This window comes from Rothia sp. P4278, assembly GCF_048512945.1.
Classification (GTDB): Bacteria; Actinomycetota; Actinomycetes; order Actinomycetales; family Micrococcaceae; genus Rothia.
This window is the reverse complement of the sequence record NZ_JBLXXU010000006.1, coordinates 57,672-115,342: the sequence shown is the minus strand read 5'-3', so window position 1 is coordinate 115,342 and position 57,671 is coordinate 57,672. Positions and strand designations below refer to the sequence as shown.

Here is a 57,671-nt window from a genome sequence, read left to right as displayed (position 1 = left end):
GAGGCAAAGAACAGCGCCCCTTCCACCCGGTAGGTCACGGCCTCCACCCCGTCCAGGGGTGCCATCTGCCGGTCTACCGTCACCAGGTGAGAAACCCTGCGCGCAAAGAGAACCGTAGCGGTCAGCACGCCCAGCACCACACCGATTGCCAGGTTGTGGGTAGCCACTGTGGTAGCCACCGTCACCAGCATGACTACCAGCTCACTCTTGGGCATGATTCGCAGGGTACGCGGGGTGATGCTGTGCCAATCAAAGGTTGCAATCGACACAAAAATCATGACAGCTACCAGTGCGGCCATAGGGATCAGCGCCACCACATCACCCAGCAGGAGCACCAGCGCTAGCAAGAAAATACCGGCCAGGAAAGTAGAAATACGGGTGCGGGCACCCGAGGCCTTGACGTTGATCATGGTCTGCCCAATCATGGCGCAGCCGCCCATACCGCCGGTCAAGCCCGTGACGATATTGGCTACACCTTGGGCCCAAGATTCGCGGGTCTTGTTGGAAGGGGTATCGGTAATATCGTCCACCAGCTTGGCTGTCATCAGCGACTCCAAGATACCCACGATAGCCATAGCCAGGGCGTAGGGGGCCATGATGCTGAAAGTTTCCACGTTGAGGGGAACCTGGGGGATAAAGAGCGTGGGCAGGGCTTGTGGCATCTCGCCCTTATCGCCCACAGTAGGCACCTTAATTCCAGCTACTACGGTAATAGCGGTAATGAGGACGATAGCGACCAGGGGCGCAGGGACAGCCTGGGTGAGGCGGGGAAGCCCGAACACCAGCAGAAGACCCAGGGCAACCAGAGGATAAACCGCCCAGGGAACACCCAAAAGTTCGGGAACCTGAGACATGAAAATGAGGATAGCCAGGGCGTTCACAAAACCGACCATGACCTGCCGGGGAATAAAGCGCATGAGCTTAGCAATACCCGCCACAGCCAAAAGAACCTGGAAAAATCCGGCCAGGATAACGGTGGCAATAAAGTAGTCGGTGCCGTGACTGGCAACCAGCGGGGCGATCACCAGTGCGATAGCGCCAGTGGCTGCTGAAATCATGGCTGGTCGCCCGCCAAGCAGTGCAGTTGTGACTGCCATGGTGAAGGAGGCAAAAAGCCCTAGCCTGGGGTCTACCCCGGCAATGATAGAGAAAGCAATGGCTTCTGGGATGAGGGCTAGGGCAACGACAAGCCCGGCGAGGACTTCGGTTTTGAGTAGCTTGGGGGAAGTAAGGGTCTTTCGAACCGATTGCCGGTCGAGGGCAGAAAGTGCGGTGTCAGCCACGGGGCTCCTTGAGGTAGATTTAGCTAGTTCTAGCCTAGACCACAGACGGAAACCCGGCACCCGCCCCACTAAATACTGGTCTGGAGCTACCCCAGCCGGCAAGGTCTGGAACCTATCCTCAAGACCATTAAAAGATAGACCCCAAAACTTGTAGGATAGAGAGGTGCCAGCGCCCCCCTACAGACCACATAAACGGGCCTGTGGCTATCAGCCTCACCGCCCGCCAGCAAAAAAGAAAGAGCACCCTTGGGCTTCTTTGATAGCGTCCAGCCAGCACCTGCTACCCCTGCACCGCTCACAAGCACTCGACTGGGGCAAGCACTGCGGCGTCTTGAAATCCCCCACGAGCTTGAAGCGGACGGCACCCCCATCACCTACTACCCTGCCGGCTATCTGCTCTACCTGCTCACCCCTGACCGGCTGACGGTACGTACCACCTGGCGGCAGTCCTTACCCACCAGCTCCCTACCCCACCTGAGCATGTTTGCCCACCAATGGAACCAGCACCGCCCCTATCCCACTGCTTACCCGGCCATTCTGGGTGAGGACGGCCAGGACTTCGCGCTCCTGCCAGCGGACTTCACCCTGCCCGTCACCGCCGGGGCCACCGATGAGCAGATCGACCTCTACCTGCGTGAAGCTAGCCGCTCGGCCCAGGAGTTCCTGACCGAAGTAGAAGGCGCCTTTGCACCCATAACGGAAGGGGAATAAAAGCATGTCACAGCGCTTTAAAGTGGATTTGGGCGGCCTGGTTGAACTGCTCTCCAAAAACCTTTATTCAGGCCCGCAGGTCTACCTACGCGAGGCAATCCAGAACGGTGTCGATGCCATTACCGCCCGCCGCGAGACTGACCCCGATGCCCCCGCCCGGGTGCTTCTAGAACCCTGGGAAGAGGGCACAGGTATCACCATCACCGACACCGGGATTGGGCTGACCGCGGAACAGGCCGAAGAATTTTTAGCAACTATTGGGCGCACCTCCAAGCGTGACGACGTCTTTAACGAAGGCCGAGCCGAGTACCTAGGCCAGTTCGGTATTGGTTTACTGGCCTGCTTCTTGATTGCTGACACGGTTGATATCACCTCACGTTCTGCCACCGCTGGGCAGGCCCCGGTCCGCTGGCTGGGCCACGCCGACGGCACCTTTGAGGTTACCGAGCTAGCGCCGGAGCAGGCCCCCGAAGTGGGCACCCTTATCCGCCTGAAAGCCCGCCGCGATGCCGCCCACTGGGTTGCTCAAGAAACTGTACTAACCCTGGCAACCGACTACGCCGACATGCTCCCCATCGACGTATCCGTGGTCGTTAAAGCTGGCTCCCGCCGCCTACCGCGCAGAATCTCCCACCCCCGCCCCCCGTGGGCACCCGCCCGCACCTTGGGAAACAACAGCGCCAGCGAAGAAGCCCCCAACCAGCATGAACGCACCATGGCCCTAGCTACCTATGCAGAAAAAACCCTGGGCATCACCCCACTTGCCACGATCGACCTAGAGGTACCGGCCACCGGCACCAGCGGGGTCGCCTACATACTCCCCCAGGCCGTCTCACCGGGTTCTGGCCGCCACCGGGTCTACGTCAAGAACATGCTGGTAGCCTCCCGTGAGGACTCGCTCCTACCCGACTGGGCCTTCTTTGTGCGGGCGGTCGTCAATTCTGAGGGGCTGACCCCCACCGCCTCCCGCGAACAGTTGCGCGAGGACGAGGTACTCCTGCTCACCCGCGAAGCAATCGGGGACCAGCTCAAAACCTGGATTACGCAAGCTCTGGCAGAGCCAAGTGCCCTGCGCGACCGCTTTGTGCAGACCCACAACCTAGCCCTACGCGCTGTTGCCCTTGCCAGCGACGACATGCTCGATGTGGTTGCCCGCTCCCTCCCCTTTGAAACATCCCAGGGGCTTGCCACCCTCACCGAGGTCACCGATGCCGCCGGGCAGATTCTCTACACTCCCACCACCGAGGCCTACCGCCGTATAGCTCCCGTGGCCCGCGCCCAAGGCCTATGGGTGGTCAACGGCGGCTACGTCTACGACTCAGACCTGCTAGCTAAGCTGGCTGACCGCCCCGGCTGGCAGGTCACCGAACTCACCAGCCAGGACGTGACCCAAACCCTTTCCTCTGTGGAGATGGAGCGGGAGTTTGACGTGATGCCAGCCCTGGAACTCGCCCGCGCTGTACTATCCCCCCAAGACTGCGGGGCCACCCTGCGGGTCTTTGAACCGGCTAGCGTACCGGCAGTTCTGCTGCGCGATGCCGACGCCGAACGCCGCCGCGACCTCACCCAAGAAGCCCAGCAGGCTGATGGGCTGTGGGGCGATCTTCTTGGCTCCCTAGCAGGTCAGTCCACCGAGCCCAGCCGTACCCTGGTGCTCAACGACGCCAACGAGAACGTCCAGCGGCTACTGCACCAGCCGCATCACCCCTCCTTTGAGCCCGGCATTAACACCCTCTACCTCTCGGCACTCATGCTGGCGGGTGAGGGCCTGCGCGGCAGTGAAACCACCCTGCTCAGCGACAGCCTGGCCCAGCTTCTTGAAGCCGCTCTGCGCCCCAACACCTAGTTTTCACCAGGGAGAAACACCGTGTGGTCCATCCACGAAGCCACCCAGAAGATAGCTCACACCCGCACGCTACCCTATGGGAGCGCGCGCACCGCCGCCGCAGAGTACATTGCCCGTACCCTTGAGAACGAGGGGCCGGAGCAGGTTCTACCGCAGGCCCTCCTGACCCTGGTGGAGGCCTATGTCTTTGGCCAGCCAACCCCCGCCTCTTTTGCGGTCTTCTCTAAGCTCTTACGGCTGTGGGACAGCCACCCCGAATACTTTGACGACGAAACCGCCAAGGCCCTCTTTTGGCAGTTCAAGTGGGTCACCGGCGACCTGACCGCCTACCCGCAGATTTCCAAGGAGCAGGCCCGCCAGCTCCTTGATGAGATGCGTAAACGCTACCGCCTAGCCGGGCTGGGCGATAGCGCCGCCGACCGTGCCGAACACATGTGGGCCGCCCACATTGGCGATGACGAAGCCGCCCAAACCTGGCAGGCCCGCTGGCTCTCCCACGGTGAGGACGAGATGGATTGCGGCTCCTGCCGCCACGGGAGCAATCTGCGGGATCATATGGCCGCCGGGGAGTTTGAGCAGGCTGTTGCGCTCGGTGCCCCGACCGAAGATTTGTGCAACCGCGAACCGGCGTCCTCCCACCGCCAGCTTGCCCTGGCCCTGCTTCACCTGGGCAGGGGCGAGGAGGCCGGGCGGGAGCTTTTGCGTGCCCAGGCCAACAGCCAGCACTATGACCCCGACGATGTGGGTGTAGAGTTTGAGATTTTAGCGCGCGGCCAACAGTTAGAGCGCGCCTTTACTCTGCTGAAAAAACACGGCAAACGGGCGCTGGCCCTGGGTGGCGACCCCGGCGATAACCGTAACTTCTTGCGCTACCTGGTAGCCGGTCTGGCCTGGGCCCGCCAGGAGAAGGGACAGATGCCCACCGGCTTGAGCGGTTTTACCCCCGCATCTTCTGCCGGGAGCCAGGGAGGTCAGTCAGCAGAGGTGTCTCGCGCTACCCTGGGTGAGCTCTACGACTGGGCCCTGGCCCAATCCCTACCCCTGGTTGCGGCTTTTGACCGGCGGGCGGGTAACACATGTTTTAGTGAATCGCTGGCAGATGCCGAACTAAAATCTGTTCTCACCCCCTTGATTCTTCCGGAGGGGCAGGCCGCGAGCGCCCCCTTAGGGCCTCAGGGGGAATCTGCCGGTGAGCCTGTTTCTTACACTGACTCTGCACAGGCAGGTTTGATGTCGCCGGATACTGCCGCCGCAGGTGAGAGTGCAGATGGCCTACTGGCGGAGGGCAGCTACGACCGAGCCGCCCAGGCCTACTTGGAACAGGCCATTAGCTATGAGGGTGCCGGTCAGCTTGCGGCGGCGGGGCAGGCACGGGCTGAGGCCGCTATCTGCACCAAGCTAGTGGGCCGTGAAGCTGAAGCTGCCGCCCTCTTGAGCCAGGCTTTTGATCTGCTGGTAGCCGGTGATGCGCACCCCGCGCTTCTGGTAGAGACGATACGCCAGTGGGCACCAGTGGCTGAGATTCTGGGGGATTACAGCGCGGTGGTGCCTGCTGCCCAAGTTGCCCTTGACCGGGTAGAGAGCGCCCTGGTTCCTGCTCAGGAGGGCAGTGAAGCCCGACCCAGCGGCACCGGCATGAGTGCCTTACCGCGCCCTGACCTCCTGGTTTATCTACTAGCCCAGGAGCTGGTTGCGCGGCTGGATGCGGCGGCGGGAACATCTGACCCTCAGCAGGTTCAGGCGGGCTTGGTCGCGGCGGCCGATGCTTATGCTGAGCTGGGTTTCCCCGAGCGTTCGGCGCGTCTGCTCGTGCTGGTTGCTGAGTGTGCCCGTGAGCGGGGCGGAGTTGAGGGCGCTGTCAGCGCCTATCAGAGGGCCAGGGAGCTCTTTCAGGGGGTGGGGCTGGTCGAGTCAGCCACCGCCGCCTTGGATGCCTGCCTTGATTTACTCCAGACCACCGGGCAGGGCCACCGGGTAGAGGGTCTTATCGAGGGGCTACTGACGCAGGACGGCCAGTAACCTGCGGGCTTTCCTTCCAGCTGCACGGGCTGCTCGCGCATCCGGGTGAAACTGGCTAACGGATCCAGACGCCGGTGCGGGCCCTCCACCAGAGCGTAGTGGCGCGAGCGCCCATGTACCAGAGGGCGTAGGCGCACCAGAGGAGCAGGTAGGCGGCGGTGGCCCCGGCGGGGAAGGAACCACCGGCCCACCACAGGTAGAGGCCCACCAGCACCGGCAGGTAGGCGGCCAGGGTGAAGAAGGCCGCCAGGCCCAGGTAGCGCACATCCTGGGCACCGATGAGAACCCCGTCCAGAATAAAGACGTAGGCCGCCAGGGGCTGGCCTGCTCCCAGTACCAGCAGGGAAAGGGCAAAGAGGTGCTGGACCTGCGGGTCGGAGCTAAAGATCCAGGCCGCACCGAACCCTACGGCGGGGCAGGCTAGGGCGGTCACTAGCCCGAAGAGGACGCTCCAGCGGACCAGCCGGTTTTTCAGCTGTGTGACGGCGGCACGGCCCTGGGGTGTGGTCAGGTTTTGGGTGCCCATCTCTTGACCCAGGAGGGCTTGGGCGGCAATGGCAAGGGAGTCTAGGGCGAAGGCCAGTAGGTTGAAGAAGGCCATGGTGAGCTGGTAGGCGGCCAGGTTTTTCTCACCCTGGGCGGTGACCACGAAGACGGTGGCAAGCAGGGCAACGCGCATGCAGGCGGCGCGAACCATCAGCCAGGCACCGACCTTAAAGACGGCCCCCAGTCCAGCCCTGTCGGGTGCCCAGCCCTGTTCTTGCCCGCGAGTGCGGGCCAGCACTGAGGCTGTGAGTACCAGGGCCATAGCCCATTGTGTGAGAGCGGTTGCGGCCGCTGAACCGGCCACGCCCCAGCCCACAGGATAGACCAGAACCCAGCTCAGCAGCACGTTGAGGGCGGCCCCAGCTATGGCGACGTAGAGCGGGGTTTTGGTGTCTTGGAAGCCGCGCAGGGCACCTGTTGCGGCCAGAACGATGAGCATGCCGGGCAGACCGGCCAGAGAGGGCAGCAGGTAGGCGTTGCCGTAGGTAAGTACCTGACCCTCACCGCCCAGGGCTTTGAGTAGGGGGTGAGCAAGGAGGGCTAGAAGCAGAGCAAAGAATACTCCCAGGCCAGCGGCTACCCATAGGCTGTTGCGGGTAGCGGCAAAGGCGCGGCCGGTGTCACCTGCACCGACTGCGCGGGCGACGGCGGGCGTGGTGGAGTAGGCCAGGAAGACCATGAAACCCACCAGGGTTTGAAGGACTGTGGAGCCCAAGGTCAGGCCCGCAAGTTGGGCGCTCCCCAGGTGGCCTACGATAGCTGAGTCTGCAAGCACCAAGAGCGGCTCAGCAATGAGTGCGCCGAAGGCAGGTAGGGCAAGAGCAAGAATCTGACGATTCAGGGAGGGGGTACTCCCCCGGTCTGCTGGTCTGGTTTGAGCTGCGTTTGGCATAGCTTCTAGCCTAGCTCTTAGGCTGAGCCCTCCACCAGGTAGGCTCTGGGCAGTTCCAAGGGTAGCTAGGGGCGGGCCATAATGTAGGTTTTACGCCCGGCAAACCTATCGGTTCGCACCTGCACAAATCCCTCTTTTTCGTAGAAGCGGATTGCGCGGGCGTTAGTGGTCAGTACTTCTAGCTCGGCGGGACCGGGGTCAAGGACCCGGCTGAGCAGGGCGTGGGCGATACCGGTGCCGAAAGCCTGTGGGTGCAGGTAGAGCATCTCAAGTTTCTGCACCTCATAGGGTATGCGGGTGGCAAAGGCTAGGCCCAACAGACCCCCTAGATCTGCGGGGCTAGTCTGTGGTGCCGCTACAGTTTCCGCTGATCGCACAGCCACTAGGGCACGGCGGCGCTGGCCCAACTGGGGCTGTACGTCCTCACCGGTACCAGCGGTGGATTCGAGCCACTGGGCAAAGCCCTCGGCACGGGCTTCTAGCTGGCTCTCCTGAGCCTTAAAGACCTCGGGGGTAAAGTCGCCGGCGTAGGCTTCTCGCCACGAGGTAATACGCAGCTGCTCCCAGGCCCTTGCCTCCGCTGGCAGGGGTGGGCGAACCTCAAATTTCACGGTGTCCTCCAACCCCACCAAAAGATGTGAGATGGGTGGGGGCACAGAATATCGTACAACACCAACCTGCGAAGGATGTTTTTCTGTCAGCGGGAGGTAGTAGGCGAAGTCCTGCACCAGCACACCGGGGGCTAGCTAGAACTGGCGGGTTCCCACGATGGTGTAGCCCATCTTCTCCTAGAACTTCTGAGCCCGGCAATTCTCCTGGTGGGTAGCTCAATAGATACCCTCTATCCCGGAGGCAGGAGCCTGGTCTTTTAACCCGCTCCATGAGCTCACCGGCCAGCCCGTTACCCCGCACAGCAGGGCCCAGGCAGAACTTACTCAGGTAGGCGGCTGTGCTGAGAATCTCATCAGATCAGGCAGAGAGTGGAGGCCGTCAGCACTTACGCTTTCTCGTAGCCGCGCAGCTTATTGAGGGCGCGACGTTCAGTTTTAGTGGGTCTACCCGCGCCGCGTTCGCGCCGGGGTAGGGTTCCGCTGGTCAGGTAGGCGGGCTTGGGGGCAGAGATGTCCTCGTAGCAGGTAACAGCTACGGGTGCACCGACCCGTTTGGACAGGGTTTTACGTACCACCAGTGTGCGCTCCCAGCCAGGGTAACGCACGGTGACGGTGTCTCCGGGGCGCACCTTTTGGGAGGGCTTGGTGTGGGCCCCATTAAGCCGAATGTGGGAGGCCTTTACTTCGCTGGAGGCCAGCGAGCGCGTCTTAAAGATGCGGACGGCCCACAGCCAGGCGTCAAGTCGAACGGGTGCCTGTGCTTCTTCTGCCGCGGGTGGGGGCACCGCTCCGGCGCCGGTGGGTTGAGTCATGTCTTCTAGGGTAGTCACCAGGCCACCTCAATAAAAGCAGGGGCCGGGTCTGTAGCAGCTAAGAGCATTGCATGAAGCCAAGGGGTAGCGCCTCAGAGGACCCATGGGCAGAGCACTGTTACCGGCCCTAGACTGGATGGTATGGCTTTTACTTCTTCTACAGTTAGAAAGCAGGCGGAGCTTCCAGCGGGTTCCTGCTCTCTACCTCGCGATGAGGCTCTTCCCGGCACAGCGGCCCAGGTAACTACCTGGGTTCTTGTGGAGCACCCGGGTGGCTGGGGGCGAGATATTCTGGATGGGTCAGCATTTGGCCAGCCTCTCTCCACTGAGCTGTCGGCGCGCATGGAGCAGCTGGGGGCCCGCCTGCTTCTGGTGCGTAAGCCGGGACGGGAGGGCCAGGTACTTATGGCTAGTGGGGAGTCCCGCAGGGCCTACCTTGCCCGGGTAGGAGGTCGGGGCTTTGAGCCTGCCGTGCTTTATACTTTTGAGGTTTCAGATGTGGCAGACCTGCTGACGCTCCCCCTGGAAAAGCCAGAAACTATACCCGGACTAGTTGTTTCACGTGAAACCCTGGTGCTGATATGCACCCATTCTAAGCGCGACCGGTGCTGTGCCTTACTGGGGCGCCCCTTGGCGGCTTTCCTCCAGGAGCAGAGCACCGGGGTGCAGGTATGGGAGTGCTCCCACACCGGAGGCCACCGTTTTGGCCCGGTTGCCCTCACCCTACCCAGTGGCTACACCTATGGGCGGCTCACTTTTGAGCAGGCCTTAACTCTCGCCTCTGACATCCGGTCTGAGCAGCTTGCTTTAGCGGGCCTAAGGGGACGCTCAGCCCACACCCCTATCGAGCAGGTAGCGGAAGTTGCAGTGCGCTCCTACCTTGCCCAAGAGGGCGAGAAGCCGCCAATCAATGACCTCAGCCCCGAACGGGTAAGCACACCGGCAGAGGGGATCGTCCAGAGCGCACGCGTGACCCACCGGGACGGGCGGGCATGGCTAGTTACCGCCCATGAGGTAGAGCTACCTGCCCGGCCGGCCTCCTGCGGCAAAGACCCCAGCCCGGCAACTAGCTGGCAGGTAGAGAGCATAGCCCCCACCCAGCCTGCGGAGGGCTAGACAGCTCTAGCGCCCTCTTAGTCCACTGCCAGCCGCCGCATAAACCGGCCCATAAGTTCGTAAGCTTGACTGCGGGCGGGTTGGGCGGAGAGAAAAACATCGTGGGTAGCACCGTCAATGACTTTACTGGTGACATCGCTGCCCAGTTCTAGGGCCCAGCGGCGGATTTGCTGAACAGAGAGTACCGCGTCAAAGTCATGTTTCTGGCCAGGTGCGCACAGCCGCCCGGAGCGGGCTGAGGTCAGTACCAGCACCGGGGCTGTGATGCCGGTACCCCGGTGGAGCTTAGCCTGGGCGCGCCGGATAGCGGTGAGCCAGCCTGCGTAGATGGGAGGGAAGTCGAGGGTCTTCCAGGCGGTCTTGAAGTCCCAGGTGCCGCCGGTGCTGTGGTGCAGGGAACGGGCGTAGGGGTCGGGTGCGGGCTTTTTGAGGACGGTGCGCGGGTTCAGGCGGGCGGCGGTAGCGGCCAGGGCGGTCAAACCGGCCTGGGCAACCGGCCCTTCAAAGTGATCCAACCAGGGCGAGTTGAGGATCAGGGCGGTAAGTTCTGGCGGGGCGGTCTGCCCCGCCCACAGGCTGGTGATGAGCCCGCCGGTGGAGTGCCCCATGAGCACCACCTGCTGGTGCCCGTCACGGCTGGTTATCAGTTCCCAGGCGGTGTCCAGTTCTGCAAAGTAGTCGGTGATGTCCTCGGTGTAGAAGGGGGTCTGGCCGGTGCGCAGGGAACGTCCGTACTTTCGTAGGTCAAGGGCGTAGAAGTCGTAGCCACGGGCTGCCCACCAGTCCCCCAGTTCCCGCTGGAAGAAGTAGTCCACAAAGCCGTGTACATAGAGCACAGCACCCGCTGACGGGCTGGGGCCAGAATCAGCGGGCCGGTGAACCAGAGTGGCCACCAGCGGGCCTTCGGAATCAGCGCCCAGGTCAAGGCTTTCGGCGGTGTAGGGGTGCCCAAGAATATCCTGCTCTTTCATAGGGTCAGTCTACGCCCACCGGCAGGCAATAAGGTTTCTTACGCCCCTGTGACGCTGGGGCTAGGGGCAGTTTATTCAAGCTAGCATCCGGCCCTATCATAGAGAGAGACAAACGTGATGCTAACAACATTATGTGGTTACCCCCAGAGAAAGGCCCGACCTTTGACCTACACCGTCAGCGACTACCTCCTTGACCGACTTGTTGAGCTGGGGGTTACCGATATTTTCGGTGTTCCCGGCGACTTTAACCTCCAATTCTTGGACCACGTGGTTGCCCACAAGACCCTAGCATGGGTGGGCAACGCTAACGAGCTCAATGCCGGCTACGCCGCCGACGGCTATGCCCGTGTTAACGGTATTGGTGCCCTGGTGACCACCTACGGGGTGGGTGAGCTCTCGGCTATCAACGCCACGGCAGGTTCCTACGCCGAGCATGTGCCCGTCCTGCACATTGTGGGTGCGCCCTCTAAAGATGCTCAGGCCGCCCACCTGACCATGCATCACACCCTGGGAGACGGCGATTTCACCCACTTTATCCGCATGGCCTCCGAGGTTTCCTGCGCTGTGGCTAACCTGGAACACGCCACCGCGACCGGTGAGATTGACCGCGTCCTGCGCGAGATGATGATTCAAAAGCGGCCCGGTTATATTCTGCTAGCTACCGATGTGGCCCGGGTTGAGGTGGCACCGCCCCAGGCACCGCTGGAGCTGCCCCAGGCGCTCTCATCCCCCGGTGCTTTAGAGTCCTTCCGGGCAGATCTTGCCACAGCGCTTGCAGGTAAAAAGACCACCGTTCTAGCGGACCTACTGGTTCACCGCATGGGGGCGCAGGAACAGCTGGCCCAGCTCCTTGCCACCACCGGCCTACCCTACGCCACCCTCATGTGGGGCAAGACCCTGGTTGATGAGTCCAAGCCTGCCTTTGCGGGCATTTATGCCGGCCTTGTTTCTGATGCGCGGGCAAAGGATGCTGTGGAGCAGGCCGAGGCCCTGATTTGCGCCGGTGTCACTTTTACCGATACCACCACGGCTGGTTTCTCGCAGAAGCTCCCCGAGAATACTGTCTTTTTGGGGGCGCAGACCGCCAAGATTGGTCGGCGCACCTATGCCCCGCTGACCCTGGCTGCCGCTCTCGATGTGGTGCGGGAGGTTGCCCTTGAGGTGGGAGCCCAGCCCAAGGAGCTCCTGCCCTGGGCCGAGGAAGAAAACCAGGGAGTAATCGCCTGGGATGAGCCGCTCACCCAGGATGTTCTCTGGTCTCTGCTGTCTCAGAAACTTTCACCGGGCAATATTGTGGTGGCCGACCAGGGCACCTCTTTCTTCGGTATGGCTTCGCGCCGCTTCCCCGAGAACTCAATGTTTATTGGCCAACCCCTGTGGGGCTCTATTGGCTACACCCTACCGGCTATGTTGGGGGCGGCTATAGCTGACCGTTCAGCACGCGGGGTTCTGCTCATTGGTGACGGCTCAGCCCAGCTGACCTTCCAGGAAATCGGTACCATGCTGGAGCAGAAAATTAACCCGGTGGTGGTGCTCATTAATAACAAGGGTTACACGGTGGAGCGTGCTATCCACGGAGCCACCCAGCCCTACAACGATATCCGCACCTACAACTGGCAGCTGATTCCGGCGGCTTTGGGCGCACAGGAGGACGATGTACTCATGCTCAAGGTCTCTACCGCCCGTGAGCTGGTCGAGGCTGCCAAGCTCACCCACCAAACCCGTGACAGGCTGGTCTTTATAGAAGTCGTCATGGATCAGGACGACGTCCCGGCTCTGCTGGCGGATGTGGCCGCTGCACTGACCCGCGCCAACTCATAGGTGGCACCTGCCAGTAGTCCGCCTTAAAAATAGCCGCCCCTCTCCCCTGGTTCTAGGTGGGAGGGGCGGTGCTTTTGCAGTATGCCTGCCGTGAGTAGGTATGCCAGGGAAAAGCGGTGTAGCTCTCAAAATACGATAAACCCCGGGGGGTATAATTTTTCTGTAGGGACCACCCAAACACGAAAGTAGAGAAGCCGTGAAACTCGATCCCGATGAGATGAAGCCCGTCATCAACCGTCTTAAGCGTGCCCAGGGCCAGCTCAACGGTGTTATTCGTATGCTCCAAGAGGGCGATGACTGCCAGAAAATTGTTACCCAGCTGGCCGCCGCATCCAAGGCGGTAGACCGGGCCAGCTTTGCGGTGGTGGCCTGCGGCCTTCAGCAGTGCCTAGCGTCCGATAACCCGGAACTCAGCCCCCAGGAACTTGAAAAAATGTTCCTCTCCCTGGCCTAAAGCAGACCCCAGATACTAGTAATGCCCCGGCAAGGTATTTGGCGTAGGGGAAGAGACCGCGCTGGGGCACATCAATCTGTGCGGGGAGGTCGGTGGGGATAGCCGTCGTGTGCTGTCCTTACCTTGATGCGGCCAACTGAGTGAGGGTACTGACAGCGATATATATGGAAATAAGGTAGAGGAAGCCTGCGAAGGAAAGCTGGAGAGCCCGGCGGGAGACACGTTTACCCACCCAGCCGCCGGCAAGGACTCCTGCCACGGTGGTCAGCAGTAGGGGAAGCAGTAGCGCCCAGTCGAGGGCCGCCAGGTGGCTGGCGCTCAGGGCGAGAGTGATAAGGCTGTTAATGAGGATGACCAGCAGGGAGGTACCCACAGCCGCCCCCATTCCCAGCCCCAGAATCAGGGTGAGGGCGGGGACAATAGCAAAACCTCCGCCCACACCAAAGAAGCCAGTCAGAAAACCTACCCCGCTAGCGGCACCGATGAGGCGGGTGAGCCGACCGGGTGCTAGATGGGTGGTGTGAGCGGGGTGGGAGGGGCGTGCGGGTGTAGCCCTGAGGGCCTTGGTCACCATGAGGCTTGCCACCACTACTAGGAGTGCGGAGAAGGCCAGGAGTAGGGCGCTGCCGTCTACCCCTACAGATAGCATCCGCCCCACAGAGGCACCGGCTATACCCAGGGCACCAAAGGTAATGCCCTGCCGCCATTGGACGGTGCGAGCGTGCGTGGCGATTCCGGTAATAGAACCCAGGCTGACGATAACGAGTGATGCCAGGGTGGCAGAAGCTGGTGCCATTCCAGCCCCGTAGACCAGCAGGGGCACGGCCAAGATAGCGCCGCCGCCGCCCAGGGCGCCCATGAGTAGGCCAATGAGCAGGCCCCCTACCAGCATGAGAAGCACCAAGGCCACCTTTCTATTACCTGATCCATCTCACCTTAGGCTACCCCAGGTGTGCGCCCGGGCAAGGTAACTTGCCTGGGGCTCACTACCCGTATACCGGATCCACCCATTAGTTCACAAAAATATTGACTTAAGGTAACAAAAAAGTTGAACCACATGCCTTTGATAGGCTGGTTCGGGATCTATTTCTTCCCTTGCGCAGAGAGGGCTTTCATGTCGGGTTCAGGTCTTGATTTTAGCTTTGAGCTGTTACAGAGTCTCATTGATACGTTCGATGCTCTCACTCGGGATTTAGAAGCTTCTGCTTGGTTTGTGGTGCAGAACGCCAACAGTTCAGACCCTGTCAGTGAAGTTCATGCAAACACCGTTAAACCTCTTGAAGACAGAATGTACCAGGCCGCTACCGAGTCTATGCGTCATACAAGAGAGGGAGCACAAGTCACCTATGACGGATTCAAAGATGCAGATTTTGCAAGGCATGGCTACGGGGCAATTACCGGCGCCGCAGGTGCAGGCACTGGAGTTGCATAGCAATTTATAGCCCAGGAGGGAATTCTATGGTTTACCGACCCGTCAATTGGTCGCCGCTGACCGGGGGTGATCCTGCTCCCGGGGACCCCGATGGCTGGAGCCATGTACTACATCACTGGGATTTTGAATCTACCCGCATGTCAGATCGGGCTAGGAAGCTAGGTGAAATCACAGCGACCGGGGCAACTTCTCAGCGTATTGAACGTATTGAAAGTGTCGCGCTCGAGGGGCAGGCACTTTTTACCTCTTTTGCGGCTTCCTATACCAATGCTCACACAACGCTTAGTGCCTGGGTAGAGAGCTTGAAAGATATGCAAGACCGTTCAATTCAGGCACTTACTAGGGCGCGCATTGCTGAAACGCTGAGAGATGATGCTCAGGGAAGGCTTAAAAATCTTGCCTTTAACAGGTAAGTATCTAAGTGATGAGATGGTCTCTTCCCGCGAAGCCTCAATTCAGGGGGATATTAGTAGCGCAGAGCAGATGCTGGCGGAAGCGCAAGCCGATGTAGATGATATCCGCGAGGAATATTCGATTAAAGCCTCCGAAGCAGCTCAACAGTATCAGAGGGACTTCCAGAGTCTGTGGTCTTTCGCGGGGTCCTCTCTGTCATCTCTTGATCGGTTTGGTAGCTCGCCTTCAGCAATTATCGAGAGATTAACGGGCTATGACAATAAAGCATTAGATATGTCCTTCGAGAATGCGCGCCGGGATCCCAGCAGACTACCTGAGCTGCTGGCGACCCTCTCTGAATGTACACCCGAACAGCTTCATATTTTCTTTGAGCAGAACCCTGAGCTGGCTTATACTCCCCTGTTTCCCGAGGGTACAAGTACTGCGAACATCTTTGCCGCTAAGGGTTGGTGGTCAGGTACGGAGCTCACGGATCAACAGCGGTCGGCCCTTATGTCTGCGGCTCCGGGTTTTGTTGGCAATCTTGATGGAGTCCCCTATAGTGTTCGTCACCAGGTGCTGAGTGATTTTATGCAGAATCTTCTCAGGGGTGAGGTGTGGCCTGTTCCCGGAGAAAAGATGGATGCGGATACCGAGATTGCTTTACAGAAAATCGAGGATTCACTTCAGAATGAGGCAGAAGGCTCCCGCCAGCTGGTGGTCTTGGATCTTAGTAATGTCCTTCCCCCGTATAGGGATAAGAACCCGGATAACAATGTCTTATCTGCTATGTCTATTGGGAAATTGGACGACTCCCAAAACACCACAGTCCTGGTTCACGGCATCCAAAACAGTGTCTATGGAACCTGGGGTGACTTAGTTACCCAGGGTCAGGCTCTCTATAACCGAAGGGGTGTATATGCTGATGGCACCCCTCAAGCTGTCATTATTTGGGCCGGCTACGATGCCCCACCCAGCCCCGGTGAACAGGCTAAACTCTTGGCCCAGAAGCCGCTGGTCCCCTATTACCCCTATGAGGGTGGGGAGCTTGGTAAACCAGGGTCACCGCTTGTGCGCCGCCCGGATGCCGCAGAACGCGGCGGTGTAAGGTTAGCCGGTTTTACAGACGGCTACCTTGCGACTAGAGCGTCTGATGCTGAGCATCTCAATGAACCCGTGTACTCTATAATTGCTCACTCCTACGGGACTACGGTAGCTACCTATGCCTTAACCCGAACAGAGGGTACGGTCCATGGCTACTTTATGCTGGCTTCGGCGGGGCCGCGGAAGAGAGATGTTGAGACTGCGAATGCCCAGGGGCTCCATGTGGAATCTGGCACAGAGGGGCCCTTGATTTATTATGCTTCAACGAACGAAGACTGGACTGCGCCCTTCGGCTATGTAGGCACAGGCGTGCTAACCCCTGATTTTGCGAGAACCGTCCCCCAGAATATTGATGGTGCCATTCGACTAGAGACAGGTGGTGGCTACAGCCTGGACGGAAAGTACTGGGAGGACGTGGATCACCACAGCTTAGGCAAGAAGGACAACCCGGACTTCCTTGAAAGATTCCCCTATGATGAGAGCACCCAGCAGGGCTTCAACACCCCGGGGACGACTAGTCATGAATCTGTTGCCTACCACTCGATAACCTTTGATGAAAAGCCTCTCACCTTCATCAAAGCTGAGGAGCGGGTTCTGTCCCCCAGAGATGAATGGCATACAGAGTCTGTACGAGGTGACCTCGACCCTAACGATCCCAGACTCAAGACTATGATGCGCCAACAGGGGCTTACCGAAGAAGACATAATCCCCGGTAAACCAGATGCCCAGGAGTAAGTAGATGAAACACCACCTTGCCACAACCGCCCTCACCACAACCCTCATCCTCACCGCCTGCACACCCCAACCCACACCCCCCAACACCACCACCATCACCAACGACTTCCGCCAAGCAGTCACCCAAACAGTCCAAGCCACCGGTCTCCCAGACCAACAACTCACCTACAACACAGGAAAACCCTACGACACCGACTACTTCACCCACCAACCCCTCACCACCGCAATCACACCCTGCGGAGATACCAAAGAAGGCGGGCTTAAGTACTCCTACAGCGTGGTCATTAAAGGAGACACAAGATACCCAGCCAACCAATGGCAAACCCAAGAAAACAAAGTCCGCCAAAAATGGCAAGAACAAGGCTGGGAAGTCAAAAACGTAGCACCAGGCTTCAACAAACCAGGAATCACCATCGGCACCACCACCGAACACGGAGTCACCATCCTCTACTCCGTAGCAGAAGGCCGCATCGACTACATACAAGTAGACTCACCCTGCCTAGCCGAACTAGCCCCCACACCCACTAACTAGCTCGGTATTTACTGGTGGATTTAGCCCCTCATAGGGCTTTCTTGCGGGCCAGTAGCCACAGGGCAAGCATGGCAAAACGAAGCCTGCCTTCACCTTCTCTATCAGAGGGTGAAGACAGGCTTGACCGTATGGCTCTTACTTCTGCACGAAGTAGAGGCGCTTGTTGACAAACTCGTCCATGCCGTAGGGGCCCAGCTCACGGCCATAACCGGAGTTCTTCACCCCTCCGAAGGGAATCTCAGCTCCCTCCCCGGCAGGAGTGTTCACATTGGCCATGCCCACATCCAGCTGACGGGCCAGCTTCTCGGCACGCTCCCGGTCCTGGGAGAAGACCGCACCACCCAGGCCGTACTGGCTATCATTAGCCAGAGCCAGGGCTTCCTCATCACTGCTGACCCTATAGACGGTAGCAACAGGGCCAAAAAGTTCCTGGTAGTAGACCTCAGAACCCACAGGAACATCGGTGAGGACAGCTGGGGAGAAGTAGGCGCTGGTGTCATCGAGTAGTTCACCACCAGCATGCAGGGTGGCACCGGCGGCCACGGCCTCATCCAGTTGCTTCTTGAGGCCCTCAGCGGCAGACCGTGAGGAGAGGGCCATGTAGGTAGTATCGTCAGCTTCGGTCGGCTTGCCGGGCTTCATAGCCTGGGCCAAGGCAACCAGTTCAGCTACGAACTCGTCATAGATGTCCTCCATGACGATCAGGCGCTTATTGGAGTTGCAGGCCTGACCGGCGTTGTACATGCGGTAGCCCCAGGCGGTTGCCGCAGCGGCCTTCACATCGTCGGTATCAAGCACAATGTAGGGGTCAGATCCGCCCAGTTCCAGAACGGCCTTCTTGAGGTTGCGTCCTGCAATGCCGGCAATAATGGATCCGGCGCGCTCTGAGCCGGTCAGGGAAACACCCTGAATGTGGGGGTGCTCAATGATGGTTTCAATCTGCTGGTGGCTAGCAAAGACGTTCAGGTAGGTGCCAGCTGGTAGACCAGCGTCCAGCATCAACTGTTCGATAGCCTGGGCGGAGCGGGCACAAATTTCGGCGTGCTTGAGCACGATGGTGTTACCCAGCATCAGGTTGGGCGCGGCAAAGCGGGCCACCTGGTAGTAGGGGAAGTTCCAGGGCATGATTCCCAGCAGGGCGCCCAGGGGACGACGCTGAATGTAGGCCTCAGAGCCTTCGGTCTGGGAGGGGATCGGCTCGTCCTTGAGCTGGTCAGGAGCGATATCTGCATAGTAGGTGAAGATCGCGGCGGAGAACTCAGCCTCTTCAATCGCCTCGGGCAGGGACTTACCGGTTTCGGTGCAGATGATTTCTGCTAACTCCTGCTTGCGCTCTTCAAAGAGCTGACCGATCCGGCGCACAATGGCCGCACGATCCTCCAGGCTGGTCTTGCGCCAGGTCAGGTAGGCGGCGTGGGCGCGCTCTACAGCCTGGATGGCTTGCTGGTCGGTGAGAGTGGGGAAAGTTTCGAGGATCTGCCCGGTGGTGGGGTCCTCTACGCGGTAGTTACTCATGGATCATATTCCTTTTGTGTCTCTTAGGGTTGATGCGGCTAGGCGCTCCTAGGCCGACTAACCAGCTCGCAGACGATTCATGCCAGCCAGCCGATTGCCGGGACGTCCACCCTGCCTATCGCTGGGTATTAGCCGGCGACCTTGCGGATTTCTTCGACGAAGATATCCAGGGCCTGGCCCAGCAGTTCATCACCGATGGTCAGCGGCGGCAGCAGGCGCACCACGTTACCGTAGGTGCCACAGGTCAGAATGAGTACACCGCGCTCAGCGCAGGCGGCGGCAATCTCTTTAGCGGCGGTGGCGTGAGGTTCCTTGGAGTCGGAATCTGCCACGAACTCCACGGCGAACATAGCGCCACGGCCACGGATTTCACCCACGATGTCCAGCTCTTCAACCAGGGGGGCCAGCTTCTGGCGGGCGATTTCTTCAATGTGGCGGGCGCGGGCAGAAAGATCCCACTCTTCCATGGTGTCGATAGTGGCCAGGGCTGCGGCGCAGGCCACGGGGTTACCCCCGTAGGTGCCGCCCAAACCGCCGGGCTGCACTTTGTCGAAGAGTTCGGCGCGGCCGGTGACAGCAGAGAGGGGCATACCACCGGCAATACCCTTAGCTGTGGTGATCAGGTCAGGTTCGATACCTTCGTGGTCGCAGGCGAACCAGCTACCGGTGCGGCAGAAGCCAGCCTGTACTTCGTCAGCGATAAAGACGATGCCCTTTTCGCGGGCCCAGGTGACGAGCTCGGGCAGGAAGCCCTCGGCGGGTACGATGAAGCCGCCCTCGCCCTGTACGGGTTCAATCAGAATTGCGGCCACATACTCGGAGCCAATCTGCTTTTCGATCATGTCGATGACCTTGGCGGCAGCTTCCTTACCGCCGACGTTGCCATCGCGGTAGGGGTAACTCATGGGTGCGCGGTAGACCTCGGGCGCAAAGGGGCCAAAGCCCTTCTTGTAGGGTGCGGCCTTGGCGGTCAGTGCCATGGTCAGGTTGGTGCGCCCGTGGTAGGCGTGGTCAAAGACCACTACGGCGTTGCGCCCTGTGGCTGCGCGAGCGATCTTGACGGCGTTTTCTACAGCCTCAGCGCCGGAGTTGAAGAGCACGGTGCGCTTGTCGAAGTCGCCGGGGGTGAGCTTATTGAGTTTCTCGGCAACAGCCACGTAGCCCTCATAGGGGGTGACCATGAAGCAGGTGTGGGTGAAGTGGCTGACCGCTTCTTGGACGGCGGCCACAACCTTGGGGGCCGAAGCGCCCACGGAGGTCACGGCAATACCGGAGCCCAGGTCGGCAAAGGAGTTACCGTCCACATCGACGATCACACCACCGTCTGAGTCTGCGGTGTAGACAGGCAGGGTGGAGGCCACGCTACCGGGTACGTTGGCGCTGCGGCGGTCGGCCAGTTCTGCTGAGCGGGGGCCGGGGACGGGACCGTTTAGCTTGATTTCTTGGGGCAGGCGGTAGGTAATCTCAGCCATGGTTTTCCTTAAAAAGTTTTGTAATTACAGAAAAGTTGGGTGTCCGCCGGTGGGGACCGGCGGCACAGGGTAGCTAGCTGGTGTAGGGGTTACGCATGCCGATGTACTGAATGGAGGAGTACTCGTCAATGCCTTCTGCCGCGCCTTCACGGCCCATACCGGACTGTTTGACACCACCAAAGGGGGCCGCCGCGTTAGAGACGACACCGGCGTTGAAGCCCATGATGCCGAACTCTAGGTGGTCAGAAGCCCGGTAGAGGCGGTCGATATTTTCGGTAAAGACGTAGGAGGCCAGGCCGTATTCGGTGTCGTTGGCCAGGGCGTAGGCTTCGTGTTCCTTGCTGAAGGTAAAGATGGGGGCGATGGGCCCAAAGATTTCTTCGCGGGCTACGCGAGCGTCCAGGGGCACATCAACTAGCACGGTGGGCTGGAAGAAGTAGCCGGCGCCCTCCCCCTTCTTACCTCCGGTGAGCACGCGGGCACCCTTGGCGACAGCATCTTCAACCAGGGCAACCATGGAGTCCTGGGCCTTCTGCTCAATGAGCGGGCCGCAGGTCACGCCCTCATCCAGGCCATTGCCCACCACCAGTTCGCTCATTTTCTGGGCAAACTTCTGGGAGAACTCTTCGGCCAGGGATTCGTGGACGATGAAGCGGTTAGCGGCGGTGCAGGCCTCACCGATGTTGCGCATCTTGGCGGCCATGGCCCCGGCAACCGCCTGGTCGATGTCGGCGTCCTCAAAGACGATGAAGGGGGCGTTGCCGCCCAGTTCCATGGAGGTACGTAGGACGTTCTCAGCGGCCTTTTTAAGGAGTTGCTTACCCACCGGGGTGGAGCCGGTGAAGGAGACCTTGCGCAGGCGCGAATCGCTCATGATGGGCTCGGAGATAGTTGCCGCCGACTTGGAGGAAACCACGTTGAGTACACCTGCGGGCAGGCCGGCGTCCATGAGGGTTTGGGCCAGGTATTGGCTGGTGAGCGGGGTTAGGCGGGCTGGCTTGAGCACCATGGTGCAGCCTGCGGCGATGGCGGGGGCTACCTTGCGGGTGCCCATGGCCAGGGGGAAGTTCCAGGGGGTAATGAGCAGGCAGGGGCCAACCGGCTTGTGGCGGGTGATCATGCGCAGGTGCCCTTCGGGGGCGGTGAGGGTGCGCCCGTAGTGGCGGGGGGTTTCCTCGGCAAACCAGCGCAGGAATTCGGCACCGTAGGTGACTTCTCCCAGGGCTTCGGCGTAGGGCTTACCCATTTCTAGGGTCATGAGGGTGGCAAATTCTTGGGCGCGTTCAGTAACGAGCTCGAAGGCGCGGCGGAGAATTTCGGCGCGTTCGCGCGGGGAGCTGGCGGCCCAGCCGTTGCCTCGGGTACCGCGTTCAGCGGCGCAGGCGGCGTCGAGGGCGGCGAGCGCGTCGGCTTCGGTTGCTGATGCTAGGGTGGCGAGGTGTTGGCCGGTGGCGGGGTTTTCAACGTCGAAGGTTCCGCCGTCGGAGGCCTCACGCCATTGCCCACCGATAAGTAGGCCGGTGGGGACCTTTGCCAAAAGTTCCTGTGTATCCAGGGTCATGAGGGTTTTCACCTTTCAGTGACTGTGTGTCTAATGTCTCGCGGCTGTCCTATCCATCTTACGCCCTCCCCTGCTGGGCAGGTAGCCTGCCTCACATGCCGACGGGCGGGTCATGTTTCGTTATTAAAGTTTGTGGGGTGAACGGCAAAAAGTAATCTCCCCTAGCCACCGGTCATTCGGGTCATAGCCCCCTGGAAACGTGCAAAAATAGTGACCATGAGTTTTGATTCGCACTCCGAGCTCCCCTCGCACCTTTTAGCTCTTGCTCAGATGACCCAGTGGTACACGGATGCACACCAGCTACCTCTTGAGCTTCGCCTGAGAGTGCACGAGGGCGCTGTCGATACCGTCCGCACCTCTGTGACCGGGGGCGCTGATAGGCCGGTTCCAACCGACTACGCCCAAGCGGTTACAGTTGCCGCCCTTGATATAGCCCGGTCTGAAGATTTTTCAGGCTCCTTCACCGTCCGCATCAATAGCAGCCCTGGCGGGCAGGTGATCGTCAAGCAGGTACCCCTTGCTACCGCTGATTCCCAGCCGGCACCGGCCGCTCAGCCCCAGCAGATTATCACCGCTGATGGCCTGCAATTACGCGCGGCTTTGATGGACCGTGGGCATACTTCGGGCTATTCTCCCCAAGAGATTGCCAACGAAGAAAGAGAACGCGGTTTTTCTTTTTCTCCCGAACTCAAGTTCTACAGGGCTTTGGTGCGTGAAGGTGTGGTTGCACAGGCGCAGGGGCGCGATGTGCTGGCCTCTAGTCCACAGGCTGACTTCGGGGCTTCAAGCCTCGACAGTGCCCCCTGGAAGGCACCAGCCACCCACGATGGTACCGTGCAGGCTGTATTGAACCACCGCCTGTGGATCGAGATAGCCCACAGCGATAGCCACCTGTACGCCATCGACCTGGCTCCAGGTTCTGCCGGTGTTATCGGTCAGATTATTGCGCGCCCTATTGGCGAGGCCTCCGTCCCTGTGCAGGTTGCAAGTTCACTGGCCCAGTTTGTGGTAGGTGAGGTTGGAGGCGACCAAGGAGCCCAAGCTCCCCAGGGCACTTCTCAGAAGGAAAGCCCGTTTGGGCAAACCGTTGCCTGGGTTGGCACCGTAGACCCTATCGCCTTCCCCTCGCTCTTAGGCTGGGCAGGGTTTCCGGCTGAGTCCCGCTACCGGCAGGCACTCCAAGAGCTGGCTGACCCGGCTCCTGCTGAGGGTGAAACCGACGCTGAAACCGTCGAGCAGAGAACAGCAGGGCAGGCGGAGACTTCTGGGCCGCTAGAAGATGCTACTCCTGGAGAGGCCAAGGTCGCAGAAGATGCCAGCGCTCTCTTCTCTAGTCAAGCCCCCACCGAGGCATCCTCTCCCGTAGCAGATGCTGAAGCTACCGCCGGGTCCGCTACCGATTCAGGTAAGCAGGCGGGTGCAACCAGCAAAGCCGACGAGCCTGAGTACTCTACCAATGTTGAGGGGACCGAGGCTGATAGCCCTAAGGCACCCAGCGCCGAGTGGCAAGAAGAACAAGCCAACGGCGCCCAACCCGACAATGAGCCGGAGCGGGCAGAAACCGTTCAGTCTGAGGCTTCGGAGGTCAGCGCCGACAATACTAACCCCGGCAAGACCTACGCACCGATTTCGCCGGAGCAGAAGAATATCGCCACCGCTATTGGCACCCTGGCCTTTGGCACCAAGGAACAGCGCGAGGAATACCGTGCGGCAGACGCCAGCCCCATGCCCACCCGTGATAGGCGCGGTAAGAAACTGTCACTCACCTCAGCCTCCCCGGGTGAGGTAACAGCCCAGCGTGAGGATAAGCAGCCCGAAGGTAACCTGCGTTCCGCCCTGCGCAAATTCTTTACCGGCAGCTAGGTAACTAGAGGCGCGGGGGCACTATCTGGGCGTAGGCTAGGGTCTAACTTCTTCTCATATCTGCTGGGAGAAGAGCTAGCACCCTTGCACACCCCGTCAAAGGAGTACCCGTGGCCCGTATCGCCAAGGACACCATCGGCACCACCGCTCTAGAAGTTTTCATTCCAGCGCCCGGCCAAAACCCTGACGACCCGGGCGATAGCGCCCGGCAGGATTTTTTGCGCCAGGCGCAGGAGCTACTGGATGCCGGTCTTGATATCGCCGTCTACTCCACGGACTCTTACCCCTCTGCTTTTAGGGACTGTGAGCCGGTAGCGGATCAGATTGCTATGGCTGGGGAAGCGGTCCTACCCATCCTGCTGGTGGAGGGCCTAGTCAAGGTGTCTTATATGTACCCCACTGCTGAGCAGATGCGCCGTTTCTCGCACTTTTCTGAGGTCAAACAACCCAAGGTGAACGCAGCGGCTGCGGCCTGCGGGACCGGTGGTGCCCAAGCTCCGGCAAGCACACCTACCCTTGAGCCAGCTGGCTTTGCGGCCGTCCTTGCGGGGGTCACTCAAAAACCAACGGGTGGCCCCGACATCGGCGGGCGCCGCAACCTCATGGGCGGCGATTTCGGGCAGGGCCTGCCCGATGACGGTGACCCCCTGGTGGAGTCGCAGTCCACCTGCGGGTGCGGCGGATGCGGGTGCGGCAGCTGACCGGCCGTTGGGTGCTGGACACTAGAATAGTGCTGATTTTATTTTTCTAAGGAGTGGCGATGATTGGTGCGCGGGTAGAGCACAAGGACGAGTTCTTTATTGCGGGGTTCCGCCAGACCGTCAAGCAGGGGGCTGGAATCGGTGAACTCTGGAAGAAGCTGACCGACCACGCCCAGAAGCGCGGTGTTACCATGCCAGAGGTTCATTCCATGGGTGTCATTGTGGGCATGAATGGCGCAGGCGAGTTCGACTACATGGCGGGAATTCTGGTGGAGAACCTAGAGACCGCTCAAGCTCTAGGGCTTAATGCCCTTAAGGTGGATGGCGGCGATTTTGCTGTGACCACTGTTCAGGGTGCTGTGCCTATGAGTACTATGGCAGGTGTGGATCACCTCATGGGGACTTTCTTGCCCCAAGCTGGTTTTAAGGCCAACGGCCCAGTCTTTGAAGCCTACGGACCGGGTGACCCCTCGTCTCAAGACTTTCAGATGCAGGTGTGGGTTCCGGTAAAACCAGCCTGAACCAGCTCTGAGCTGGGGGGTGCGGGGCACTCAAAACAGCAACTATATTTATAACCCCTGGACCCCTCAAGCTAGCGGGTGCGAAAAGGTAAGGGAAATATGTCTCAAAAATTAAAAGCACTGGTCAGCGTACTTGGGGTAGTCATCCTGATTTCTGCTCTGGTAGCTAGCGGCGGTAGCTACCAGGGTGAGACCTTAGCGGGTGGGTTCCCGCTCTTTGCGAGCGCCGTGATGCTGTCCTACCTGATTCAGTGGCTCTTTTTCATCCCCGCCTATGCCCTGAAGACCGAGAAGTTCTATGATGCTGCCGGTGGTGTGGGCTTTGTGGGAGGAACCCTCTTTGTGATGCTTGCTGCCTCCTCTCTGAGCCCTCTTGCCTGGCTGCTGGGGGCCATGGTTATTCTCTGGTCGCTCCGCCTGTCCCTCTTCCTCCTGGTTCGGGTCATGCGCAGCGGGGGCGACGGCCGCTTTGACGACATTAAAACCGACCCCGTACGCTTTTTTATCGCCTGGACTTTGCAGGGGCTGTGGGTTGCGGTAACAGCAAGTGCAGCCTGGGCGGTCATTACCTCAGGCCGCCATGCTGAGCTGGGCTGGGTAAGCTATCTGGGTGTACTGGTGTGGCTGGTAGGTATGGCTCTTGAGATAACCGCCGATGTCCAGAAGAGCCGTTTTAAGGCTGACCCCGCCCACCGTGGTGACTTTATCCAAAGCGGGGTCTGGTCGGTGTCGCGTCACCCTAACTATCTGGGCGAGATTCTGGTTTGGGTGGGTGTTTTGGTGACCGCTGCTCCCCTGCTGGTGGGCTGGCAGTGGGTAACTATCTTGTCGCCTGTTGTGGTGGTTCTTCTTCTTACTAAGGTCAGTGGTATCCCCAAGCTGGAGGCTCGTGCCGATGAACGCTGGGGCGGCCAGGAGGCCTATGAGGAGTACAAGCGGAACACCCCTGTGCTGATTCCGGGCCTTAAGGGTAAGAACTAGTGAGAAAGCGGACATCGGTCTCATCAGCTTTGATGGTTGATCCTGAGCAGAAGTACCGTAACCTCAGTGACGTTTTAGAGGAACGGCTTTCACAGAACCCTGAGCACATTGCTTTTGATCTGCCGGTGCGAGGGTCTACAGGTGCCATTGAGCGCTGGAAGCATGTCACAACAGCAGAGTTTCACCGGCAGGTTCGGGCCGTTGCGGCGGGTCTAATAGCCCAGGGCATAGGTTTGGGCGACCGCGTTGCTCTTTTCTCACCCACCGTTTATGAGTGGGCTGTAGCTGACTGCGCCCTGATCTATGCAGGTGCCCAGGTGGTGCCCATCTACGACACGAGCTCACCCCAACAGGTGGGCGATATTCTGGCCAATGCCGGCGTGGTGGCTGCTTTTGCCGGGTCGCAGGGGCATGCCGATACCCTGACTCAGGCAGGGGAAGAACGCGGGCTGGACCTTGCCATCTGGTGCTGGGAAAGCTCGCTTGCTTACCCCTGTCTGTCCGACTTGGAGGAGGCAGGGCGGGGCCTTGAACAGGTGCAGGTGGACCAGCGCCGAGCTCAGCTGAGGCCCGCAGATATCGTTACCCTGGTCTACACCTCGGGGACCAGTGGGGCGCCCAAGGGCGTAAAAATTAGCCACCTGAATATGATGGGGCAGGTTCTCAACGTTGCAGCTGCCTACTCGGAGATTGTTCATGAACAGGGCAGGACGGTTATTTTCCTGCCACTGGCTCATGTTCTGGCGCGGGGCTTACAGCTGGTGTGCCTGGTCAAGGGTATGCGGATCGCCCACCTTTCAAACCCCAAGGAGCTGATTTCGCAGCTACCGCATACCCAGCCCACCTTCTTAGTGGTGGTTCCGCGCGTCTTAGAGAAGGTAGGCGATGCGGTGTCCAAGCAGGCGCAGGCTAAGCACCTGGGCAGGGTGTGGCAGGCCGCCGAGCGAACCGCCTTGGCTGTAGCCCGAGCGCAGGAGCAGGGGCTACGCCCCGGTCGGCCGCTTCTTTTCGCTAGGGCCGCATACGATGCGCTCTTCTTTAGCAGGGTGCGTTCCTTGCTGGGAGGAAAAATTGAATGGATACTCTCAGGCGGTGCTCCCCTAGCTCGTGAGCTATCACTACTTTTTGCGGGCATGAAGGTTCCGGTGGTGGAGGGCTACGGCCTGACCGAGACTACCGCCCCACTGGCTGGTAACAGGCCAGGTGCTATCCGCTCAGGGACGGTAGGTTTACCCCTGCCCGGCGCAGAGATCCGCATTAGCGAGGAAGGGGAGGTCTTAGCGCGGGGCATCGGTGTGATTTCGGGCTACACAGATAGTTCTTGGGATCAGCTGGCTTTTACCGAAGACGGCTACCTGAGAACCGGTGACCTGGGCTCCCTAGACGCGGACGGCTACCTGACCATTCGCGGGCGACTCAAAGATGAAATTACAACAGCCGGCGGCAAGTCCATATCGCCTTTTACCTGGGAGGAGGCGGTTACCGCCAGCCCACTGGTGGAACACGCGATCATGATAGGAGATAAGAGACCCTACCTTGTTGCCCTGATAGTGCCCAGCGAAGATGGCCGGGCACTACCTCAGGCGGCTTGCGCTCAGGCTATCCAGAAGCTGGTTGAAGATGCTAATTCCCTGGTGGCCCGCAGTGAGCAGGTCCGCCGTTTTAAGGTCATTGAGCTAGATGATCAGGACCCGGAGCTTATAACCCCCACGCAGAAGCTCAGGCGCACAGCGCTTTCTAAGCGCTTCGGTCAGGTCATTGATGAGCTCTACGCCGCCTAGCTGAGCCCCTGTCAGAAAGTAGCGGCCCCGGGGGAACATTCCCCGGGGCCGCTGTCTACTAGCTATTTCGCCTTGCAGTGAGGAGATCTTCCGTCTAGCTCACAGCACCGCGCAGGGTACGCAGGGCTACCTGGAGTACCGCCAGGCGGGGGCGGCCGTCGGCGCCGGGGGCAGCCTGCTGAATCTCAGCCAGCATGGTGTCCACACGGCCCATACGAACCGGGTGCTTCTCTACCCAGCGGGCTACGGCAAGATCGCCGTTCTCGGTGCCCGCTACTACGCCCTGCCCGGTTTCCTGGAGCACACGCAGGGCCAGCTTAGCGGCAATCTCGTAGAGGTCATCGCGCAGTGATGAGCGAGCCAGAGTCTCCCACCGGTCTGCACGGGGCAGAGTCGAGATAGTGGTCAGGAGCATATCTACCTGGAAGCGGTCATAGACCGAGTAGTAGACGCGGGCCATTTGCTCGGTGGACAGGTTGTGGTCTTCTGCCGCACGTACCACGTCCATAAGAGCAAATGCCTCAAACTCACGAATCCAGTTGACCGTGAGCTCTTCGGGTAGATTCCAGGCCTCTGCCTGGTTACGCATAGCGCGTACTCTGGCTCGTGTGTCGTCTGCAAAGTAGTCATTGAGTGAGGGGATGAGTTCGGCAACGGGCTTGAAGCGCTCAATCATGTCAGCAATGGGGGTGCCCACCACCACCGAGCGTTCAGCGGCAAACCAGCGGGCTAGGCGGTCCAACACGCGCTGCCAGTCACGGATAACAGCCAGCCACCCCTCCAAGGGAGTTGAAGCAGGAAGCTCACGATGCAACCGTGCAGAGTTGCCAATGCCAAATGTTTCACGGGAAACGTAGAAGGCGCGGGCAATCGCATCAACCCCCACCCCGGTTTCTTCCACAGCCCGGAAGACGTGGGTAATGCCACCCAGGTTCACCATCTCATTGGCGACACGGGTACAAATAATCTGCTGACGCAGCGGGTGCGAAGCCAGATGTTCCCCAAAACGCTCCACCAGGGCAGGCGGGAAGTAGTCGGTCAAAATACGGGCCAGGTAGGGGTCATCGGCCAGGTCAGTCTTCTCCAACTCGGCGGTCAGGTGAATCTTGACGTAGGCCGCCAGCACAGCCAGTTCCGGGCCGTTGAGCATCTCACCGGTCGCCTCGTAGCGGCTGCGAATTTCCTCATCGGTAGGCAGGAACTCGACAGCACGGTTCAGCCCGGCCTTCTCTTCCAGGTCGTGAATCAGTCGGATATAGACCTCAATACCGGGGGCGGTGCCGTGGTGCTCAGCCTGCAAAAGCACGTTCTGTTCCCGGTTGGTCAGCAGAACCTGGGCACCAACATCCTCACGCTGGGCTTCAATGAAAGCCGCGCGTTCCTCAGCGGCAAGCTCACCGGCAGCCACCAGGCGGTCCACCAGAATCTTGATATTAACCTCGCGGTCAGAGGTTTCCACGCCGGCGGAGTTATCGATAGCATCAGTATTGAGCAGGACGCCTGCGCGTGCGGCCTCAATGCGACCTAGCTGGGTGAAGCCCAGGTTGCCGCCCTCGCCCACAATCTTAGCTCGCAGGTCGCGGCCGTCCACGCGGATAGCGTCGTTGGCCTTATCACCCGCGGCCGCGTGGTTCTCATTGGAAGCCTTCACATAGGTACCGATGCCGCCGTTGTAGAGCAGATCGACAGGGGCCTTAAGAATGGCGGAGAGCAGTTCGGGCGGTGAAAGCTGGGTAATATCCTCGCCCAGCCCCAGAACCTCACGCACCTGGGGAGAGATGGGAATGGACTTAGCGCCGCGAGAGTAGACACCGCCGCCCTCAGAAATCAGCTCGGGATTGTAGTCCTGCCAGGACGAGCGGGGCAGGTTGTAGAGGCGAACACGTTCCTCAAAGGAGACGTCAGCCTGCGGTGAGGGGTCCAGGAAGATATCCCGGTGGTCAAAGGCCGCAACTAGGCGGGTGGCGCGTGAGCGCATCAGGCCGTTGCCAAAGACGTCCCCGCTCATATCGCCGATACCTACGGCGGTGAACTCCTGGGTCTGGCAGTCGATACCGAGTTCGGCAAAGTGCCGCTTGACGGATTCCCAGGCACCGCGTGCGGTGATGCCCATAGCCTTGTGGTCGTAGCCTACCGAACCGCCGGAAGCAAAGGCATCGCCCAGCCAGAAGCCGTATTCGGCGCTAATGGCGTTGGCGGTGTCGGAGAAGGAGGCGGTGCCCTTATCAGCCGCAACGACCAGGTAGTAGTCGTCGCCGTCACGGGCCAGGACGCGGGGGTTGTGTACTACGGTTTCGGTGCCGTCGGCCTCGATAGAGAGGTTGTCGGTGACATCGAGCAGGGAGGCGATGAAGACCTTGTAGGATTCGCGGCCCTCCGTGATCCAGGCGTCGCGGTCAAGTGCGGGGTTGGGGAGCTGCTTGGGGTAGAAGCCGCCCTTAGCGCCGGTGGGGATAATGACCGCGTTTTTGACCATCTGCGCCTTGACCAGGCCCAGGACCTCGGTGCGGAAGTCTTCACGGCGGTCGGACCAGCGCAGGCCACCGCGGGCTACGGGGCCAAAGCGCAGGTGAACGCCCTCAACGCGCGGTGAGTAGACGAAGATTTCGAAGGTGGGCCGGGGTAGGGGCGCAAAGTCAATCTGGCCGGGTGCCACCTTGAAAGCGAGGGCGGGGCGGTCCAGGTAGGCGTTGGTGCGCAGGGTTGCCTTTATGACGGTGGCAAGTGAGCGCATGAAGCGGTCCACATCGAGGGTGGGGATAGCATCCAGGGCGGTGGTGAGTTCGGCCCAGACCTGTTCGCGCTTGGCTTCTCGTTCCTCTGCTGGGCTGTAGCTGGCGTCGGGGTCGAAGCTGACCGCGAAGTAGCGGGCAAGCAGGCGGGTGGCCGCAGGGTAACCCAGCAGGGTGTCGGACATGAACTCTGCGGAGTAGACCTGGCCCAGCTGGACCAGGTAGTGGGTGTAGGCACGCAGGATAGCGACCTGTTCCCAGGTGAGTTCTTCAATGAGGATGAGGCGGTCCAGGCTGTCAGATTCGCGCTTGCCCAGCAGGTAGGCGTTGAGGGCATCCTGGTAGAGCCCTGCAACTGCCTGGATATCGACCCCTTGGGGTAGTTCTACGCCGAAGTCGTAGAGGGAGAATACTCGTCCGTCAGCAGGGGTGATTTCGTAGGGTTTTTGGTCAATGACGACCAGGCCCATGTTCTGCATGACCGGCAGTAGCTCGGTCAGGGTGTGCGCCGAGGCCAGGTAGGTCTTGATGCGGGTGCGGCCCTTGCGTTCATCGATGCGGGCGGCGGCGGGCTGTTCCTGACTGAGGGACTCAAAGATGGCCATGTCTTCGACCGCGTTTTCAACCTCGTAGTCGGCGCGGTAGGTCATGGGTACCGCTTCTGACCAGGCGGATACGGCCAGGCGGCTAGCTTCGGGGTCTTGCTTTTGGCCAAGGACAGCGCCTTCAACGGCGGCGGCGGTTGCTTCACCCCAGGAGCGGGTGGTGGCCTGTAGGCGGCGTTCAATTTCCCGTGCATCCAGGCTGGGAATGACGTTGGGGGTTGCCAGGCGCAGGCGGAAGAAAATACGGGCCAGCGATGAGGTGGAGAGGTAGACCTCAAAGTCTAGGCTCTCTACGTCGATGAACTCATAGAAGACCGCTTCGAGCCGCTGGCGAACCTGGGTGTTGTAGCGGTCGCGGGGCAGGAAGACGGTGGCTGAAACGAACCGGCCAAAGGTATCGGAGCGCAGGAAGAGGCGGGTGGTACGGCGTTCTTCTAGGCCCATAATGCCACGGAAGGTGTCGGTGAGTTCTTCCAGGTCGGCGTGGAGCAGTTCTAGGCGGGGGTAGTCTTCGATAATGCCAGCCAGGGTCTTATCGGAGTGTGAGCCAGGCTGGTAGCCCAGGTGTCGGCGCATAATGGCAATGCGTTCACGCACCAGCGGGGTTTCTACAGCCGGTAGCGAGTAGGCCTGGCGGGAGAACAGGCCCAGAATGACGTATTCGCCCACAATCTTGCCGGACCGGTCAAAGTCGCGTACCCCAATGTAGTCCAGGTATTCGTGGCGGTGCACGGTGGAGCGGGAGTTGGCTTTGGTGATGTAGAGGGGGCGCGGATTCCGGGCGTTTTCTAGGCCCAGGCCGGTGAGGACGATGGGGTCGCCTTCCCCCGTAGTGGCCAGGATGCCTAGGCCGGAGCCTGGGCGGTCCGTCAGGAGCACTTCGCCGGAGTGGCCGGTCAGGTCACGTTCTTTGATGCCCATGAAGAGGAAGTTTCCTCGGGTGAGCCAGCGCAGGAATTCTTGGGCGGCTTCCACCCGGGTCATGGGATCGGCATCGGAGTTGATGGTGCCGGTGTAGTGTTCGGCCCCGCCGAGGGTGACCCCGGAAAGCTCGTTGAGCTTATCAGCGATATCTAGAACACGGCTAGCCATAGCTTCGTTGTCACGGGCAGCGCGGTGTACGTCGGTCAGGACGGAGCGGATTTCTTCTTCCAACTGCCCGGTGGCGGCATCATCGACGCGGGTGGTCAGTCGGACGGAGATCCAGGATTCGACGGTTGCCCCTGCCCCCATATTGCCGCTGGCAGCGTCTCTGATGATGGGCATGGAGACGGTGTCACCGCTGGCTACAGGCTGTTTGAGGCCGGGGCCGGTGAGGTTGACCAGTTCACCTGCGCCGTTACGTTCTACCAGGAAGGTGGGGTGAACCAGGCCCGAGATACCGCCCCAGTGGGCTGCGATCTGGGCGGTGATGGAGGAGACGAGGAAGCTGGTGTCATCGACCACGATGTAGAGGGTGCTGCCGCTGTCGTCGTTCTGGAGGGAGACGATAGCCTGGCCCGGTGCGCGGACGGCAGCTAGGGACCGATGTGCTTGGGCAAGGTCAGTGAGTTGTTGGTCGGTCAGCCCTTCAAGCTCGTCTGCTGAGCTGTGACGGTAGTAATCGTTGATCCAGTCATTGGTGCCGGACCAGAGGGCTGAGCGTTCGTTCGTACGCAAGAATTTGCCTTTCGCTGGTGAGGATGTCACTTCTTTGTGATATCGGTGCGCGGGGTGGTGCGCGTCATTTAATCTTAGTCCGCTTGGGGGTAGGAGTGAACCGCAACACTACCACCTCTAGATTTTAGTGAGACCGGTCAGAGGCATAAGGAGCCTAACCCCGGGCGTCTTCACACGGGGGGTCACTTTGAGAGCTAGCACTTTCTCAGCCTGCCATCAGGTAACGGGCCGGTTACGGTGCAGGTAATAGCTCTTGAGAGGAAGGAATCTGTAAATCGTAGGGATCCCAGCCCTGTTCATGTAGCTCTCGGTCTGCTTCCTCAACCAAAGTTTGAGAAAAGGACCAATTCAGGTGGTTATCATCCATGTAAACAATAATGTTGCCCACAATGGAGTTGCAGTAGTTATCCGGGCATAAACCGTCGGTGATATCGACCCTATAGGTGTGATCGTAACGGTCCATGATGTCGATGCTGGGATCAGTCTCAGCCATCTTGTCTTGCAGAGGAGCACCACATGAGGCAGGGTTCTGCCGGTTGGATTGTGCACACTCAAACATATTCTCTGTCCAACGGGGGTTATCCCGAACACCTATGACGTTAATCCCCTCAGAGGTGAGCCCAGCAAGTGCTGGCTCCAGGTTGGGCGTAAGAATTTCTTCATTGGATTCTCTGGAAGTGCGGGTAGAAACCAAGGCCACGTTATCAGGGTGTAAGTCCAGCAACTGCTGGTAGACAATCTGATTGTAGTCCTGGCAAGATCCAGGTTTAGCAGGGCCTGAGGTGAGCGAGAAACGGCAACCCGGGCGGAAGAGCAAGATGAGGTTAGTGTTCGTTGCCCGGGCGATACCTTCCATCAGGGGGTAGACCAGGTGGTGGGCATGGGAGTCTCCGACCACCACGGTCAGAGGAGCATCTGGGTCTCCGTATAGTTTCATGCGGCAGATGCTGGTCTCAACGCCTGAATCGAGGTACTCATTATCAATCCCAGGGTAATCCAGGCAACTCTCACCCAAGGGGGGGAGCTGTCCGTCTGTAGTCATTGGGATAGCCGGGTCAGCATACCTCTGGTTTGCATTTTCAGCGAGAGCGCCGGGGAATCGCTCACTGCCGGCGTATTGTTCATTTGAGGCCCACTGGGCAGACTTAGCATCAAGCCACTTCTGCCCACCAAACACCAGGCCTCCCGCCAGTGCCAAGCAAAGAAGAATTAATGAGGGTGGGCGGATCAGGCGGGTTGAACTTACCCGGAGCACACTAGACCAGGGTATCTGGTGCCTGTGTGTTGCTCCAGCAGGGGAAGTAGAGGGAGTAATAACACCTGGCTTTTTCTCCCAGGCTCTCAGTGGCCTTTCAACACCCTTGTGCAAGAGCCAGGCAAGGACCAGGGAGATCAGGATAATGAGAGCACCGTCAAACCAGCCTGCCTGAGGTTTTCGGGCCCAGGAAGTATAAAGGATCAGGAGTGGCCAGTGCACCAGGTAGAGGCAGTAGGAGATAGCACCCATCTTTTGAAGGGGTTTAGCGGATAGCAACCTATCTGCTCCAAAAGGTGAGCCGGTCTGCCCGGCCGCAATCACGAAAGCACCGGAGAGCAGGGGCCAGAGAGCTAGGTAGCCAGGGAAGGCCTGTTGGACGGGCAGCAACCAGCCGCAGGTTATCAGCCCCGCTACGCCTAACCAGCCCAGGGGTACTTTGAGAATGCTTGGTAGCCGCCATTTGAGAAGGGCGATAGCAAGCAGGGTCCCCGCGGCGAACTCCCACAGGCGGGTCCGGGTATCGAAGTAGGCAAAGCCCTGGTTTGAACCGGTCTCCAAGATAGAGAAAGTCAAAGAGAGAACAAAGATGGGGCCGAAGACAAAGAGAGCTGTTGGTAAGACTTTAAGACGCAGATAACCGACCAGGAAAGCTACCAGGGCAAAAAGCAGGGGCCAGAGAATAAAAATTTGTCCCTGCATGGAGAGCGACCAGAAGTGCTGGAATGGTGTCTTGAGGGTGGCGTCCTGGGCGTAGTAGTCCACGGCGTTGAAGGCCAGTCGCCAGTTGAGGTAATAGAAGATGGAGGCTTTGGCATCCGCCAGTATGGAGGCCCAGCGTGAGGGAACAATAACAAAGTAGCTTGCCAGCAGGGTGGCAACAATTACCGTTGCGGCAGCCGGGAGCAAGCGCTGAAAGACATGGAGCCAGTAGCTAAGAATTTTTAGGGGCTGACCTTCTTGAATTTTGCGCAGAGAGGAAAGAGACAGCAGGAAGGCGGAGATGAAAAGAAAGACATCCACACCGCCTGAGACTCTGCCAAACCAGACATGGTACATGACGACCAGGAGCACAGCCAAAGAACGCAGGCCCTGCACTTCTGGCCTGAATTTAGGTTGTTCCACCAAGCTACCGAGGGGCTTGTGCTGTCTACGCGGTCTCTGATTCATCTCTTAACACTATCTGCTAGGCCACAGGCCGTATCGAATATCCCAAGTTTTCTATCAAATCTCAGGCCAATAACTGAGGGAGTCTATCACACCCCGCTATTAGCCTTTGTCAGAATAGTATTCACGGACTCCTAAGGCATATTGCATGTCATCCACGACTTGACGATAGGGCTTGCAGGCAGGCAGTAGCCCTCGGGCTCCTGACCTATAACTACCCGTTCGGGATCCACTCCGTACCAGGTGCTAATCGCATCAAGGACCCACTCAATTTGGGGTACATGATTGTAGTTGAGGTCAACGGCCTGGCTTACGAGGGGGGTATTGAGTGGCTTTAGCTCAACCGGGGAATGGGCATCTCCAGATGCCAGTTGGTCGGCTACAGATTGCGCGCGTACCTCAAGTTGAGTAGCGCGCATGGTAAGTGCCTGAGAGACCGTTTGACCATAGGGCACGGCTGAAATGAGTGAAAACCCCAGGAGGATACAAGGTAGCACCAGCACTACCGATTGTTGCTCCTTCCGAGGTGCTAGGAGTCGAACCAGCGCAAGTATAACCAGGGCACAGCAGCTTGCTAGAGCGAAAGTGGGGTTTGTGAAGGTTCTTAGTGCTATCTCGGGGCTACCTGTTCGGGCAACAAAAATTTGGCCCACAAAATAGATGAGGAATACCAGTACGGTAACCATTAGTAGTTTTCTGAACTTGAGGTTTTCGTGCCACTGGGTTGAAGCAAAACCATAAACAGCTAAAGCTGCGGCCACGACAAGTAGATACCCCCACTCTTGCGAGTGCTCTGTGAAGAGCCGGAAGTTCGCGGGGAGACTCTTAAGAATCTCTCCAATAGAAATATCAGTCCCATAGTACTCACGGCGAGCTGCTGTACCCGGGGAAAAATAAATGAGCGCAAAGGCTACAATTGAGCCCAGCCACAGGGGAAGGCCAAGACGGCGCAAGGCCCCCTTACCCGTAAAAACTCCACTCAAGAGTATGACAAACCCGGTAAGACCGGTGCAGATAGTTAGGGGCTCAGTGAACATACCCGCCCACAGCGTCACCAGGAACAACACTAAAATACCTGGTAGCCGCACGTCTTTAAAACTCATCGACAGCGCCAGAGAAAAGGCCAACAGTGTAAAGGTGAGGCCACCCAGATATACGGTGCTTGAGGTAAGCCAGAGGAAGGAATCAAACATACTCGGGGTGAGTATCAAAGCTCCTACGGTGAAGAGGGTAGCTACGCTATAGGAGACAACTAGCGGCGCCACAGTCAGTGCCACTAGACGGCGCACCATATAAGCCACCAAAGAAACGATCATGACCAGCATAAAAACAGGCATAATCTGCAAGGAGGCCTGACCAAAGACTGCGTAGGCAAAGGCAAAGAAGGCGGCCTGCCCCAACCGCCCATTGTGGGTCATGTAGTGGTGGGTGACATAACTTATAGGATTACCCGCCTGCTCATAGGCATGAAAGTAGCTAAAGTCATCGGCAATGATACTTGCCTGAGTGGCAAAGTAGGTAAAGGTTCCAAACGCCACAAGAGCGGCAGTGGCAAGTATCGTAGCCGCTACCCTTGAAAACCTACTAGTTACAGCGCGGGCGTGAGAGCTATGAGACATGGCTTGGCTTTCTAAAGATAATTAATTTATAGACAAAGAAGTTCCAGCCGGTTGTAATGGCTAGTGCAACCATACGGGAAAGATAGATCCCTAAAAACTCGGCCGTAAAATGCACAAAAACCAAGGTAAAGAGGTAATTAAACCCAAGCAGAACTGCAAACGCAGCGGTTTGGTAGCTCACGGTTTTAGCACGAACGTCCTTATTCTCAAACGCAAAAAATTTCTGCAGTAAGAAAGAGAAAATAACGCCGAGCCAGTAGCTCGCAGTGACCGCGAGACTATCACTTGCAGTGAATACCCGGATCATCACGAAGATGACCGCAAGCTCAAATAGTACGCCGACCCCGCCCACTAGAACGTAACGTACCAAGGTCTGATTTTTACGGATTAAACCGAGCATGGTTTACCTTGCCAGATTGCGTGATGAGGAACGATCAACCACATAGAGAGGCCGCCCTTGAGCCTGCACGTAGATATGTGACATATACACCGCGAGAATCCCCTGAGCTATCAACAAGATACCTACGAGGAAGGCCACCAGGATGCCCACCATAGCTGACCCAGTAATGTCCCACCCCAGCGGGTCACCCATCATAAACTGTTGCACGATAATGGAAATACCGGTGATGAATGCTACCAGGGTAATCATGACCCCTAGATAGCCAAAAATAAAGAGTGGTTTAATGCTCATCGTGGTAAAGCTATTAAGTGCAAGACCTACCAGTTTGCGCATATCATAGGTGGCTTCACCGGCCAGACGCTCTGGAGCCTCAAACTCAATGTACTCTCGCCTAAAACCTAGCCAATCAATGAGCCCCCGAGTGATGCGTTTACGCTCACCTAGGCGGAGGAACTCATCGACCACGCCCCGATCAAGTAGGCGATAGTCAGTAGACCGAGGCACAGTTTGGCTATCAGAAATTGAGTTGAGGATGCGGTAAAAGTAGCGGGAACCTTGGGTTTTAAAGAAGCCGCCAGCATCGTTAGAGCGAACCCCTACAACGACCTGGGCCCCACCCTGCCAGAGCCTTATGAACTCTGGTAGATAGGCAGGCGGGTGCTGTCCGTCTGCGTCCATCATCACCACAGCCTGACCGGTAGCTGCTTCAATACCAGCAGTTGTGGCAATTTCTTTACCAAAATTACGCGAGAGGTTAACGACCCTTATGTTCTCTTTTTCGTCTGCAAGAGCGTGGAGTTCAGCTAATGTACTGTCAGAGCTACCATCATTCACGTAAACCACTTCATAGGGGACCTGCCCCAATCGGCTCAGCTCCTCGCGCATCTCGTCAAGCGCCGGTATCAGTAGCATCTCATGGAATGTTCTGATACCTTCGCTTTCGTTGTAAGCAGGAACCACTACCGACAGGACGGCTACACCTTGGTCAGGCTTGGGGGAGGAAGGATTGGTCACAGAACCATGATACGGCACCGGGCGACAGCCTCACCACCACTAGACTAGAGGGACTAAAGGCTATGAGGAATCAAACTGGAGGGCTCGTGAAGCAGGATTTATCCAAGCAACCTGTCATCAGCAAGGGGCAGTCTCTTTTTATCACCGGCTCATCAGTTATTAGCGCCGTCTCCACTTTTATTGTCACCTGGCTTGCAACCCGCTCCCTGGGACCTCAGGAGGGCAAGGACTTCCTCGTTTTCTGGTCCCTTACCTCCCTTGTCTTTGCAACACTTCTGGGTGTCCAACAGGAATCAGCCAGGCTCCTGGGGCTTGCCCAGCAAGACCGGGCTGGGACAGGTCTCAAAAACCAGCACTCCAGTAGCTCACCAACCTATAACCCCCTTCTAGCTGCAGTGCTCGTTGGTGTCACCTGCTCCCTGGTTTTCCTCGCCCTCACTCCCGTATGGTTAGGGACGGTGCTTCCGGCTAAGGACCTTCGATCAGCCCTCCTGATCGCCTTAACCACCACCGTTTACGCCTGCCACGTTTACTTTATCGGTGCAGCCGCTGGGATCCGAGCCTGGACCGAATATGCTCTTCTGATCGCTACCGGCGGTATCTTCTGTTTGCTGTGCACCTACCTTGCATCGGTGACCGGAGCAGGTCCGCTAGGCTTCCAGCTGTCCTTTTTAGCTACCGCTTTTTTGTGGATCTTCTTTATCCTTTTCTCACCGCAGATTCGCTCCACACTCACGATTCGCCTGAGCGGTAACCTAAGGACTACCTATATCAGCATGATGCTGGCGGTGGGAACGGCTCTGGCTATGGCCGCCATGTCTACGGGCTTCCCCGTATTTCTTGAAGCCACCAGTTCCACCAGCTCAGCAAAAGAAGCTACCCTGATGGCGGCAATCATTCTGGGTATATCCATCACTAGAGCCCCCATTATGCTCCCTCTTCAGGCTTTTCAGGGTGTGGCGGTCTCCTACTTCATCACCCAAAGTCAAAGCCCCGCAAGGATTCTAGCTAAACCCATAGCGGGCTTAGTCGGCCTGGGAGTGGTGGGTGCCTTAGCGGCCTGGCTCATCGGCCCCTTGCTCTTCGATCTGATTTATACACAGTACGCTGGGCAACTGACTGGCCCCTTCTTGGCCGCCTTAACCTTCGCAGCAGCACTGTTAGCTCTTACTACCCTCTCAGGGACGGCGGCCCTGGCTATGGGGGCACACCGTATTTACCTGCTCGGGTGGGTCGCCACCCTTCTCACCGCTTTGGTCTGCCTCATCTTCCCTTTGGGGCTAGAGGCCAGAACCTTGCTTGCCCTCATATCCAGCCCGCTGGTAGGTGCAGCGGTGCATCTTGCTGGAATGCAGGCCCTCTTCCGTTCTAGGCATTAGACCTTACCTACAAAAATTTAAAGTACTCGTGCAAAGGTCGGATAAGGCCAGCTGCCCGGATAAACTGAACAGCTCGCCAGATAAAGTGCTGGGGCAGAGCAAGGAACAGTGGAACACCCAGCACCTTAGCCAGCTGACGGCGTCCCTGAGCCACTACCTTGATATGTCTACCCCGGGCACCTGCACCCTTACTGATATTTTCCGAGTGCACACGGTAGCTGATACCAGGCCCAGGCAGAGTGGCTACAGCGCCTAATCTGGCTAGCCGCAAGAAGAGATCATAGTCCTCGAACTGTTCCAGGTCCTGACGGTATCCGCCGACCTCCTTGTATGCCTGGGCGCGCATAACGATAGAAGAGTGAGGTATGGGGTTCAGCAGAAGCATACTTCGGCGCACATCATCACCGAGAGGGATTTTAAAATGGCCGGTAACCTGACCGGTACCGTCGATTAGGCGTCCACCGGTACCCACAAGAACACACTGAGGATGGGTAGCCAGATAGTCCAGTTGGGTGCGGAATTTGGTTGAATCCACCAGATCATCACCATCCACGTTAGCGATGAAATCCGCCCGAGCATTTTCACAACCAACTCTCATAGCGTTTGAAACACCGATGTAGCGGTCGTACCTAAGCACAGTCAGTCGTGGGTCCCGAAGCCAGCTGTAGGCTCTTTCCTGAGACTCAAGGGCTTCACCCTTTAATGGGACATCTGGGCTATTGAGGACCAAAATAATTTCAAGGTTAAGGCCCTGACTGTTGAGGGTAGACTCAACTGTTTTGCATAGCCAGTCATTAATATCGCCGCCTCGAATCACTACGGAAAGTTCAGGCACGGGTTTCATAGGCAACCACTCCCTATCAGAGGTGACTATTTCACTAAGCTTGTGAGGATATTTTCGTATTTTTTAGCCTGGCTAGGCCACCCCCACTGCTCTAGGCTCTGAATGGGGCGGGGCTGAGCATCGTGCTCTGCGATTTGTGCGGCAATAGCAGCTGCCAGCTCTTCTGCCCCGCGGTCAGTCACGATGCGAATTCGAACACCGGATTCCTGAAGTACGCGGGCGCTAGAAACATCGTAGGTAACAATAGCAGCCTGTGAAACGTATGCATCAATAATGGTGGTCTGGAAGCCCTCAGCGGCAACAGTCGGGTTGACCAAGGTAGCACCGGCCAGCTCCCGGGCTACCGTGGAATGATCCACAAACCCCTTAAAATCTACGCGGTCAGCTATACCCAGCTCACTAGCATAAGTACGAGCCTTTTCAAGGTCGGGCCCCGCCCCTAAAACAAGAGCTCTGATCCCCGGGTCATCAGCTGCTAGGAGCTGAACCGCCTCAAGGAAGGTTCTCCAACCCTTAACCTCCACAAGCCGGGCCAGAAAGACCAACTTTTTACGATCAAAAGTTACATCTTCAGGGGCTAGGGCAGGAAGTGGAGAAACGTTATAGAAAACCTCAGCCTCCACCCCGGCAAGTCTTTTAATAAAATCACAGGAGGGTTCTGACACCCCAATAACCCGTGAAGCCGCTCGCAGGGTCAAAACACCCAAGGTCCGATCAACGAGTCGGCTGGCAGTGCGAATTAAAGCTTTTTCCGAAGCTACAAAACCTGAACCGTGTTCAGTATGCAGAACGGGGATTCCCAGGATTTTCCCTAAGGCGGATCCTATCCAGCTCATACTAAAAAACCTAGTATGAACCGAGATGATATCTATTTTTTCGCTTTTGAGCAGACGGGCAATTTTCAGGACTCCCAGCGGTGAGGGAAAACCTAAAATTCCATCCACGGTAAGATACTCTTTGAGCCGGTAAACCCTGATACCTTCCTCTACCGCGAAGTGGGATTTGGCCCCTAAAGTAAGTACCGTCACCTGGTGGCCTAAGTCTTTAAGTTCAGCGGCTAGGGCAGAGACATGCTGTTCTAGCCCGCCCACCTTGGGAGGGTAATTATTAATGACAAAAGCAATATTCATGCCCTAGCTATTTCCTCTTATGGTTTGCTGCCTGGCTTGGCTGGTCCTTCAAGATAGCAGCTGGCCCCGATCTATGATCTGGCTTTTCCAGCTGGGACCGTAAGATTGCTACCTCTTCGGCCAGCCTTCTGGTGTCTTCCCCCAAACGAGACAGGTCTAATGTTAGGTGTAAGCAGACCCCTATAAGCATGATAATCGCTAACATAAAGAGCAGATTAACAGGCATAACAACCCCGGCTAACTGTGCCAGGGCCCCCAAAAGGTGCGGGAAGATAGCTAAGATAATGATGGTTGCCGAGACCAGCAGCCACAGCGCGGCGTACTTTTCCTTCATCTTTTGATTGCGGACTTGGGCAAAGACCATAGCAAATATGAGAATGGCCAGGATCAGAAAAAATATGTTAGATGGCACGACTACTTCCCGCTTTCTGTTTTTTTACGGGTCATGGATATACCAAAGGCGAAAAAAGAGCGCATCAGGTAGACAGCTGATTTAAGAGGTCCGGATGAGGGTTTGCCTCCTTGACGTTCTCGCATCTCAACTGGGACTTGAATCACTTTACAGCCAGCTCGTATGGCCATAACTGTGGAGTCAATGGTGTCACCCAAATATTCCGCTGGGAAGAAGTCGCAATACTGGTCAATTCCCCTTTTATTCACGGCACGAAAACCGCTGGTGACGTCCGTAAATTTCTCACCCGATATCTGCGTGAAAAGAAAGGACAGCAGGTGCATGGCCCATTTGCGGGGCCCCTGCACACTGTAACTATCTGACCCAGCAAAACGCGATCCAATGACTATATCCGCTCCCTCAAGGGCTTCTACTAGAGTGTCGATATACTCTGGGGGGTGCTGGCCATCAGAGTCCATTTGCAGGGCAACGTCATAGCCCATCCGCTGGGCGTAACGGTAACCTGCACGCATAGCACCTCCCACGCCCATGTTATAGGGCAGGTCCAGCACCAGGGCGCCTGCCTCACGGGCTACCTGAGCTGTTCTATCTCTTGAACCATCGTTAACAACCAAAAGATCAGCCTGCGGTTTTACGGCGTAGAGCTCTGTAATAGTTCGGCCAATAACGTCTTGCTCATTCCAGGCGGGCATAATGATGAGGGTACTCAGACTACCTCTTAGGGGTTCCGCAGGCATGGGCGTGGAGCTCTCCTCACAAAAAATATTAATTAGGGCCTTATTTGTGGCACTTAGCCTCAATTATAGTCCGGCCGAGCCCCTTCCCCAGTCCACCGCCGGCAGGCCCTAAACCAAGCTGAGTCTCTCAACCACCCAGCTTAGAACACTTTCTGCGCAGGATGTGCTCAAAAGCTTAGCCTACCTCTTTTGGGGCAACCTCAAAGCCCTAGCTCGAGGGCTACATGCAGAGGTCAGCCCGGTACAAGCCGACAGCCCCCACACGATCAATCTGAGTGTAGCCGGGGAGATCCTCCCCCAAGTGATCAAAGCCACTTGCCTTTTGTTGACCAGGAGGAGGTGTGAAATCCAAGGCGTAGAAGGCGTTTTCCCGGCGCATAGCCGGGCAGACATCAGGGTCGGTAGCCGCCTCATCAAAATGGAGCTTAAGCGTCCTCTGATCTTCCGTGACGTCAGCAAGCATATGCTTAGAGGTGACCTCATAGCCAGATATGGCATACGCGTAGGCCCCTCCATCCTCTGGGTTCACCACAATGGTGGACCCCTGGGGCAAGGCTCCCTTGATTTCTTGTAAGAGAGCGATTTCGTCATTGGAGACCCGGTAGCTTGAGTCGGTCACCGTATAGTACTTCTTAAGTTTCTGGAGATATTCTGTGTAACCCACTGCATTCTGGGCCCAATAGGTAAAGGGAGCCAGAAAGATCAAGATAAGAGCGGCCCATAGAGCTCCATCCTTCACCCGCCCCCGCAGGTTTGGGGAGAAAGAATCAACCAATTTCTGACTCATTGCAGATAAGCCACAGGCAGCCAAGGGTAGAGCTACCACGGGTGTAAAAGCAGCAACCCTGTAGGCATCCTGGTACCAGACACCGGTAATTTCGTACCGGCCTTCATCGTAATTTAGGTGACGGATAGCTACCAGAAAGAACATAGCCACTAGCCAGCTACCCAGAATCCATAGTTTTTTATCCCTTTGGGCAACCGTCACAAATATACCGACGATCACCAAAAGGCTGACAGCCCAGAGGGCACCGGTATTCATGACTCCGTTGACCAGACCCTCTCCCACAGCCTGCGAGGCTGTTAGTTCGGGAACCCAGTGACGTCCGGCCTCAATATCTGGGCGCATCAGCACCCACAGCACGCCTAAGACCAGGAGGCAGGAAAAGAGCGCCAGCAACTGGAAGCTGGTAGCTAGCCAACCCAGTTGCCCCCTGAGGGCAGCGCGCACCTGTAGGTACATGCGAACCACAACCATAGGTAGGCAAAGAACCAGCAAAGTAAGTGCCGCGTTAGGGTGGGCCAAGCCTATGCCTAGGCAAACGAAAATCCCCAGGAAAATTCCCTGAACACTAGCTAGGGTCCTCAAATGCGCAAGTCTAAAAATCTGAGCAGCTAGGCCTATACCCACAGGAATGAGCGCAATTCCCAAATTATTGGGATAGAGAATCCCCCAGCGCATGAGAAGAAAAGGGAAGGCTATAAAAGATGCCGAAATAGCCCCTGTCCCCACCAGCGATACCGGGTTATTCCTCAGGATATGGCGCACCATGTAGAGGGTACTGATAGGCCAGACAAAAGCACCAACCGTTAAAGCCATGCTATTGACTGCCACCCGAACAGAATCTTGAGCCGCCCCAAGGGCCAAGGCAGGGATAGCATGCCAGGCAGCCGGGTAAAAGGATGAGTCGGCGTCAATAGTCATTGTCCCGACAAAGAAGGACGAGGCATTGCCCTCTTCAGCGATATACCGGACCGCATTAAGGTGAAAGAGCTCATCAAAGGACTGCCCAATAGCATCTGGGCTACCGAGAACGCCCAGGATACCGCGGCCCAGGAGGGCAACCCCTAGAAAAAATCCTAAGACAGAATAAATACTTTGAGGACCCCACCATTGTGACTGGCTCAGTGTGGATGGGCTACCCGCCGTGAGGGGCAGGGGGGCATCCCACCACCTATATCTCTGCATCAACCGCATCAGCGGGTAGGTAAGGAGGGCTAATATGAGCCCGCTCAGGCAGAGAACAGCTATAGACCACCTGATCCCCAACAGGGGTGCAACTATGGCGCTTAGCCCAATAGTGGCCACCGATACAGGCAGGGAGAGGGCTAGGGCATCTAGCCCCTTCTGGCCTGTCGCTAGGACAAGGAATAGCCCCGGTAGAACAAGAAGCGCCACACAGATAACAACCGGAAGCACAAGAACAGACCAGCTCACCAGTCCCACTACCTTTCGGGGATAAAATATCCGGTATAACTCAACCCATGAGCTCTATGGGTTCGGATCAAAAGTATCTCCTATTTTAGACATATTATTCTTGAGCCTTGTTAATCCCGGGCTTAAACCTGCAGAAATCACGGCAAGTACCGGGCAAGCTCAGAGCTAGGGCGGGCTAGTCTCCTGCACACTATCTTTCTTCCGTACCCGCTATACCTCAGGACCTTGCTCTCATCCCCTTCTTACCGAAACCGCAACAATCACCGCATAAGCTCCCCCCTAGAGCCCCTCACATACAGGCGGATCTTCTATTAAACACCCATTTGTGCACCCTCAGACCAAGAGTAAGCGCAAACCGGCTCGGGGGGGTCTTGCAGGAGCGATTAAACTGTTAGATGACTGTGGCAGGTGCTAATAACCTGCATGATGTACTAGAGAAGGAGTCGACGATGACTTATACCGTAGGCCGCTATATTCTCGATCGCTTGGCTGAGCTAGGGGTCGATAAGGTCTTTGGCGTCCCGGGGGACTTTAACCTCTTTTTCCTGGACGATGTTCTGGCCCATGAGAAGCTAGATTGGGTGGGCAACGCCAACGAACTGAACGCTGGCTATGCCGCAGACGGGTACGCCCGTGTTAAGGGGCTGGGTGCGCTAGTTACCACCTACGGCGTAGGTGAACTGTCCGCTATTAACGCAACTGCCGGTTCTTTCGCAGAAAACGTCCCCGTCATCCATATTGTGGGTGCCCCTAGCCTTGCGGCGCAGAACTCCCACCTGCGTATGCACCACACCTTAGGTGATGGGGATTTTAAGCATTTCATGCGTATGGCCTCGGAGGTTTCTGCCGCTGTAGCCGCTATCCACCCCGCCACTGCAGCCAGTGACATCGACAGCGTGATCCGAAGCGCCGTCATTCAGCGCAAGCCCGGCTACCTGATGCTCCCTGTTGATGTATCCACTATGCCTACCACCCCACCGGCACAGCCACTTGAGGTAGACAGCAAGGTTTCCTCACCCGATATTGAACAGGCTTTCCGCAAGGCAGTAGCTGATTTTATGCAGGGTAAGAAGGTTACTGTACTTGCCGATATTATGACCGAGAGGCTAGGTGCCGTAGCTGAGGTGCGGGACCTGGTGACCGAAACCGGCTTCCCCTTCGCATCACTCATGTGGGGTAAGGCTGTTCTCGATGAGACGGAACCTAATTTTGCGGGTATCTATGTGGGTGGGCTTTCTGCCGAGCCGACACGTGCCGTAGTTGAGGATGCCGAGGTTCTTATTTGCGCTGGTGTAGAGCTTACCGATACCACCACCGGCATCTACTCCCATTCCATTGACTTTAGCCGGGTAATCAATGTTGCGGCTGAGAGCACCAGTATCGCGGGCCGCCACTATGCGCCACTGACCATGGCCAGGTCGCTGACCATCGTGAAGGAAGTCGCGCTGGAGCTGGGGCTCAGTGGTACCGACTTTGAGGCAACCACCACCCAGGAGCCACTCCCCCAGATTACCGATGAGGCACTCACCCAGGACGCCCTCTGGAAGGTTCTTTCATCCAACCTGGATTCTAAGAACACCGTGGTAGTCGATATGGGCACCTCCTTCTTTGGTATGGCTACCCGCAAGTTCCCCAAGGACTCACGTTTTATTGGCATGCCACTATGGGGGTCGATCGGCTATTCCATTCCGGCTCTCTTGGGAGCGGCTATGGCTGACCAGGGATCCCGCGGTGTACTGATGGTGGGCGATGGCTCTGCCCAGCTCACGATCCAAGAGATTGGCACAATTATCCGTGAAGAGATCAACCCGGTTATCTTCCTGATCAACAATGATGGCTACACCATTGAACGTTCAATCCACGGTGTCACCGCCTCCTACAACGACATCACGGCCTATGACTGGTCAAAGATTCCCGGCGCCTTTGGGGGAAGAGAGGACAACACTGTTATTCTTCGAGCCGCCACTATTCGTGAATTTGACGAGGCCTGCCGCCTTGCTCGTGAAACCCGCGACAAGCTGGTCTTTGTGGAGGTTGTCACCGCCCCCATGGACATGCCTGAGCTTCTAGAGAAGTTTGGTGCACAGGCTGCCCAGCTCAATAAGAAGAAGTAATAACTCATAGAGAGCTCAGAGGCCGCCCCCTCAACAGAAGGGGCGGCCTCTGAGGTCATCTGACCTTTCTCAGGGAGTCAGGCTCTAGAGTAGGCTTGCGGCTCCAAAAACTGCCAGGGCACCGGCAAAACCAGTTATGCCGATCAGGGTTTCCATGACGGTCCAGGTTTTGAGCGTAGTTTTTTCATCCATGCGGAAGAAGCGACTGACCAGCCAGAAACCTGAGTCATTGAAGTGGGAGAGCACTACAGAACCGGCGGCAACTGAGACGACCAGGGCGGCTAGCTGAATTGAGTTGTAGTTAGCTGCAAGAACACCGGGGGCAATCAGGCCAGCAGCGGTAGTCAGAGCTACGGTGGCTGAGCCTTGAGCTACACGTAAGATGGCCGCAATCATGAAGCCTGCAAAAATCAGCGGAACCCCTAAATCACCCAGTACATCAGCTAGGGCATTACCAATCCCTGAGGAGCGCAGGACCCCACCGAACATACCGCCGGCACCGGTAATCAGAATAACCGAACAGACAGCGGGCAGGGCGCCGTCCATAATCTTTTGTAGTCCGGCTGCCTGGTCCTGACGCTTGAAGCCTAGCAGGTACATGGCAACTAGGCAGGTGATGAGCAGGGCAACGGGAGTCTCTCCTAAGAGCCGTAGGACCTGGAACCAGGTTTGGTTGGCTGAACCTTCAGGTAGGACACCGCCGGTGGCAAGGGTGTTGAGGCCCGTATTGAAAAAAATAAGGGCCATAGGTAGGAGCAGAACAAAAAGAACCGTTCCAAAAGAGGGCGGGTTGGTAGGATCTTCCTGAGTTTCTTCGTACCCCAGAAGTGCCGGAACCGGTAGGTTAATTCTCTGGGCTACCAGCTTGCTAAAAAGGTAGACTGCCAGGTACCAGGTTGGGACTGCGATCAGGAGTGAGACAAGTAGTAGGGTTCCTACATTTGTTTCAAAGAATGCTGCGGCAGATACCGGCCCAGGGTGGGGTGGAACAAAGACGTGCATAACCGAGAAGGCACCTACAACGGGAATACCGTAGTAGAGCAAGGAACCTCCGACCCAGCGAGCTACTGAGAAGACGATGGGTAGCATGACAACCAGCCCGGCATCAAAGAAGATGGGGAAGCCAAAGAGCATTGAAGCGACGCCAAGGGCAATAGGAGCCCTCTTCTCACCAAAAACTGTGATCAGCTTATTGGCTAGCACCTGGGCGCCACCTGAGTACTGAATCAGAGCACCCAGCATTGCGCCCAGTCCCACCAGCAGGGCTACGGAGGCAAGTGTAGACCCAAAGCCACTGAGCATGACCGGTACAACACTGGTAATCGGTATGCCTGTGGCTACTGCGGTCAGGAGGCTGACAATGATCAGGGAGGGAAAGGCATGTAGTTTCAGTTTGATGATGAGAAGTAGCAGGAGCAAAATTGCACCGGCGGCTATAGCTAGAAGCGGGCCTGCGGTCAGGCTCTGACTCCAGTCGTCGGGGAGGGGCATGAGGAACTACTTTCCTGATGGATAAGATGATGTGGTTACGGGCTAGGTCAGGCTAAGGCCTAGAGCTGCATAAGCTCTCTCAAGGACCTGGGGCATCTCCCCTGAGATATCTACGGCTACACCCTTTTCATCCTCTTGGAGGGGTTCTAGGGTAGCTAGCTGTGACTCAAGTAGTGAAAGCGGCATAAAGTGGCCTGTGCGCCTCTTCATGCGCTCAGCGATTAGGTCTTTATCGCCGGTGAGATGCAGAAACACAAGTCCCGGTGATGCTTCTCGGAGTACATCGCGGTAGGCGCGCTTAAGGGCCGAGCAGGTGACCAGGGTCTTAGCTTTTCGTTTATCTGCTTCCTGAATCCAGGAGGCAATTTTCTCTAGCCAAGGGCCTCGGTCAGAGTCGTTGAGGGGTATTCCTGCGCTCATTTTGCAGATGTTGGATTCTGGGTGCAAGTCATCTCCTTCGATGAATTCCCAGCCCAGCTCATCACGCAGAGCGTGGGCGACACTGGTTTTCCCGGTGCCACTGACCCCCATCACCACAATATGATGCGCGCCATGTGTTTTCATTCCTCCTATTATGCACCGAGGGGGTCACGAACCCTAATTTATTGCTTTACCAGGTCTTAGGCTAAGCCAAGGACTAGGATTTTCACCCTCAGGTATATTCTCTTATCCTTTTAGATCCTCCTCCATCGGAGAATAGAAATAACATGCTTTATTTGGCATATTCACTCTTAGAGTCCCCTGCGGGAGTAAGCTGGAAATCAGCTTAATCCCCTGAAAGGACACCAGTGTCTACACCTGCCAGCCTGCCCTGGATCGAAAAGCTTATTCGCACCGAATCCATTAGCCAGACCAGTAATCGGGCAGTCATCGACCTCATCTCCGCAGAATTTGAGAAGTATGGTTTCACCCCCTATTTCACACACAGCGATGACGGCCAGCGCACCAACCTTTTTGTCACCATTCCGGCCAGCGATGGATCTACTAGTGGCGGATTGGTGCTCTCGGGGCACACCGATGTGGTTCCGGTTGAGGGTCAAGCCTGGACAGTTACTGCCCCTTTTTCACCGCGCGTAGTCGATGGCAAGCTTTATGGCCGGGGAGTATCGGATATGAAGTCTTTTATCGGGGTTATTCTCTGGCTACTCCCCCGCATCGCCCAAGCCCAGCTCACCCGTCCCCTACACTGCGCCTTCTCTTATGATGAAGAAATTGGGTGTGTAGGAGCACCGTCCATGATCCGAGAATTCCGCGAGCGCGGGGTAAAACCCGATTTCGCAGTAATCGGTGAGCCATCCATGATGCAGGTCATTTCGGCCCATAAGGGCGCCCACCGGGGCCGGGTGACTTTTACCGGTGTCGCTAAGCACGCATCACTAGCCCCCCACGGGGTTAATGCTCTAGCTCCTGCGGCGGAGTTCATTACTTTCTTTGAGCAGCTAGCGGCAGGCTGGCGGGAGCACGGCCCCTTTGATGAGGGTTTTATTGTTCCGTCGTCCACTGGCGGAGTGAATTTTGCGCGTGGGGGTATCCAGTACAACATTGTGGGTGAGCATGTGGTCTTGGAGTACGACTTTCGCACGGTACCTCAGATGACGACCGATGAAGTGATAGCCCAGCTTGAGGCTAGGATAGCCGACGATTTGCTACCAGCCCTTAAGTCGCGTGCCCGTGATGCGGAGAAATTGGCGGGTGTTTCTGCCGGTGAGTTTGAGACGGCGGTGGGTATTGAGCACGAGCTTTTGGCTGTTGTTCCTGCGCTGGGCACTGCGGGTGATGCTGAGATTATTGGTCTGGCTAATGACTGGGCAGGGCGTGAGGGGTCGCGGGAAGCTCTTAAGGTTACCTACGGTACCGAAGCTGGCCAGTTTGCCCTCTATGGCGGTGTGCAGGCTGTGGTGTGCGGACCTGGTGATATTGCACAGGCGCATACTCCTAACGAATGGATTGAGCTAGCCCAGATTGAGGCCTGCGAACGCTTTATGGAGAAGGTTTTGGCATGGGCAACCAGCGCCCAGTAAGAACCTGTCAATAGGTTCTTCCAAACTGCAAGGTTGAGTTGCTATTACCTACTGAGCAGGTCTCCTAGGTCTTCGGTGGTATCAAGGCGATAGATGGTCTCCACGGTGTAGTTTTCCCCCAGCTCGGTTGCCAGCCGTCCCTGGAGTTCTTTACCCAGGGCTACCCACCGTTGGTAGAGGTTTTCTTGGTCGTGAGAAGAGGTGGCGGGAGCAGCAGGCCCCTCTGCATTTTCTTCCTCGTGCGAAGGTAGGCTGTGGTCAAGTGATTCCCAGAGCATGGCCCAGTCACCGATGAGCTCGCGGGTGAGGGAACTCAGGGTGAGAACCCAGCAGTTTGTGCGAGTATCTCTGCCGCCGGGTAAGGATCAGGGCCACATTCTCTTTCGATGAGGGCGCGCACGGCACCCATAAAAGCGGTGAGTGCCCGGGTTTCTCGTCCCGTTTCGTCGTCCCCGGGGAGTTTGCCTTCAAAGACCCCAGGGCTCACCTCTTTGAGCAAAGGACAGCCGGGCTGCCCCATCACAGGCGAAGTCACTAGGCTCATGTCCCAGGTCTTTGTTCTCTGCGTGTAGGTAGCCCGAATTGTGATGCCGGCAGATGTCTCGGGCCTATAGGTCACGCTCATCTCAGAACGGCCCGGCGGGTGGTAAGGGTCTTGTTCAATTTCCCCTTGCACATAGATGATGGTGCCAGGTTCCCCGGGGTGAGTTTCGATGACAGGAACCGTGAGGATCCCTGCCAGAACGGGGTGCAGTCCGGGAGCTAGGGGGTAGGGCACAAAGTGATAGCTGGCAACCATAAGCCTAGTGTAGATACCCTGCCGATAGTCTGCCTAAAGGCACCGTAACAAAAGTGCCTACCCCGGGTCTATTTCCTGCTAACTTGCTGTAAGCAGGAGCTTGAGGTGGACGGGGTAGGCGCAAAGGGCTGTATGTGGGTCTTACTCCCAGAAGTGCTTCTTGTCGACCACGGGAATCTGGCCGGTGGGTACATAGGTTGCGGCAGCTGATGCGGCGGTTGCGGCGGTGTCTTCTACCTGGGGCAGGATTTCAGCAGACTTGGAGCGGTACATGTGGGTGTTAGCCCATAGCCCAAACCCAAGTACGGCTACCACCAGAACGGTTGAGATGATCTGGAAGATAGAGAACTGACCGTCGTAGTAGAGCTTGAAGAAGGAGCCGCCCATTATGCCACCGGAGATAGGTGCAGCGATTGGCACCCAGGCGTAGAACCAGCGTGATCGGCCCTTGCCATGGATAGGGAGCAGGGTGTGCATGAGGCGGGGGCCCAAGTCACGGGCAGGGTTGAGTGCGTAGCCGGTCTGACCGCCCAGGCCGATGACCAGTACGGTAACCATGAAGCCGAAGGCAAGGGGCTTGAGTACGTCGTTGAGGTTTAGCGTCAGAGCGGAGCCTTCGAGGGCAGGGCTAAAGTTCACGCCCACATAGAGGGCTGAGAAGACCAGCATGAAGGTACCGATAATCTCGGAGAGAGCGTTGGTGAAGTAGTTGTGAATGGCGGGAACGGTGGCGAAGACACCCAGCTTGATTTTGCGGTCAGCGGTGGCTTTCCAGTGAGGTAGGTAGTTGAGGAAGACGATAAAGGCACCAGCCATGGCACCCAGCACCTGGGCCAGGATGTAGCCGGGCACCTTGGCCCACTCGAATTCGCCGTAGGCAGCTAGCCCGATAGAAACGGCGGGGTTCAGGTGGCCGCCGGAATAGTGGTGGGAGGCGTACACACCAAATGCTACTGCGAAGCCCCAGCCGAAAGCGATGGTGAAGAAGTTGTCACCGTGGCCTTTTGAGCGGCGTAGCTCTACGGTGGCGATGACACCACAACCGATGGTTACCATGATCATGGTGCCAAGGAATTCAGCGAGGTAGGGGCTGATGGTATTCACAGGTTCTCCGCACGGTCTGGGGCGTGGGGCCGGTGCTATCCGGTGTCTTCACCCAAATAATTGTTTCGGTTGCGTTTAAGTGTGAATGAGTGGGTTTGTTGGGGCAAGACCTTAGGGGTAAAAGTGCTCTAACACTTAAGCGATTTCCTGCGATTTACCCAAGATAATGTGATTGAAAACCCATAATTTATTTCCACCTACTAAGAATCTAGCCGGGATTCACAAGCGCAGATTCCCGCATTTAGCGAGCAAAAAGACGCTTTAGTGTCTCCAACAGGTAGCCACGGCACTGCCAAGCCGCCACAAAAGTCCAGCCCAGCACAGCACCCAGGGTGTTATTGAAAAGGTCCTCGGCATCGAAAGTGCGGATCGCACACCCGTAGTATCCCCAGAGCCCGGTGAGCTGGGTCAACTCAATAACCAAGGAGACCCCAAAGGCGGCCAGTAGTACGGTACGAAAATGGGCTTTCCAGAACAGGTAGGCAAAGATCCCAAAGGGGATAAAGAGCAAGATGTTGAGGAGCATCTGCAGGATATAGGTGGAAAAAAGGGCTTCGAGCAGACTACCGTGTTCCCGCAGGGCAAACTGTAGGCTCCATCCCAGGAAGAAGCGGGGGTAGGTATTGCCCCACCCCGCCGGGCAGACAAAGGTGTCCCGATCCGGCAGCGGAAGTAGGGTGTAGGCGACCACTCCGGTGGCGTAGAGCAGGACTATTGAGGTACGCCCCAGCCGTCGCATGAGGGCACGGGTAGCAAGGTGGCGGCTGCCCCACCAGGTCAGGGGAAGAGCAACAAGAGCTAATATAAGCCACAGCCAGATAGCCTGCTGAATCACAGGTAGAGAGTAGTTAAGGTAGTAGCGCATAGTCCAGGGGTGTAGGAATCGGGGGCCTTTATTCTAACCCCTTGTATAAGAGGTCAATTTTATTGTTCCCTTCATGGGCTAGGCCTTCACCTGATAACTGCCCCTCAAAGGGCTAGGGATCCCCCTACAATAAGCCCCAGGGCAGCTGCCAAGGTTGCGCACACAGCTTGTAGCAGGACAAGAATCAAGGGTCCAGCCTTACCGGGGTGGGTGACTGCTTCAAGAAGGGCAGTAGAAAAAGTCGTGTAGCCGCCAAGAAAACCAGCGCCCAAGACTAGTCCAAGACCTTCTGAAAGATCAGAAGCCTGATTCTGGGTTATCACCCCGGTCAGCAGGCCTAAGAACAGGGATCCGGTCACATTAATCAAGAAGACCCCCAGCGGGAGCCGGGTGCAGAGATAAGCCTTAAAATAGCTATCGACCACAAAACGTAAGGCCGCTCCAAGTCCACCAGCACAGAAAATAAGCAAGGCAATCATCGCGGGCCCCTGCCCTTCTGAAAGTAGTTTTCCTTGCGCTCTCTTCCACCGAGCACTTTACCCCAGCGTAACCCTGACCAAGCCATCAGATAGCCTCCAAACAGTGAGAGCACCAGATAAATCAGAGCATCTATGTACTGCCCGGCTGCCCCAAGCTGAGCGAGAGCCAAGGCAAAAGATGAGTAGCTAGTAAATCCACCCAGCACACCGGTGCCTAAAGTTAGACGTGCTGACCTTACCCAGGGTCCCCCTGAACGAGAGTTCAAGAAGCCGGTCAGTACTCCCAGAATGAGGGCACCGGCACAGTTGATGGCAAGCATAGTTACCGGGAGCATGTTCAGGGGGTCTACTGCAGAATCGGGGAATAGGGCGGTAAGAGCCACCCTGATAATGGCTCCGACACCACCACCACAAAAGACCAGGAAAGCATCTGAGGGGCTAGGTTTCACCCGCCCAGACTATCACCTTGTTCGCTCATCCTGAGGAGGGGTCACCGGCAGTAAAATTGACCCTCAAAGCCTTGGATCATCTTCTTTAAATTTCCATCATCAAGACCTGTTTCTTTCCAATCTCCCATCGGGTAGAGTCTGTTGCAAGCTGTTACTTGTTTATTTTTGAAGAAGATTTTGGTGGCCCTGCCGGGGTCTCCTGAGTTTGAGTTGGAGGGTTAAGCCTTGCAACTCGTTGAGCGGGCTCGCGTTGATGGTTGTGGTTCCCCTCAGCGCGAGCCTCTTTTATTAAGAAGAAAGGGGGCCTTGTCCCGCACTTAAGGTGCGAGGCAAGGCTCCCTTTTTCTATGCTTTCAGGTCCCAGCTGACTGCGCTCAATCTAGCTGTTACGGGGTTTCCGCGTCGTGTCGAGAACAAAACCAACCAGAGCCGCAACCAAGGTAGGTACAATCCAACCAAGCTGGTAGGAATGGCCCGGTGCCCAGCCGATGAGAGATTCAATGAGCGAAGACCCAATTCCCTGGGAGGAGAGCGTCATGCACAGCGCCCACAGTACCGAGATGATCAGTGCAAAGCGGTGGGTAAAGTTCATCCAGGGCGCCTTAATACCTGCTTCTACCAGCGCAAGAATCACCAGGGTGAGAGCCGGAGGGTACAGGGTGGTGATGATGGGAATGGCAAAGCTCATCAACCCTTCGAGGCCAAAGGAAGCCAAGGCAAAGGCAATCAGGGTGAAGATGATAGCCCAGGCTCGGTAAGACACTGCGGGAATCAGCTTGTTAAAGAAGGAGCTGGTCGCACCGATAAGCCCAACAGAGGTGGTCAGGCAGGCAAGAAGTACAATTAGGCCAAAGACGAGGGCCCCAGCGCTACCCATAGTCTGGTGAGCAGCTTCGGTCAGCAGGGCCGCACCGTCCTTGAATCCCTGCCCATCCCTAATATGACCGCCAATGTATCCCAGGCCCAGGTAGACCAGCCCTAGGAGTAGACCCGCGATAATACCGGCCAGAGCAACACCGCGGAGCAGGTCACCGCGGGCTGTGATTCCTTTTTCTCGTAGGGAGGCAATCACGATAATCCCGAAAGCAAGGGCAGCTAGGGAGTCCATGGTCATGTAGCCGCTGACAAAGCCTGTAGCAAGGGCGCCGCTGGCGTAGTCTTCGGTGGGAGTTGCCGCTGGCTCACGCAGGGTTAAAAGACCCATCACAAAGAGTGCTACCAATAAAGCCACAAGTGCTGGGGTGAGGTACTTACCCAGAGCGTCAACAATTCCGCTGGGGTTCATGGCCAGCACATAGGAGATCCCAAAGAAAATCGCGGAGAAAATCAGGGTGGGTAGTATGCCTTGGGCGCCAAAGTAAGGTTCTACAGCGATGGCGTAACTTACGGTGCTGGTGCGAGGCAGGGCGTAGAGAGCACCAATGGAAAGGTAGACCAGTGGTGGGAAGATCAGGGCAAAGATACGCCCGCCGCGGCTTGCAAGGTCATGAAGGTCAAGACCTGTCACAGCAAGAGCAATCACCGCAAGAATGGGCATCAGCACACCAGTAGCCAGGAATCCAATTATTGCAGGGGTAAAGTTGGTTCCCGCCTCTGCGCCTAGCATTGCGGGGAAAATAAGGTTACCTGCTCCAAAGAACATGGAAAACAGCATCAAGGCTGTCACCAAGACACCTGCAGGAGAAAATGATGATCGAGAAGTAGTGTTCATTTCTGGCGGTTATCAATTCTTGTTGAAAGCGAAAGCTATAGCTTATACAGTTTCGGGCAAGAGGTCCACAAAAGAGTGGGACCTCAGCACCGCAGACCGGTAGAATGGTAGGGATACGGTACTTTCTGCAATAAAGATGGGGGGTCAGTGTGCGCATTGCTCGTATCTACAATAACAATGTTGCGCTCACCCAGACCTATTCCGGTGAGCAGATTGTTGTTATTGGCAAGGGTCTTGCTTTCGGCAAGCGCAAGGGGGACATGGTTGACCCCACTTTGATTGAACAGACTTTTGTTCCTGAATCAGGGATGTCTGATGAGAGTTTGTCATGGTCTCTGGCAAAAATACCATCAGAGATTTTGGGTATTACAACCGATTTGGAGTCTCTAGTTAAGGCTGAGGGTATCAGCATTTCTCATTCTTTTATTGTGCCGGTAGCTGACCATATCAACTATGCGGTTATTCGTGCCAAAGAAGGCCTAACTGTCGATTATCCGCTCGCTGTTGAGGTGTCGCAGCTTTATCCCCAAGAGGTCCGATTTGGACGTCGTGCCCTTGAGCTGGTTAAAGACCGTATGGGCATTGAGCTGCCCGATATTGAGTCTATTCCTCTGGCTATGCACCTGGTTAATTCTCAGTTCGCTTCTGAGGACATGGGCAGCACTTACCGCATGACCGAGGTTTTTGCCCAGATTTTTGAAGTTATTGGTGCAGGCTTTGGTGGCCCCGTTGATCGTTCGCTCATGAGTGCGGCGCGCTTTGTTACTCATCTTCGATACTTGTTCGTGAGAGCCTCTCAGCACCAGCCTCCGGATTCTTCCCCTAGCCTCCCGCTCCTCTTGGACAGCATGAGAGAGGCTCACCCCCGCGCTTTTGCCTGTGCCCGCAAGGTGCGCCTGGTACTAGAAATGCACCTTAACCAGCCACTGACCGACGATGAACTCACCTACCTGACGATTCACATTGCCCGGCTTGCCCGGGATCAGTACAGCATCTCATAGCTCAAGCCAGCAAGGGGTAGGGTTTTCAGCATGGCGTGAGAACAAGATGCACGCTGGTTCATCTGTCTATTTTTTCTTCTGCATAAAAGAATCAGAAAATAAACATAGATGCTGGTCAAGCCAATATTTCCCTTAAAGTAGCTTAATATTTAAGGCAAGTATTCCATACAGGTAAACCGAGAGTTAGGCTAAACCTGTAGGGGTTTTTCCAGCCGCCCCTGCATCTACTCTTTCACAAGACTTATGCGAGGAGGTTTTGTGACCATATCTACCCCATCAGCTAGTTCCATTAAAGATCAGGAAGGCCTCTGGAGGAACTTGACGGAGACTCTGGCAACTCTCAATCTCCATCTTGATCGTTGCCTCAAAAAAGAAGCAAAAATTAAGCTGTCCGACTACAAGATTCTGGCAACTCTCATGGAGGCCAATAGCGTCTCTCCCACCGCAGGAACGCTTATACGCATGCGCGATCTTGCGCGAACTACCAGCGTTTCAGCTTCTCGTCTCACCTACCAAATTGAAGCTCTTGAGCGGCAAGGGTGGGTCTCAAAGATGCCTGTGCTTCAGGACCGTCGAGGTAAAGGTATAGTAATTACGCCCTTGGGCCAGCAGGTCTACCGCCAGGCAGCTCCTATATATACCAGAGAGGTACAGCGCACAGTTTTCAGCGCACTTGACCCTTCAATAGCCCTTGCGGTTTCACTTTTTTCGCGAACTGTCCGGAACAACATCACATCACAGAGCAAAACTCAGGACCCGCAATAGCTTATAGGTCATTTGTACCTTCTACAGA

The 57,671-nt window shown here is 57.2% G+C and carries 48 protein-coding genes (1 of these 48 only partly in view); 20 read left to right on the top strand and 28 right to left on the bottom strand.

Annotated elements, in window-relative coordinates; genetic code table 11:
- Positions 1–1,283 carry the 5' portion of a SulP family inorganic anion transporter gene (locus tag ACN085_RS10360; RefSeq protein ID WP_419111479.1) on the bottom strand. The gene continues 223 nt to the left of window position 1, outside the view, so 1,283 of the gene's 1,506 nt are visible here — the first part of the coding sequence; the start codon lies at positions 1,281–1,283; the stop codon falls past the left edge of the window.
- 246 nt (positions 1,284–1,529) lie between these two features.
- On the opposite strand from ACN085_RS10360, the gene ACN085_RS10355 reads away from it, so the two are divergent.
- The 3 genes from ACN085_RS10355 to ACN085_RS10345 are packed head-to-tail and all read left to right on the top strand — an operon-like array spanning position 1,530 to position 5,859.
- Positions 1,530–1,994, top strand: coding sequence for a YbjN domain-containing protein (locus ACN085_RS10355; protein WP_419098855.1), 465 nt, complete (start codon positions 1,530–1,532; stop codon positions 1,992–1,994).
- Between the two features lie 4 nt (positions 1,995–1,998).
- On the top strand, positions 1,999–3,840 hold the full coding sequence (locus tag ACN085_RS10350; RefSeq protein ID WP_419111478.1) for an HSP90 family protein: 1,842 nt from the start codon (positions 1,999–2,001) through the stop codon (positions 3,838–3,840).
- Between the two features lie 21 nt (positions 3,841–3,861).
- Positions 3,862–5,859 carry a hypothetical protein gene (locus tag ACN085_RS10345; RefSeq protein ID WP_419111477.1) on the top strand — a complete coding sequence of 666 codons (1,998 nt, stop codon included), beginning with the start codon at positions 3,862–3,864 and terminating at the stop codon, positions 5,857–5,859.
- Between the two features lie 55 nt (positions 5,860–5,914).
- Here ACN085_RS10345 and ACN085_RS10340 read toward each other — a convergent pair whose 3' ends face one another.
- The 3 genes from ACN085_RS10340 to ACN085_RS10330 all read right to left on the bottom strand — a co-directional run bounded on the left by ACN085_RS10340 (position 5,915) and on the right by ACN085_RS10330 (position 8,720).
- Complete coding sequence (locus tag ACN085_RS10340; protein WP_419111476.1) at positions 5,915–7,297, bottom strand: MATE family efflux transporter; 1,383 nt, start codon at positions 7,295–7,297, stop codon at positions 5,915–5,917.
- 65 nt (positions 7,298–7,362) lie between these two features.
- Positions 7,363–7,908, bottom strand: coding sequence for a GNAT family N-acetyltransferase (locus ACN085_RS10335; RefSeq protein ID WP_419105434.1), 546 nt, complete (start codon positions 7,906–7,908; stop codon positions 7,363–7,365).
- 386 nt (positions 7,909–8,294) lie between these two features.
- A complete protein-coding gene (locus ACN085_RS10330; protein WP_419111475.1) occupies positions 8,295–8,720 on the bottom strand; it encodes an RNA-binding S4 domain-containing protein in 426 nt (141 codons plus the stop codon).
- A gap of 141 nt (positions 8,721–8,861) precedes the next feature.
- Here ACN085_RS10330 and ACN085_RS10325 point away from each other — a divergent pair, with 141 nt between their 5' ends.
- A complete protein-coding gene (locus tag ACN085_RS10325) occupies positions 8,862–9,836 on the top strand; it encodes a sucrase ferredoxin (protein ID WP_419111474.1) in 975 nt (324 codons plus the stop codon).
- A 17-nt stretch (positions 9,837–9,853) separates the two neighbouring features.
- On the opposite strand, the gene ACN085_RS10320 is transcribed toward ACN085_RS10325, so the two are convergent.
- Positions 9,854–10,807 (bottom strand): alpha/beta hydrolase, encoded by a 954-nt coding sequence (locus tag ACN085_RS10320; RefSeq protein WP_419111473.1) that lies wholly within the window; start codon positions 10,805–10,807, stop codon positions 9,854–9,856.
- A 162-nt stretch (positions 10,808–10,969) separates the two neighbouring features.
- Here ACN085_RS10320 and ACN085_RS10315 point away from each other — a divergent pair, with 162 nt between their 5' ends.
- Together ACN085_RS10315 and ACN085_RS10310 are read left to right on the top strand one after the other, a co-directional pair.
- Positions 10,970–12,628: an alpha-keto acid decarboxylase family protein gene (locus ACN085_RS10315; RefSeq protein WP_419098848.1), complete on the top strand. Its 1,659-nt coding sequence runs from the start codon at positions 10,970–10,972 to the stop codon at positions 12,626–12,628.
- A 196-nt stretch (positions 12,629–12,824) separates the two neighbouring features.
- Positions 12,825–13,082, top strand: a complete 258-nt coding sequence (locus ACN085_RS10310) for a metal-sensitive transcriptional regulator (protein WP_419098847.1) — start codon at positions 12,825–12,827, stop codon at positions 13,080–13,082.
- 118 nt (positions 13,083–13,200) lie between these two features.
- Here the strand turns inward: ACN085_RS10310 and ACN085_RS10305 are convergent, their stop codons facing one another.
- A complete protein-coding gene (locus ACN085_RS10305) occupies positions 13,201–13,992 on the bottom strand; it encodes a TSUP family transporter (protein ID WP_419111472.1) in 792 nt (263 codons plus the stop codon).
- A 204-nt stretch (positions 13,993–14,196) separates the two neighbouring features.
- On the opposite strand from ACN085_RS10305, the gene ACN085_RS10300 reads away from it, so the two are divergent.
- Genes ACN085_RS10300 through ACN085_RS10285 form a run of 4 tightly spaced genes read left to right on the top strand, consistent with a single transcriptional unit; the run spans position 14,197 to position 17,278 of the window.
- Complete coding sequence (locus ACN085_RS10300; protein WP_419098845.1) at positions 14,197–14,514, top strand: hypothetical protein; 318 nt, start codon at positions 14,197–14,199, stop codon at positions 14,512–14,514.
- Positions 14,515–14,540: 26 nt separating this feature from the next.
- A complete protein-coding gene (locus ACN085_RS10295) occupies positions 14,541–14,927 on the top strand; it encodes a hypothetical protein (protein WP_419111471.1) in 387 nt (128 codons plus the stop codon).
- Positions 14,928–14,943: 16 nt separating this feature from the next.
- A complete protein-coding gene (locus ACN085_RS10290) occupies positions 14,944–16,746 on the top strand; it encodes an alpha/beta hydrolase (protein ID WP_419111470.1) in 1,803 nt (600 codons plus the stop codon).
- A gap of 4 nt (positions 16,747–16,750) precedes the next feature.
- Positions 16,751–17,278, top strand: a complete 528-nt coding sequence (locus ACN085_RS10285) for a hypothetical protein (protein ID WP_419098843.1) — start codon at positions 16,751–16,753, stop codon at positions 17,276–17,278.
- Between the two features lie 135 nt (positions 17,279–17,413).
- Here ACN085_RS10285 and ACN085_RS10280 read toward each other — a convergent pair whose 3' ends face one another.
- The 3 genes from ACN085_RS10280 to ACN085_RS10270 form a co-directional block, all read right to left on the bottom strand.
- On the bottom strand, positions 17,414–18,793 hold the full coding sequence (locus tag ACN085_RS10280) for an NAD-dependent succinate-semialdehyde dehydrogenase (RefSeq protein WP_419111469.1): 1,380 nt from the start codon (positions 18,791–18,793) through the stop codon (positions 17,414–17,416).
- A 128-nt stretch (positions 18,794–18,921) separates the two neighbouring features.
- Complete coding sequence (gene gabT, locus ACN085_RS10275; protein ID WP_419111468.1) at positions 18,922–20,265, bottom strand: 4-aminobutyrate--2-oxoglutarate transaminase; 1,344 nt, start codon at positions 20,263–20,265, stop codon at positions 18,922–18,924.
- 73 nt (positions 20,266–20,338) lie between these two features.
- Positions 20,339–21,826 (bottom strand): NAD-dependent succinate-semialdehyde dehydrogenase, encoded by a 1,488-nt coding sequence (locus tag ACN085_RS10270; protein ID WP_419098840.1) that lies wholly within the window; start codon positions 21,824–21,826, stop codon positions 20,339–20,341.
- A 216-nt stretch (positions 21,827–22,042) separates the two neighbouring features.
- Between ACN085_RS10270 and ACN085_RS10265 the strand changes: the two genes are divergently transcribed.
- The 5 genes from ACN085_RS10265 to ACN085_RS10245 all read left to right on the top strand — a co-directional run bounded on the left by ACN085_RS10265 (position 22,043) and on the right by ACN085_RS10245 (position 27,673).
- Positions 22,043–23,689, top strand: a complete 1,647-nt coding sequence (locus ACN085_RS10265; protein WP_419111467.1) for a hypothetical protein — start codon at positions 22,043–22,045, stop codon at positions 23,687–23,689.
- 110 nt (positions 23,690–23,799) lie between these two features.
- Positions 23,800–24,390, top strand: a complete 591-nt coding sequence (locus ACN085_RS10260) for an arsenic metallochaperone ArsD family protein (RefSeq protein WP_419098838.1) — start codon at positions 23,800–23,802, stop codon at positions 24,388–24,390.
- A gap of 59 nt (positions 24,391–24,449) precedes the next feature.
- The gene (locus tag ACN085_RS10255) at positions 24,450–24,911 is read left to right on the top strand and encodes a GyrI-like domain-containing protein (protein WP_419098837.1); all 462 of its coding nucleotides are present in this window, start codon (positions 24,450–24,452) and stop codon (positions 24,909–24,911) included.
- 99 nt (positions 24,912–25,010) lie between these two features.
- Positions 25,011–25,892 (top strand): DUF1295 domain-containing protein, encoded by an 882-nt coding sequence (locus ACN085_RS10250; protein ID WP_419111466.1) that lies wholly within the window; start codon positions 25,011–25,013, stop codon positions 25,890–25,892.
- On the top strand, positions 25,892–27,673 hold the full coding sequence (locus ACN085_RS10245; protein ID WP_419111465.1) for an AMP-dependent synthetase/ligase: 1,782 nt from the start codon (positions 25,892–25,894) through the stop codon (positions 27,671–27,673). The genes ACN085_RS10250 and ACN085_RS10245 overlap by 1 nt, the downstream gene beginning before the upstream one ends.
- A 94-nt stretch (positions 27,674–27,767) precedes the next feature.
- Here the strand turns inward: ACN085_RS10245 and ACN085_RS10240 are convergent, their stop codons facing one another.
- The 5 genes from ACN085_RS10240 to ACN085_RS10220 all read right to left on the bottom strand — a co-directional run bounded on the left by ACN085_RS10240 (position 27,768) and on the right by ACN085_RS10220 (position 38,124).
- Entirely contained in the window at positions 27,768–32,669 is a 4,902-nt protein-coding gene (locus ACN085_RS10240) for an NAD-glutamate dehydrogenase (RefSeq protein WP_419111464.1), read from the bottom strand.
- 232 nt (positions 32,670–32,901) lie between these two features.
- Positions 32,902–35,049 carry an acyltransferase family protein gene (locus ACN085_RS10235; RefSeq protein ID WP_419111463.1) on the bottom strand — a complete coding sequence of 716 codons (2,148 nt, stop codon included), beginning with the start codon at positions 35,047–35,049 and terminating at the stop codon, positions 32,902–32,904.
- A 176-nt stretch (positions 35,050–35,225) separates the two neighbouring features.
- On the bottom strand, positions 35,226–36,710 hold the full coding sequence (locus ACN085_RS10230; RefSeq protein WP_419111462.1) for a hypothetical protein: 1,485 nt from the start codon (positions 36,708–36,710) through the stop codon (positions 35,226–35,228).
- Positions 36,700–37,110 carry a GtrA family protein gene (locus ACN085_RS10225; RefSeq protein ID WP_419098831.1) on the bottom strand — a complete coding sequence of 137 codons (411 nt, stop codon included), beginning with the start codon at positions 37,108–37,110 and terminating at the stop codon, positions 36,700–36,702. Before ACN085_RS10225 ends, ACN085_RS10230 begins: the two co-directional genes overlap by 11 nt.
- A 3-nt stretch (positions 37,111–37,113) precedes the next feature.
- Positions 37,114–38,124 carry a glycosyltransferase family 2 protein gene (locus ACN085_RS10220; RefSeq protein WP_419111461.1) on the bottom strand — a complete coding sequence of 337 codons (1,011 nt, stop codon included), beginning with the start codon at positions 38,122–38,124 and terminating at the stop codon, positions 37,114–37,116.
- A gap of 86 nt (positions 38,125–38,210) precedes the next feature.
- On the opposite strand from ACN085_RS10220, the gene ACN085_RS10215 reads away from it, so the two are divergent.
- A complete protein-coding gene (locus ACN085_RS10215) occupies positions 38,211–39,503 on the top strand; it encodes a hypothetical protein (protein WP_419111460.1) in 1,293 nt (430 codons plus the stop codon).
- A 7-nt stretch (positions 39,504–39,510) separates the two neighbouring features.
- Here ACN085_RS10215 and ACN085_RS10210 read toward each other — a convergent pair whose 3' ends face one another.
- From ACN085_RS10210 to ACN085_RS10190, 5 genes are all read right to left on the bottom strand, one after another.
- Positions 39,511–40,347, bottom strand: coding sequence for a glycosyltransferase (locus ACN085_RS10210; RefSeq protein WP_419111459.1), 837 nt, complete (start codon positions 40,345–40,347; stop codon positions 39,511–39,513).
- Between the two features lie 26 nt (positions 40,348–40,373).
- Positions 40,374–41,477 carry a glycosyltransferase family 4 protein gene (locus tag ACN085_RS10205; RefSeq protein ID WP_419111458.1) on the bottom strand — a complete coding sequence of 368 codons (1,104 nt, stop codon included), beginning with the start codon at positions 41,475–41,477 and terminating at the stop codon, positions 40,374–40,376.
- Between the two features lie 7 nt (positions 41,478–41,484).
- Complete coding sequence (locus ACN085_RS10200; protein ID WP_419098826.1) at positions 41,485–41,889, bottom strand: DUF2304 domain-containing protein; 405 nt, start codon at positions 41,887–41,889, stop codon at positions 41,485–41,487.
- Positions 41,890–41,891: 2 nt separating this feature from the next.
- A complete protein-coding gene (locus ACN085_RS10195; protein WP_419098825.1) occupies positions 41,892–42,626 on the bottom strand; it encodes a glycosyltransferase family 2 protein in 735 nt (244 codons plus the stop codon).
- Positions 42,627–42,846: 220 nt separating this feature from the next.
- Complete coding sequence (locus tag ACN085_RS10190; RefSeq protein ID WP_419111457.1) at positions 42,847–44,844, bottom strand: DUF6541 family protein; 1,998 nt, start codon at positions 44,842–44,844, stop codon at positions 42,847–42,849.
- 449 nt (positions 44,845–45,293) lie between these two features.
- On the opposite strand from ACN085_RS10190, the gene ACN085_RS10185 reads away from it, so the two are divergent.
- Entirely contained in the window at positions 45,294–46,958 is a 1,665-nt protein-coding gene (locus ACN085_RS10185) for an alpha-keto acid decarboxylase family protein (RefSeq protein ID WP_419111456.1), read from the top strand.
- Between the two features lie 84 nt (positions 46,959–47,042).
- Here the strand turns inward: ACN085_RS10185 and ACN085_RS10180 are convergent, their stop codons facing one another.
- Together ACN085_RS10180 and ACN085_RS10175 are read right to left on the bottom strand one after the other, a co-directional pair.
- Positions 47,043–48,449: a GntP family permease gene (locus tag ACN085_RS10180; protein ID WP_419098822.1), complete on the bottom strand. Its 1,407-nt coding sequence runs from the start codon at positions 48,447–48,449 to the stop codon at positions 47,043–47,045.
- A 42-nt stretch (positions 48,450–48,491) separates the two neighbouring features.
- Positions 48,492–49,013, bottom strand: a complete 522-nt coding sequence (locus ACN085_RS10175; protein WP_419111455.1) for a gluconokinase — start codon at positions 49,011–49,013, stop codon at positions 48,492–48,494.
- Positions 49,014–49,237: 224 nt separating this feature from the next.
- Between ACN085_RS10175 and ACN085_RS10170 the strand changes: the two genes are divergently transcribed.
- Positions 49,238–50,470, top strand: coding sequence for an acetylornithine deacetylase (locus ACN085_RS10170; protein WP_419111454.1), 1,233 nt, complete (start codon positions 49,238–49,240; stop codon positions 50,468–50,470).
- Positions 50,471–50,514: 44 nt separating this feature from the next.
- On the opposite strand, the gene ACN085_RS10165 is transcribed toward ACN085_RS10170, so the two are convergent.
- The 7 genes from ACN085_RS10165 to brnQ form a co-directional block, all read right to left on the bottom strand.
- Positions 50,515–50,748 carry a hypothetical protein gene (locus tag ACN085_RS10165; protein WP_419111453.1) on the bottom strand — a complete coding sequence of 78 codons (234 nt, stop codon included), beginning with the start codon at positions 50,746–50,748 and terminating at the stop codon, positions 50,515–50,517.
- 35 nt (positions 50,749–50,783) lie between these two features.
- Entirely contained in the window at positions 50,784–51,269 is a 486-nt protein-coding gene (locus ACN085_RS10160; RefSeq protein ID WP_419111452.1) for a hypothetical protein, read from the bottom strand.
- 141 nt (positions 51,270–51,410) lie between these two features.
- Entirely contained in the window at positions 51,411–52,373 is a 963-nt protein-coding gene (locus ACN085_RS10155; protein ID WP_419105184.1) for an MIP/aquaporin family protein, read from the bottom strand.
- A gap of 241 nt (positions 52,374–52,614) precedes the next feature.
- Complete coding sequence (locus ACN085_RS10150; protein WP_419111451.1) at positions 52,615–53,238, bottom strand: VanZ family protein; 624 nt, start codon at positions 53,236–53,238, stop codon at positions 52,615–52,617.
- 104 nt (positions 53,239–53,342) lie between these two features.
- Positions 53,343–53,717: a fluoride efflux transporter FluC gene (locus tag ACN085_RS10145; RefSeq protein WP_419111450.1), complete on the bottom strand. Its 375-nt coding sequence runs from the start codon at positions 53,715–53,717 to the stop codon at positions 53,343–53,345.
- Positions 53,714–54,166 (bottom strand): fluoride efflux transporter FluC, encoded by a 453-nt coding sequence (locus tag ACN085_RS10140; RefSeq protein WP_419111449.1) that lies wholly within the window; start codon positions 54,164–54,166, stop codon positions 53,714–53,716. Before ACN085_RS10140 ends, ACN085_RS10145 begins: the two co-directional genes overlap by 4 nt.
- 379 nt (positions 54,167–54,545) lie before the next feature.
- Positions 54,546–55,877: a branched-chain amino acid transport system II carrier protein gene (gene brnQ, locus ACN085_RS10135; RefSeq protein ID WP_419111448.1), complete on the bottom strand. Its 1,332-nt coding sequence runs from the start codon at positions 55,875–55,877 to the stop codon at positions 54,546–54,548.
- A gap of 149 nt (positions 55,878–56,026) precedes the next feature.
- Between brnQ and ACN085_RS10130 the strand changes: the two genes are divergently transcribed.
- On the top strand, positions 56,027–56,878 hold the full coding sequence (locus ACN085_RS10130) for a PRD domain-containing protein (RefSeq protein ID WP_419098813.1): 852 nt from the start codon (positions 56,027–56,029) through the stop codon (positions 56,876–56,878).
- 258 nt (positions 56,879–57,136) lie between these two features.
- Positions 57,137–57,643, top strand: a complete 507-nt coding sequence (locus ACN085_RS10125; RefSeq protein WP_419111447.1) for a MarR family winged helix-turn-helix transcriptional regulator — start codon at positions 57,137–57,139, stop codon at positions 57,641–57,643.
- Positions 57,644–57,671 lie beyond the last annotated feature (28 nt).

Excerpts from the sequence above, each read along its gene's own strand:
- ACN085_RS10180 (WP_419098822.1), bottom strand. The coding sequence starts at position 48,449 with ATGCCCCTCCCCGACGACTGGAGTCAGAGCCTGACCGCAGGCCCGCTT.
- ACN085_RS10325 (WP_419111474.1), top strand. The coding sequence starts at position 8,862 with ATGGCTTTTACTTCTTCTACAGTTAGAAAGCAGGCGGAGCTTCCAGCG.
- ACN085_RS10150 (WP_419111451.1), bottom strand. The coding sequence starts at position 53,238 with ATGCGCTACTACCTTAACTACTCTCTACCTGTGATTCAGCAGGCTATC.
- ACN085_RS10295 (WP_419111471.1), top strand. The coding sequence starts at position 14,541 with ATGGTTTACCGACCCGTCAATTGGTCGCCGCTGACCGGGGGTGATCCT.
- ACN085_RS10290 (WP_419111470.1), top strand. The coding sequence starts at position 14,944 with ATGGTCTCTTCCCGCGAAGCCTCAATTCAGGGGGATATTAGTAGCGCA.
- ACN085_RS10175 (WP_419111455.1), bottom strand. The coding sequence starts at position 49,013 with ATGAAAACACATGGCGCGCATCATATTGTGGTGATGGGGGTCAGTGGC.
- ACN085_RS10350 (WP_419111478.1), top strand. The coding sequence starts at position 1,999 with ATGTCACAGCGCTTTAAAGTGGATTTGGGCGGCCTGGTTGAACTGCTC.
- ACN085_RS10160 (WP_419111452.1), bottom strand. The coding sequence starts at position 51,269 with ATGGTTGCCAGCTATCACTTTGTGCCCTACCCCCTAGCTCCCGGACTG.
- ACN085_RS10285 (WP_419098843.1), top strand. The coding sequence starts at position 16,751 with ATGAAACACCACCTTGCCACAACCGCCCTCACCACAACCCTCATCCTC.
- ACN085_RS10265 (WP_419111467.1), top strand. The coding sequence starts at position 22,043 with ATGAGTTTTGATTCGCACTCCGAGCTCCCCTCGCACCTTTTAGCTCTT.
- ACN085_RS10320 (WP_419111473.1), bottom strand. The coding sequence starts at position 10,807 with ATGAAAGAGCAGGATATTCTTGGGCACCCCTACACCGCCGAAAGCCTT.
- ACN085_RS10250 (WP_419111466.1), top strand. The coding sequence starts at position 25,011 with ATGTCTCAAAAATTAAAAGCACTGGTCAGCGTACTTGGGGTAGTCATC.
- ACN085_RS10230 (WP_419111462.1), bottom strand. The coding sequence starts at position 36,710 with ATGTCTCATAGCTCTCACGCCCGCGCTGTAACTAGTAGGTTTTCAAGG.
- ACN085_RS10330 (WP_419111475.1), bottom strand. The coding sequence starts at position 8,720 with ATGACTCAACCCACCGGCGCCGGAGCGGTGCCCCCACCCGCGGCAGAA.
- ACN085_RS10300 (WP_419098845.1), top strand. The coding sequence starts at position 14,197 with ATGTCGGGTTCAGGTCTTGATTTTAGCTTTGAGCTGTTACAGAGTCTC.
- ACN085_RS10340 (WP_419111476.1), bottom strand. The coding sequence starts at position 7,297 with ATGCCAAACGCAGCTCAAACCAGACCAGCAGACCGGGGGAGTACCCCC.
- ACN085_RS10185 (WP_419111456.1), top strand. The coding sequence starts at position 45,294 with ATGACTTATACCGTAGGCCGCTATATTCTCGATCGCTTGGCTGAGCTA.
- ACN085_RS10210 (WP_419111459.1), bottom strand. The coding sequence starts at position 40,347 with ATGAAACCCGTGCCTGAACTTTCCGTAGTGATTCGAGGCGGCGATATT.
- ACN085_RS10195 (WP_419098825.1), bottom strand. The coding sequence starts at position 42,626 with ATGCCTGCGGAACCCCTAAGAGGTAGTCTGAGTACCCTCATCATTATG.
- ACN085_RS10225 (WP_419098831.1), bottom strand. The coding sequence starts at position 37,110 with ATGCTCGGTTTAATCCGTAAAAATCAGACCTTGGTACGTTACGTTCTA.
- ACN085_RS10255 (WP_419098837.1), top strand. The coding sequence starts at position 24,450 with ATGATTGGTGCGCGGGTAGAGCACAAGGACGAGTTCTTTATTGCGGGG.
- ACN085_RS10145 (WP_419111450.1), bottom strand. The coding sequence starts at position 53,717 with ATGATTGCCTTGCTTATTTTCTGTGCTGGTGGACTTGGAGCGGCCTTA.
- ACN085_RS10280 (WP_419111469.1), bottom strand. The coding sequence starts at position 18,793 with ATGAGTAACTACCGCGTAGAGGACCCCACCACCGGGCAGATCCTCGAA.
- ACN085_RS10270 (WP_419098840.1), bottom strand. The coding sequence starts at position 21,826 with ATGACCCTGGATACACAGGAACTTTTGGCAAAGGTCCCCACCGGCCTA.
- brnQ (WP_419111448.1), bottom strand. The coding sequence starts at position 55,877 with ATGAACACTACTTCTCGATCATCATTTTCTCCTGCAGGTGTCTTGGTG.
- gabT (WP_419111468.1), bottom strand. The coding sequence starts at position 20,265 with ATGGCTGAGATTACCTACCGCCTGCCCCAAGAAATCAAGCTAAACGGT.
- ACN085_RS10165 (WP_419111453.1), bottom strand. The coding sequence starts at position 50,748 with ATGCTCTGGGAATCACTTGACCACAGCCTACCTTCGCACGAGGAAGAA.
- ACN085_RS10205 (WP_419111458.1), bottom strand. The coding sequence starts at position 41,477 with ATGAATATTGCTTTTGTCATTAATAATTACCCTCCCAAGGTGGGCGGG.